This is a genomic window from Pseudomonas kilonensis (assembly GCF_001269885.1).
GTDB lineage: Bacteria > Pseudomonadota > Gammaproteobacteria > Pseudomonadales > Pseudomonadaceae > Aquipseudomonas > Aquipseudomonas kilonensis.
Genome location: NZ_LHVH01000013.1, coordinates 1 through 55,969 on the forward strand (window position 1 = coordinate 1; position 55,969 = coordinate 55,969).

Below are 55,969 nucleotides of genomic sequence, written 5' to 3' on the forward strand. Positions count from 1 at the left end.
TTGCTCGCGAAGGCGGTGTGTCAGTTGACATTGACGTATCTGACACGCCGCCTTCGCGAGCAAGCCCGCTCCCACAAGGGTTTGTGGTGAGCCGGATGTTTATGTCTACAACCGATTCGATGTGGGAGCGAGCCTGCTCGCGATGAACGCGACTCGGTGTCAGCACCCGACTCGCCACTGCTCCCACGGTGATCGTACAACCACGTTGCGCTATGATGTTGCCATTCAGCCGTTTACCGAGACACAGCCCCATGGAAAACCCGATCGACGTACCACGCTTTCCCCGCAAGCGCCGCAGCCTGGCGCAGGAGCTGGTGACGGTGTTGACCGAGCAGATTCGCGACGGCCTGCTCAAGCGTGGCGATAAATTGCCCACCGAGTCGGCGATCATGGAAGCCCATGGCGTCAGCCGTACGGTGGTGCGCGAGGCGATTTCCCGCTTGCAGGCGGCCGGCCAGGTGGAAACCCGCCATGGCATCGGCACCTTCGTGCTGGACACGCCGAGCCCGAGTGGTTTTCGCATCGACCCGGCCACCGTGGTCACCTTGCGTGACGTGCTGGCGATCCTGGAATTGCGCATCAGCCTGGAAGTGGAGTCCGCCGGGCTGGCGGCGCAGCGCCGCAGCGACGAGCAACTGGCCGCGATGCGCGCCGCCCTCGACGCCTTGAACGAAAGCGCCGCCCACGCCAGCGATGCGGTGGCCTCGGACTTCGCCTTCCACCTGGAAATCGCCCTGTCCACCGGCAACCGCTACTTCACCGACATCATGACCCACCTGGGCACCAGCATCATTCCGCGTACCCGGGTGAACTCGGCGCGCCTGGCCCACGATGACCAGCAGCGCTACATGAACCGCCTGAGCCGCGAGCACGAGGAGATCTACGACGCCATCGCCCGCCAGGACTCCGAGGCGGCTCGTGCGGCCATGCGCTTGCACCTGACCAACAGCCGCGAAAGGCTGCGCCAGGCCCATGAAGAGGCGCAGGCGCAGGGCTAGCTGCTGTCAGTTGAGATGAGGTGAGTCGCTGTTTCTGTGGCGAGGGGATTTATCCCCGCTGGGGTGCGAAGCAGCCCCACACTGACGCCTCTGTGTGTCAGATCGGATTGAGTCACCGCCTCTGGGGTTGCTGTGCAACCCAGCGGGGATAAATCCCCTCGCCACAGGGGAGCGGTGTCCGGCTTTGTATCTGTGTGCCCGTCTGACGAGTCGTAGGCGCGCAGCCCTACGCGTTGACCCGCAACATTTGCGGCTCGGATGTATCGGGATCCCAGCTCTCGTAGCTAACCTCGTAACGAAGCTCAACCAATTTGCCGAGGTAAGCGGTCAACTCGGCGTTGGTTACAGTCACTGTCACATCCTTGCGCGGCGTACCTTCTTCGCCCTCGGTCAGAGGTGTAAACGCGCCTGCCGGAGTTGGAGGCGTCGAGCCGACGCCCAAAGTCAGTTGGGCGTTCGAGTACGGTGCGAAAGGTGTATCCGGAATCTTCACGATTAACGCCGTTGTCTTTGACAGGCTGATTGTGATTTCCCCTGCGGTTGGAAAATCCTTGAGCGTGGGTTTCGCATACGTCGTCATGATGTCACTCCCTGTGAGGCCGCCCTGATCGTCGCGTACGGGCGGCTCACTTAAAAGATTGTGAAAGGGACTACGGCCGTGCCCAGCACAGCCATGCCTGGGTTATGCCCCCTTGCCCTGACGACGCCTACTGGCAAAGTTGACAGTGACGACGAGCGGTCCTGATGCTCGGGCGGCAAGTTTCATCCGTCTTCCAATCCCGCTCAAACCCCCGATTTACAAGGCTTCACGACAAACGCCCCGGTCCTGCCCCCCGACAAAAGACGAAATGCAGTTGACGTTCATATTTTAAGTTGTACGATGACCTACAACTTCACGTGAAGCTGAACCGTTTCCTACAACACATCATTTGCGTCCAGGGTGTTCGAATAATGAATCCACAAGAACTGAAGTCCATCCTCTCGTCTGGCCTGCTGTCGTTCCCGGTCACCGACTTTACTGCCCAAGGCGATTTCAATCGCGACAGCTACATCAAGCGCCTCGAGTGGCTGGCCCCGTATGGCGCCTCTGCTTTGTTCGCGGCGGGCGGCACCGGTGAATTCTTCTCCCTGGCCGCCAGCGAGTATTCCCAAGTCATCAAGACCGCCGTCGATACCTGCGCCACCAGCGTGCCAATCCTTGCCGGTGTTGGCGGTGCCACTCGCCAGGCCATCGAATACGCTCAAGAAGCCGAGCGCCTGGGTGCCAAGGGCCTGTTGCTGCTGCCGCACTACCTGACCGAAGCCAGCCAGGACGGCGTTGCCGCCCACGTTGAAGCCGTGTGCAAATCGGTGAAGATCGGCGTGGTGGTGTACAACCGCAACGTCTGCCGCCTGAACGCCACTTTGCTGGAACAACTGGCCGAGCGCTGCCCGAACCTGATCGGCTACAAGGATGGCCTGGGCGATATCGAACTGATGGTGTCGATCCGTCGCCGCCTCGGCGACCGCTTCAGCTACCTGGGCGGCCTGCCGACCGCTGAAGTCTATGCCGCGGCCTACAAGGCCCTGGGCGTGCCGGTCTACTCCTCGGCGGTGTTCAACTTCATCCCGAAAACCGCGATGGATTTCTACCACGCCATTGCCCGCGACGATCACGAGACCGTCGGCAAGATCATCGACGACTTCTTCCTGCCTTACCTGGACATCCGCAACCGCAAGGCCGGTTACGCGGTGAGCATCGTCAAGGCCGGCGCGAAGATCGTTGGTTATGACGCCGGCCCTGTGCGCACCCCGCTGACCGACCTGCTGCCAGAAGAATACGAAGCCCTGGCCGCGCTGATCGACAAGCAAGGCAAGCAGTAACAGACCCGATGAGGCCGCTGAGTAATCAGCGGCTTTTTGCGTAAGGCTTGTCGTTCCCACGCTCTGCGTGGGAATGCCGCCAGGGACGCTCTGCGTCCCCAGATCGCTTTTGTAGAAGGAGTAGCTCCGTGGCAGATTCAAAGCGTTTCGATAACTACATCAACGGTCAGTGGGTGGCCGGTGCCGACTATTGCACCAACATCAACCCGTCTGACTTGTCCGATGTCATCGGTGAATACGCCAAGGCTGACGCAGCGCAAGTCAATGCCGCCATTGAAGCCGCCCGCGCCGCCTTCCCGGCCTGGTCGACCTCGGGCATCCAGGCCCGTCATGATGCGCTGGACAAAGTCGGCAGCGAGATCCTCGCCCGCCGCGAAGAACTCGGCCAATTGCTGGCCCGGGAAGAGGGCAAGACCCTGCCCGAAGCCATCGGCGAAGTGACCCGCGCTGGTAACATTTTCAAATTCTTCGCCGGTGAATGCCTGCGCCTGTCGGGCGATTACGTGCCGTCGGTGCGCCCGGGCGTCAACGTCGAAGTCACCCGCGAAGCCCTCGGTGTGGTCGGCCTGATCACCCCGTGGAACTTCCCGATCGCCATTCCCGCGTGGAAAATCGCCCCGGCCCTGGCCTACGGCAACTGCGTGGTGATCAAACCTGCCGAGTTGGTGCCGGGCTGCGCCTGGGCCCTGGCCGAGATCATCTCCCGCGCCGGTTTCCCGGCCGGTGCGTTCAACCTGGTGATGGGCAGCGGCCGTGTGGTCGGCGAAGTCCTGGTCAACAGCCCGAAAGTCGACGGCATCAGCTTTACCGGTTCGGTGGGCGTGGGGCGGCAGATCGCCGTCAACTGCGTGTCGCGCCAGGCCAAGGTGCAGTTGGAGATGGGCGGCAAGAACCCGCAGATCATCCTCGACGACGCCGACCTCAAGCAGGCCGTCGAGCTGGCGGTACAGAGCGCGTTCTACTCCACCGGCCAGCGTTGCACGGCCTCGAGTCGCCTGATCGTCACCGCCGGCATCCACGACAAGTTCGTCGACGCCATGGCCGAGCGCATGCAGTCGATCAAGGTCGGCCATGCATTGAAGGCCGGCACCGACATCGGCCCGGTGGTTTCCGAAGCCCAGCTCAGCCAGGACTTGAAGTACATCGACATCGGCCAGAGCGAAGGTGCGCGGCTGGTCAGCGGTGGTGGCCTGGTGACGTGCGACACCGAAGGTTACTTCCTGGCACCGACCCTGTTCGCCGACAGCGAAGCCTCGATGCGCATCAGCCGCGAAGAGATCTTCGGCCCGGTGGCCAACGTCGTGCGCGTGGCTGACTACGAGGCGGCGCTGGCGATGGCCAACGACACCGAGTTCGGTCTGTCGGCCGGTATCGCCACCACCTCGTTGAAGTATGCCAACCACTTCAAGCGTCATTCCCAGGCGGGCATGGTGATGGTCAACCTGCCGACCGCCGGCGTGGATTACCACGTGCCGTTCGGCGGGCGCAAAGGTTCGTCCTATGGTTCGCGTGAGCAAGGTCGCTACGCGCAAGAGTTCTACACCGTGGTGAAGACCGCTTACATCGGCTCGTAAACGCAACACCGGCCGGGTTGGATTTCCAGCCCGGCCGTACAATCTGCTGACCCGCATAAAAATAAATAGTGGGAGTACTGTTACATGCAAGCGACCAAGCCGACTCACGTCCGCTATTTGATCCTGCTCATGCTGTTTTTGGTGACAACGATCAACTACGCCGACCGTGCCACCATCGCCATCGCAGGCTCCAGCCTGCAAAAAGACCTCGGCATCGATGCCGTCACCCTCGGTTATATCTTCTCCGCTTTCGGCTGGGCCTACGTGGCCGGGCAGATTCCCGGCGGCTGGCTGCTCGACCGTTTCGGGTCGAAAAAAATCTATGCCTTGAGCATTTTCACCTGGTCGCTGTTCACCGTGCTGCAGGGCTATGTCGGTGAGTTCGGCATGTCCACGGCCGTGGTTGCACTGTTCATGCTGCGCTTTCTGGTGGGGTTGGCCGAAGCGCCGTCCTTCCCGGGCAATGCACGGATCGTCGCCGCCTGGTTCCCGACCGCAGAACGCGGCACCGCCTCGGCGATCTTCAACTCGGCGCAGTATTTTGCCACCGTGTTGTTCGCACCGCTGATGGGCTGGATCGTCTACCGTTTCGGCTGGCAGCACGTGTTCATCGTGATGGGCGTGATCGGCATCGTGTTCTCGTTGATCTGGCTGAAAGTGATCTACAGCCCGCGTCAGCACCCGATGATCAACGAGGCCGAGTTCAATCACATCGCCGCCAACGGCGCGATGGTCGACATGGACCAGGACAAGGGCAAGGAAAAGGAAAAGAAAGCCGACGGTCCGAAGTGGGACTACATCCGCCAACTGCTGACCAACCGCATGATGCTCGGCGTGTACCTGGGCCAGTACTGCATCAACGGCATCACCTACTTCTTCCTGACCTGGTTCCCGGTGTACCTGGTGCAGGAACGCGGCATGACCATCCTCAAGGCCGGTTTCATCGCGTCCTTGCCGGCGATCTGCGGTTTTATCGGCGGCGTGCTGGGCGGGGTGATTTCCGATTACCTGCTGCGCAAGGGCCACTCCCTGACCTTCGCCCGCAAGACGCCGATCATCGCCGGCCTGCTGGTGTCCAGCAGTATCGTCGCGTGCAACTACGTCGACATCGAATGGATGGTGGTGGGCTTCATGGCCCTGGCCTTCTTCGGTAAAGGCGTCGGCGCACTGGGCTGGGCCGTGGTCTCCGACACGTCGCCAAAACAGATCGCCGGTTTGAGCGGTGGCCTGTTCAACACCTTTGGCAACCTGGCATCGATCACCACGCCAATCGTCATTGGCTACATCATTAGCTCCACAGGCTCGTTCAAATGGGCACTGGTGTTCGTCGGTTGCAACGCGCTGATGGCGGTGTTCAGCTACCTTGTCATCGTCGGGCCGATCAAGCGTGTGGTGCTCAAGGAACCAACGGCCAAGGATGCCGACATCGCCAGCCTGTCTGAAGCCAAGTCCTGAGGAGCGGCATCAATGCAACTGATTGAACATGCCGATTCGCCCCGTTACATCCGCCTGCATGAGCGGGACAACGTGGTGATCGTCGTCAATGACCAGGGCGTACCGGCCGGGACCGAGTTCCCGGACGGCCTGGTCACCGTCGACTTCGTACCGCAGAGTCACAAGGTCACCCTGGTGGACATTCCCGAGGGAGGCGAGGTGATTCGCTACGGCCAGGTCATTGGCTACGCGCTGCAACCGATCCCCCGTGGCAGCTGGGTCAAGGAAGACCAGTTGCGCATGCCCACCGCGCCGCCGCTGGACAGCTTGCCGCTGTCCACTGATGTGCCGGTGGCCGATGCGCCGCTGGAGGGCTACACCTTCGAGGGTTATCGCAACGCCGACGGTACCGTCGGCACGCGCAACATCCTGGGCATCACCACCACGGTGCAGTGCGTGACCGGGGTGCTGGACCATGCGGTCAAGCGCATCAAGGATGAGCTGCTGCCCAAGTACCCGAACGTCGATGACGTGGTGGCGCTGACCCACAGCTATGGCTGTGGCGTGGCGATCACTGCCACCGACGCCTACATCCCGATCCGCACCGTGCGCAACCTGGCGCGCAACCCGAACCTGGGGGGCGAGGCACTGGTGATCAGCCTGGGCTGCGAGAAATTGCAGGCCGGGCAGGTGATGCATGAAGGCGACAGTTCGGTGGACCTCAGCGAGCCGTGGTTGTATCGCTTGCAGGATTCCAGTCACGGTTTCACCGAAATGATCGAACAGATCATGGAACTGGCCGAGACCCGCCTGAAGAAACTCGACCAGCGCCGTCGCGAAACCGTGCCCGCCTCGGAGCTGATCCTGGGCATGCAGTGCGGCGGCAGCGATGCGTTTTCCGGTATCACCGCCAACCCGGCCCTGGGCTACGCCTCGGATCTGCTGCTGCGTGCCGGGGCGACGGTGATGTTCTCCGAAGTCACCGAAGTGCGCGATGCGATCTACCTGCTGACCTCTCGGGCGCAAACCCAGGAAGTCGCCCAGGAACTGGTGCGGGAAATGGACTGGTATGACCGTTACCTGGCCAAGGGCGAGGCTGATCGCAGTGCCAACACCACGCCGGGGAACAAGAAGGGTGGGTTGTCGAACATCGTCGAGAAGTCCCTGGGCTCGATCGTCAAGTCCGGCAGCAGCGCGATCAACGGCGTGCTCGGCCCGGGCGAGCGCTTCAAGCAAAAGGGCCTGATCTTCTGCGCCACACCGGCCAGTGATTTTGTCTGCGGCACGCTGCAACTGGCGGCGGGGATGAACCTGCATGTGTTCACCACCGGCCGAGGCACGCCGTACGGCTTGGCCATGGCTCCGGTGGTGAAGGTCTCGACCCGCACCGAACTGGCCCAACGCTGGCCGGACCTGATCGACATCGACGCCGGCCGGATCGCCACTGGACGGGCGACCATCGAGGAACTGGGCTGGGAGCTGTTCCACTACTACCTGGACGTGGCCAGCGGCAAGAAACAGACCTGGGCCGAGCGGCACAAGCTGTACAACGACATCACCTTGTTCAACCCGGCGCCGATTACCTGATGACTTCGTGATCGCTGGAGATCCAGTGTGGGAGCGGGCTTGCTCGCGATAGCGGTGGTTCAGTTTGCATTGATGTTGGATGTGCTGCCGTCTTCGCGAGCAAGCCCGCTCCCACAGGGGGGAATGCGGATTCTGTGACCGCCACAGATCCAGTGTGGGAGCGGGCTTGCCCGCGAATGCGGCAGTTCAGCTTGCATTAATGTTGGATGAGCCGACGTCTTCGCGAGCAAGCCCGCTCCCACAGGGGATGTGGGGCTGAATGTGGATTTTGTGTTCATCAAAGAACAAATGTGGGAGCGAGCCTGCTCGCGAAGACGCTTCACCAGACGCCAATGCCGTGAGTGGCTTATCATTAGCCACCTAACGACACTGCTCTCAAGGTCCCCGGCATGCTGGCAATTTTCTTCGAAACCCTGAACATCACCGCACCGGTGTTTGCCATGCTGTTTCTGGGGGCGTTGCTCAAGCGCATCAACTGGATCAACGACAACTTCATCCACATCGCCTCGTCCCTGGTGTTCAACGTCACCATGCCGGCGCTGTTGTTCCTCGGCATCCTCCATGCCGACCTGCATGCGGCGTTGCAGCCCGACCTGCTGATCTATTTTTCCATCGCTACCCTGGTGAGCTTTGCGATGGCCTGGGGCTGGGCGATCTGGCGTTGCCCGCGCGAAGATCGCGGCATCTATACCCAAGGTGCGTTTCGCGGCAACAACGGAGTCATCGGCCTGGCGCTGGCGGCGAGCATGTATGGCGACTACGGAATTTCCCTGGGGGCGATTCTCGCGGCGCTGGTGATCCTGTTCTACAACACCTTGTCGACCATCGTGCTGGCGGTCTACAGCCCGGTGATCAAGTCTGACCCATGGAGCATCTGCAAGAGTGTGATCAGCAACCCGCTGATCATCAGCGTGATCAGCGCCGCGCCGTTCGCCTATTGGCAGATCGGCCTGCCGAACTGGTTCGAGACCTCGGCCAAGTACCTGTCGCAAATGACCTTGCCCCTGGCATTGATCTGCATCGGCGGCACGCTGTCGCTGGCGGCCCTGCGCAAGAGCGGCAAGATGGCCCTGAGTTCGAGCCTGGTGAAAATGGTCGGCCTGCCGCTGCTGGCTACTTTGGGTGCCTGGCTCTGGGGCTTTCGCGGGGCGGAGCTGGGGATCCTGTTCCTGTACTTCGGCAGCCCCACCGCCGCCGCCAGTTACGTCATGGCCCGAGCGGCCGACGGCAACCATGAACTGGCGGCGGCGATCATCGTCATCACCACGCTGATGGCGGCGATTACCACCAACCTGGGGATCTTTGTGTTGCAGTGGGGTGGGTGGATCTAGCCTGCGACCTTCTGGATGGTTAAGGGTGGTGGCTCATTGGTATCATTGTGTCGGGACTTCATCAGACCAACACAAGGAAGACTATATGATCACTTTCGAAGAGGCTTTTTCCTTCGTCGATTACAGCGGCAAGCGTTCCATTTTGTTGGCAAATGGGTTTTCTCAAGCCTGGAACAAAGATGTTTTCAGTTACAAGAGTCTGTTTTCCAGCGCGCACTTCGGCGAAAGGCATCGGGTGATCCGACGTATCTTCGATACGTTCAACACATATGATTTTGAGAAAGTCATGAAACGGCTGATCGCCGCGGAAGATATCCTCAGGATCTACAATGCCGACCCGGATCTGATCAACGCGATCAAGGCTGATCAGGAAGCCATCAAAAACGCTCTGATAGAGGTGATATCGGCCACCCACCCGGCATTGCCTCGAGACGTGACGGATGAGCAATATGTTTCGGTGAGGAAATTTCTCAAGCCCTTCAGCAATGTGTTCACGCTTAATTATGACTTGTTGTTTTATTGGGCGAGAAACCAGTTTGGTCTCGAGCCGGAATACAACACCGACGACGGGTTTCGAGGCGGGCCATGGGAGGGGCCTGAAAGCCAGAATGTTCATTTCCTCCATGGCGGGCTACACATTTACGACACCCTGGGCGGTATTCGAAAACACGCGTGTTCAGATCAGGGCGAGTCGATCATTGAGCAAGTGAAATGGAACATGGAAAACAGGAAGTTCCCCACCTTTGTCTCAGAACCTACACATGAGCGAAAGAAGGTCAGAATCCAACACAACCCCTATCTCAGTTATTGTTTTGAGCGATTGGGCCGGTTGCAAGGGGTGTTGTTTATCTATGGGCATTCGTTCGATGACAATGACCGGCACATCTTCGATCAGATAAAACAGAGCTCGGTAAGCAAGGTTTTCGTGAGTGTTTACGGCGATAAGGACAGTGAAGACAATGTCTTGCTGAGGGGGCGCGCTCAAGCTTACCTGGGAGCGCACAGGGTGGAATTCTTCCAGGCTGAGAGCGCTCGAGTCTGGGGTTAGCGGTCGGGCCTCAAGAGCCATTCGCGAACAGGTCCATCTCCACATTATCATTGGGTGTGCGCGTTTAATGTGGGAGCGGGCTTGCTCGCGAAGAGGCCTGACCTGCCACTGCAAGGCTCAGGCTTTTATTCAGGCTTCTGATAGCTATCGATCACTTCCTGCGCCGCCCGAAACGCATCGATTGCCGCCGGCACGCCCGCGTACACCGCGCAATGCAGCAATGCCTCGCGAATCTCTTCCACCGTGCAGCCATTGTTCAGTGCACCGCGCACATGACCCTTGAGTTCCTGCGGGCACTTGAGGGCGGTGAGGGCGGCCAGGGTGATCAGGCTGCGGGTCTTGAGCGGCAAGCCGTCGCGGCTCCAGACGCTGCCCCAGGCATGTTCGTTGACGAAGTCCTGCAAGGGTTGGGTGAATTCGGTGGCGTTGCCCAGCGCGCGGTCGACGAACGCGTCGCCCATGACCTGGCGACGCATGTCCAGGCCGGTCTTTGGGGTGTCGGTCATGGCAAATCCCTCTTGTGGTGTTGGCGGCGCCAGGCGCGCAGGGAGGTGAACAGCAAAAACGCGAGCAGGGCCGGCAACACATAGAACAGCATGAGCCGTTCCAGTTGGCCGGCCAGGGGCATGCCGGTGGTGAACGACACCACGTGCAGCCCATAGGCCAGGTACAAGCCCAGCAACAGCAGGCCTTCGGCGCGGGTGACACGATAACCGGAATAGAACACCGGCAGGCACAGCACCGCCACGCCGAGCATCACCGGCAGGTCGAAATCCAGGGCGTTTGGCGAGACCGACAGTGGCGTGGGCGCGGCGAGGGCGGTGACTCCCAGCACGCCCAGCAGGTTGAACAGGTTGCTGCCGATCACGTTGCCTACCGCAATGTCCCGCTGGCCGCGCAGGGCGGCGATCAACGAGGTGGCGAGCTCCGGCAGCGAGGTGCTGACGGCGACGATGGTCAGGCCGATGATGCGCTCCGAGAGCCCCAGGTCCGTCGCCACTTCCACCGCTGCACCCAGCAGCAGGTGGCCGGCGAAAACCAGCATGGCCAGGCCCAGCACGATCATCGATAGGCTCTTGGGCCAGGACCCCTGGGTCACGGTGATACCCACGGTGTGCGGTCGCCCCGAGTGTCGCGATTGGCGCAGCAACAGGCCCAGGTACACCGCCAGGGCCACCAGCAGCCATACGCCGTCCAACCGGGTCAGTTCTTCATTCCAGGCCAGCACGAACACCAGCAGGCTGGCACCGATCATCAGTGGGATGTCCAGGCGCACCAGTTGGCGCGAGACGCGCAGCGGAATGATCAGCGCCGACAGCCCGAGGGTGACGAGGATGTTGAAAATGCTGCTGCCGATCACGCTGCCTACGGCGATGTCGGCGTTTTGCGCCAGGGTTGCCTGCAGGCTGACGGCCATTTGTGGCGCACTGCTGCCGAACGCGACGACGCTCAGACCGATGATCAGTGGCCGTACTTGCAAGCGTGCCGCCAGGCCCACGGCGGCTCGCACCAGCAGTTCGGCACCGCCGATGAGCAACAGCAGGGCGCCGAACAATTCGATCAGGCTGAGCAGCGGTAGGGCGGTGAGTAGGGAAATGGCCGGGCTCCGTCTATCAGTCGTCGAGGGCTTGCACGCGCACCCGTGCGGTGCCGCTGCGCAACATGCCCAGTTGTTCGGCGGCTGCGCGGGATACGTCGATCAAACGACCACGAGTATACGGGCCGCGGTCGTTGATGCGGACCACGACGCTGTCGTTGTTTTTCAGGTTGGTGACTTTCACCCGAGTGCCGAACGGTAACTGGCGATGGGCGGCGGTCAGGCCATTCTGGTTGAAACGCTCGCCGCTGGCGGTGCGCTTGCCATGGTGCCGGGCACCGTAATAAGAGGCGACGCCGGTCTGGTCGTAGCCGTGTGGATCGACCGTCCCACTCTGGCTGGCGCAACCGGCCAGCAGGGACAGCAGGGCGCAGGCGCCGAGGAGACGCTTCATGTAGGGTTTTCCAACGACAGATAGGGGAGCTGGCCAGTGGGAGCAAAGCCAGTGGAAACAAAGCCAGTGAGAGCAAAGCCTGTGGGAGCAAAGCTTGCTCGCGATGAACGATAACGCGGTCCACTGATGGATCGAGGTGTCTTCATCGCGAGCAAGCTTTGCTCCCACAGGCTCGCTCCCACAAGGGCGAAGGGAGCCAGGCTTGATATCTGGCTCCATGGCAATCAGCCCTCGAGCTTGCTTTTGAGCAGTTCGTTGACCTGTTGCGGGTTGGCCTTGCCCTTGGAGGCTTTCATGGCCTGGCCGACGAAGAAGCCGAACATCTTGCCGCGCTTGGCTTCGTCTGCCGCACGGTACTGTTCGACTTGCTCGGCGTTGGCCGCGAGCATTTCATCGAGCACGGCGGAAATCGCGCCGGTGTCGGTGACCTGCTTCAAGCCGCGCTTCTCGATGATCTCGTCGGCGCTGCCTTCACCAGTGGCCATGGCTTCGAACACCATCTTGGCGATCTTGCCGGAAATGGTGTTGTCCTTGATCCGCACCAGCATGCCGCCCAGTTGTTCGGCCGAGACCGGCGACTCATCGATTTCCAGGCCCTGTTTGTTCAACAGGCTGCCCAGCTCGACCATCACCCAGTTGGCCGCCAGCTTGGCGTCGCCGCCGATGCTCACGACTTTCTCGAAGTAATCGGCCTGTTCGCGGCTGGTGGCCAGGACGTTGGCGTCATAGCTCGACAACCCGAATTGCGCCTGGAAGCGCTCGCGTTTCTGTGGTGGCAGTTCCGGCAGGGTGGTGCGTACCTCGTCGAGGAACGAGTTCTCGATGACCACTGGCAGCAGGTCCGGGTCGGGGAAGTAACGGTAGTCGTTGGCTTCCTCTTTGCTGCGCATTGGACGGGTCTCGTCCTTGTTCGGGTCGTACAGGCGGGTCTGCTGGATGACCTTGCCACCGTCCTCGATGAGTTCGATCTGGCGCTGGATCTCGCTGTTGATCGCCTTCTCGATGAAGCGGAACGAGTTGACGTTCTTGATCTCGCAGCGGGTGCCGAATTCGACCTGGCCCTTGGGCCGGATCGACACGTTGCAGTCGCAGCGCAGCGAGCCTTCGGCCATGTTGCCGTCGCAGATGCCCAGGTAGCGCACCAGCGCATGGATCGCCTTGACGTAGGCCACGGCTTCCTTGGCGCTGCGCATGTCCGGCTCGGAGACGATTTCCAGCAGCGGCGTGCCGGCACGGTTCAGGTCGATGCCGGTGGCGCCGTTGAATTCTTCGTGCAGGCTCTTGCCGGCGTCTTCTTCCAGGTGCGCACGGGTGATGCCGACGCGCTTGACCGTGCCGTCTTCCAAGGCGATGTCCAGGTGGCCCTTGCCGACGATCGGCAGTTCCATCTGGCTGATCTGGTAGCCCTTGGGCAGGTCCGGGTAGAAGTAGTTCTTGCGGGCGAACACGTTGTGCTGGCCGATCTCGGCGTCAATCGCCAGGCCGAACATCACCGCCATGCGCACCGCTTCGGCGTTGAGCACCGGCAGTACACCGGGCATGCCCAGGTCCACCAGGCTGGCCTGGGTGTTGGGCTCGGAACCGAATGTGGTGGAGCTACCGGAAAAGATTTTCGACCGGGTGGTGAGCTGGGTATGAATCTCCAGCCCGATCACGACTTCCCATTGCATGTGTTTCTCCTCAGAAGCCGGTTGGGGTGCGGGTGTGCCAGTCAGTGTTCAACTGATACTGGTGGGCAACGTTCAACAGGCGGCCTTCCTGGAAATACGGCGCGAGCAACTGCACGCCCACCGGCAGGCCATCGACGAAACCGGCCGGCATGGACAGGCCCGGCAAGCCGGCGAGGTTGGCGGTGATGGTGTAGACGTCTTCCAGGTACTCGGCGACCGGGTCACTGTTCTTGGCACCGAGTTTCCAGGCCGGGTTTGGCGTGGTTGGGCCGAGGATGATGTCGACCTCATTGAAGGCGGCCATGAAGTCGTTCTTCACCAGGCGACGGATTTTCTGCGCCTTGAGGTAGTAGGCATCGTAGTAGCCGGCGGACAACGCGTAGGCGCCGACCATGATCCGGCGCTGCACTTCGGCACCGAAGCCTTCGCCACGGGAGCGCTTGTACAGGTCGATCAGGTTTTCCGGGTTCTCGCAGCGATAGCCGAAGCGCACGCCGTCGAAACGCGACAGGTTCGAGGAGGCTTCTGCCGGGGCGATCACGTAGTACGCGGGAATCGCGTGCTGCATGTTCGGCAGGCTGATTTCCTTGATGACCGCGCCGAGCTTCTCCAGCGCCTTGACGCTGTTGTGGACCAGTTCGGCGATGCGTGGGTCGAGGCCGGCGCTGAAGTATTCCTTCGGCACGCCGATGCGCAGGCCCTGCAGCGAGCCGTTGAGGCTGGCGCTGTAGTCCGGCACTGGTTCGTCGATGCTGGTGGAGTCGTTCGGGTCGAAGCCGGCCATGCCTTGCAGCAGGATCGCGCAGTCTTCGGCGGTGCGGGCCAGCGGGCCACCCTGGTCGAGGCTGGAGGCGTAGGCGATCATGCCCCAGCGCGAGACGCGACCGTAGGTCGGCTTCAGGCCAGTGAGGTTGGTGAACGCAGCCGGTTGGCGAATCGAACCGCCGGTGTCGGTGGCGGTGGCGGCCGGCAACAGGCGTGCGGCCACGGCGGCGGCGGAACCGCCGGACGAGCCGCCCGGTACGTGCTCCAGGTTCCACGGGTTTTTCACCGCGCCGTAGTAGCTCGACTCGTTGGCCGAGCCCATGGCGAACTCGTCCATGTTGGTCTTGCCCAGGGTCACGGTGCCGGCGGCGGCCAGCTTGGCGACCACGGTGGCATCGTACGGAGCCTTGAAGTTGTCGAGCATCTTCGAGCCGCAGCTGGTGCGGATGCCCTGGGTGCAGAACAAGTCCTTGTGGGCAATCGGCGCACCGAGCAGGGCGCCGGTTTCACCATTGGCGCGCCGGGCGTCGGCGGCCTTGGCCTGGCTCAGGGCCAGCTCCTGGGTGAGGCTGATGAAGCTGTTGAGCTGCGGATCGAGCTGGGCGATGCGCGCCAGCAGGACCTGGGTCAGCTCTTCGGAAGAAAACTTTTTATCGGCGAGTCCGCGGGCGATCTCGGCCAGGGTCATGTGATGCATGAGAGGCTCTTTCCCTTTAGTCGATGACTTTCGGAACCAGGTACAGGCCGTTTTCGACCGCTGGTGCGATGGACTGGTAGGCCTCGCGGTGATTGGACTCGGTCACGACGTCGGCGCGCAGGCGCTGGCTGGCTTCCAGCGGGTGTGCCAGTGGTTCGATACCGTCGGTATTGACCGCCTGCATCTCGTCGACCAGCCCCAGAATGCTGTTCAGGGCAGAAGTGATGTGTGGAAGATCGGCTTCATTGAGGCCCAGACAGGCCAGATGAGCGATTTTTTCCACGTCGGAGCGTTCAAGCGCCATGGGATTCTCCAGTGGAAAACAAAACGGACGTAATCTGTCCGTGTGTTAGATTGTCGGAACACTACCGCATTTCTACGGGTCTATACCCGCGATTGTGGGGTTTGGTGCACAGAAAAGCGGCCAATTTAACATATTGGCGCCTTGCCCAAAATCCCTGTCGTTGTTAGAGTTTGCCGCACTTTTTTACCCACGCGTTGCCTAGGGTCCCTTTCCCATGTTCAAGAAACTGCGTGGCATGTTTTCCAGCGATCTTTCCATTGACCTGGGCACTGCCAACACCCTTATTTACGTGCGCGAGCGCGGTATCGTCCTGAATGAGCCCTCGGTCGTGGCCATCCGCACCCACGGTAACCAGAAAAGTGTCGTGGCTGTCGGTACGGAAGCCAAGCGCATGCTGGGCCGTACACCGGGCAACATCGCAGCCATTCGCCCTATGAAGGACGGCGTGATCGCCGATTTCAGCGTCTGCGAAAAGATGCTGCAGTACTTCATCAACAAGGTTCACGAAAACAGCTTCCTGCAGCCCAGCCCTCGTGTGCTGATCTGCGTTCCATGCAAGTCCACCCAGGTAGAGCGTCGCGCTATCCGTGAATCGGCCCTCGGCGCCGGTGCCCGTGAAGTGTTCCTGATCGAAGAGCCAATGGCTGCTGCCATCGGTGCCGGCCTGCCGGTGGAAGAAGCCCGCGGCTCGATGGTCGTCGACATCGGTGGCGGTACCACTGAAATCGCGCTGATCTCCCTCAACGGTGTGGTCTACGCCGAATCCGTACGTGTGGGCGGCGACCGTTTCGACGAAGCGATCATCACTTATGTGCGTCGCAACTACGGCAGCCTGATCGGCGAATCCACCGCCGAGCGCATCAAGCAGGAAATCGGCACGGCCTACCCGGGCGGTGAAGTGCGCGAAGTCGACGTACGCGGTCGCAACCTGGCCGAAGGCGTTCCACGGGCCTTTACCCTCAACTCCAACGAAGTGCTCGAAGCGCTGCAAGAATCGTTGGCGACCATCGTCCAGGCCGTCAAGAGCGCCTTGGAGCAGTCGCCGCCGGAGCTGGCGTCGGACATCGCCGAGCGCGGCCTGGTGCTGACCGGTGGTGGCGCGCTGCTGCGTGACCTCGACAAGCTGCTGGCCCAGGAAACCGGGCTGCCGGTGATCGTTGCCGAAGACCCGTTGACCTGCGTTGCCCGCGGCGGTGGCCGTGCATTGGAAATGATGGACAAGCACACCATGGACCTGCTCTCCAGCGAATAAGTTGGCTGGATCGTCTATGTTGTTCGCTCCCGGGCAGCACTTTGCAGTGCTGCCCGTTGGCGTTTATCTTCTGTCATTCGTATCCAGGCCGGTTTGATGCCGTATGAATAAAGAAAACATTTGCCTGGGAGGAGCGGCCTATTAAACCGCTTTTCGCCAAAGGCCCCTCATTGGGTGTGCGCCTGCTGGTGCTGACCGTGCTCTCGGTCGCGCTGATGGTGGTCGATGCCCGCTTCACGCTGCTCAAGCCTGTGCGCAGCCAGATGTCGCTGGTGTTGATGGAGTCCTACTGGATCACCGACCTGCCGCAGCGCTTGTGGCAAGGTGTGGCCAGCCAGTTTGGCAGCCGGACCGAACTGGTCGCCGAAAACGAAAAACTCAAGACCGAAAACCTGCTGTTGCAGGGGCGCATGCAGAAGCTGGCGGCCCTCACCGAGCAGAATGTGCGGCTGCGCGAGTTGCTCAATTCTTCGGCGCTGGTCAACGAGAAGGTCGAAGTGGCCGAGTTGATCGGCATGGACCCCAACCCCTTCACCCATCGCATCCTCATCAACAAGGGCGAGCGCGACGGCGTTGTCCTCGGCCAGCCGGTGCTCGACGCCCGGGGCCTGATGGGCCAGGTGGTGGAGTTGATGCCCTACACCTCCCGGGTGCTGCTGCTGACCGATACTACCCACAGCATTCCCGTGCAGGTCAATCGTAACGGCTTGCGCGCGATTGCCAGCGGCACCGGCAACCCGGAACGCCTGGAACTGCGGCACGTGGCCGATACCGCGGACATCAAGGAAGGCGACCTGCTGGTCAGTTCCGGCCTCGGCCAGCGCTTCCCGGCCGGGTACCCGGTGGCGACGGTCAAGGAAGTCATCCATGACTCCGGCCAGCCGTTCGCCATTGTCCGCGCGGTGCCGACGGCTGCATTGAATCGCAGCCGCTACCTGCTGCTGGTCTTCAGCGACAACCGTACGCCCGAAGAGCGTGCCAACGATGCTGCCGTGGCCCAGGAAGCCCAGGACCGCCAGGGCGGCGAGTCGGCTGCCCCAGCGACAGCAACGCCTGCGCCTGTCCCGGTCGCGGTGCCAAAACCACCAGTGCCTGCACCGGCGACGGCGGCTCCGGCCACCACGCCAGCGGCAACCCCGGCCACCGCACCCGCCGCGCCTGCTGTGAGGCCGACCCGCTCGGCTACCCACGCGCCCGCCGCGCAGCCTGCTCAGCCAGCCCGGCCCGCCGCCCAACCGCCAGCCTCCACGCCGGCCACCGCGCCAGCCCCCAGGGGAGCACGAGAAGAATGAGCAGTACCCAATCCGGTAACGGCTGGATGGTCTGGCTGACCTTCGCCATCGGCCTGTTGCTCAGCGTTTCGCCGCTGCCGCAGTTCATGGAAATCCTGCGCCCACTGTGGCTGGCCCTGTTGCTGGCCTTCTGGGCGCTGGCCTTGCCGCACAAGGTCGGCATGGTCACCGCCTGGTGCCTGGGCCTGGCCGAGGACGTGCTTTATGGCACGTTGCTGGGGCAGAACGCGCTGATCCTGACGCTGATCACCTTCCTGGTGCTGTCGCTGCAACAACGCCTGCGGATGTTCCCCATGTGGCAGCAGTGCCTGGTGATCCTGGTGATCTTCGGCCTGGCGCAACTGGTGCAATTGTGGCTCAGCGCGCTGACCGGCAATCGCCAGCCGACCCTGGCGCTGGTCTTGCCAGCCCTGGTCAGCGCCTTGCTCTGGCCCTGGGTCAGCTTCGGTTTGCGTGGCCTGCGCCTGCGTTTCAAAATCAACTGATTCGGTCAGGCATTGGCCTTGATAGGGAGATGTCTTGATGAAACCGCTCTACCTCGCCTCAGGCTCGCCGCGTCGGCGTGAACTGCTCACGCAGATCGGCGTGTCCTTTACCGCCATCGGCGCGGACATCGACGAAACGCCCCTGGACCACGAAACCCCTTCGGCCTATGTCGAGCGCCTGGCGCGCGGCAAGGCCGAGGCGGGTCGGCGAGCCCTGGACGCCGGCATGGATGGCTGCGTGCTGGGCGCCGATACGGCTGTGGTACTGGACGGGCGAATTCTCGGAAAACCCGTGGACCAGGCCGATTCCATGACGATGCTCTTGAGCCTGTCCGGTCGCGAACATGACGTATTGACCGCCATTGCCATACTGGATGGGCAGCGTTGCGAATCCCGTGTTGTGCGCAGCCGGGTGCGCTTTCGGTCGATCACGGAACAGGAAGCGGCGGCCTACTGGGCCAGCGGTGAACCCCGGGACAAGGCCGGCGGCTATGGTATTCAAGGGCTGGGCGCGGTGTTCGTCGCCGGGCTTGAAGGCAGTTATTCAGCCGTGGTCGGCCTGCCGCTGTGCGAAACCGCAGAACTACTGGGCCATTTCGGCATACCCTGTTGGCAAACCTTGAGCGCGCGCTGAGCGCCGTCTGACTTGATGCGGCCATAATCGTGAACATGCCTGAACGAGACCCTGCCATGAGTGAAGAGATCCTGATCAACATCACGCCGATGGAATCGCGCGTGGCGGTGGTTGAAAACGGTGTGCTGCAAGAGGTCCACGTCGAGCGCACGCAAAAGCGTGGCATCGTCGGCAATATCTATAAAGGCAAGGTGGTGCGGGTGCTGCCGGGCATGCAGGCGGCCTTCGTCGACATCGGCCTGGACCGCGCGGCATTCATCCACGCGTCGGAAATTTCCATGCGCGAAGGGCCGGCCGTGGAGAGCATCAGCGCCCTGGTGCACGAAGGCCAGAGCCTGGTGGTGCAGGTCACCAAGGACCCCATTGGCTCCAAGGGCGCGCGCCTGACCACGCAACTGTCGATTCCGTCGCGCTACCTGGTGTACATGCCGCGTACCGCTCACGTTGGCATTTCCCTGAAGATCGAAGACGAAGCCGAGCGCGAGCGCCTCAAGCAGGTGGTCAGCGACTGCGTGGAAAAAGAAGGCATCAAGGAAGCCGGTGGGTTCATCTTGCGCACGGCCGCCGAGGGGGCCGGGGCCGATGAGATCCTCATGGACATCCGCTACCTGCGCAGGCTTTGGGACCAGATCGCCGCGCAGATCAAGACCATCGCCACCCCCAGCGTGATCTACGAGGACCTGGGCCTGGCGCTGCGGACCTTGCGGGATCTGGTCAGCCCCAAGATCGAGAAAATCCGCATCGACTCCCGGGAAACCTTCCAGAAGACCACCCAGTTTGTCGCCGAACTGATGCCGGAAATCGCCGACCGCCTCGAGCATTACCCTGGCGAACGGCCGATTTTCGACCTGTACGGCGTCGAAGACGAAATCCAGAAAGCCCTTGAACGCAAGGTACCGCTCAAGTCCGGCGGCTACCTGGTGGTCGATCCGGCCGAGGCCATGAGCACCATCGACGTCAACACCGGGGCGTTCGTCGGCCATCGCAACCTGGAAGAGACCATCTTCAAGACCAACCTGGAAGCCGCCACGGCCATCGCCCGGCAACTGCGGCTGCGCAACCTGGGTGGGATCATCATCATCGACTTCATCGACATGGAAGATGAAGAGCACCAGCGCCAAGTGCTGCGGACCCTGGAAAAACAACTCGAACGCGACCACGCCAAGACCAACATCATCGGTATCACCGAGCTGGGCCTGGTGCAGATGACCCGCAAGCGCACCCGCGAAAGCCTTGAGCAGGTGCTGTGCGAGCCGTGCAGCAGTTGCCAGGGTCGGGGCAAGCTCAAGACCCCGGAAACCGTGTGTTACGAAATCTTCCGGGAAATTCTCCGGGAGGCGCGCGCCTACCAGGCGACTGGCTATAGAGTGTTGGCGAACCAGAAAGTGGTGGATCGCCTGCTCGACGAGGAGTCAGGCAATGTCGCGGAGCTGGAAGCGTTCATCGGACGCACGATTCGCTTCCAGGTGGAAACCATGTATTCCCAGGAACAATACGACGTGGTGTTGCTCTGAAGAGCTTGGGAAGCGGCGGGCCCGCGGATTTGATTGTCTTTGCCAGGGGAGCCCACTGACATGGAGCGTCTGACACGCATTTTGGCGGCGCTGACTCGCTGGGGGCTGGGGCTGTGTGCGCTGCTGCTGGTGCTGCTGGCGTTGTACGTCAGCCTCGGTCGCGAGCTGGTCCCGTTGGTGGCTGAATACCGCGCCGAGGTCGAGACCCAGGCCAGCGTCGCCTTGGGCATGCCTGTGCACATCGGAAGCCTCGACGGTAGCTGGAGCGCCCTGGCGCCGATCCTGGCGGCGCGCGACGTGGTGGTCGGCGAAGGCCCCAATGCGTTGCACCTGGATCAGGTGCGAGCCGTGCCTGATCTATGGGACAGCCTGCTGGCACGCCAGGTGCGCATTGCCCACCTGGAAGTCAGCGGCCTGAAGATCAGCCTCAAGGAGGGCGCCGACGGCAAGTGGGCCCTGGAAGGCCTGCCGGTGAAGGACGACCAGCCCCTCGATCCGCAGCAATTGCTCGAACGCATGCAGGTGGTTTCCAAGTTCTCGCTGCTCGATAGCCAGGTGACCTTGCAACCCGTCGAGCAACCACCGCTGACCCTCACCTACGTCGGCTTGAGCCTGCGCACCGGCGTCACCCGCCAGCGCCTGGACGCACGCCTGACCCTGCCGGACGGCCAGCCGGTGGCGATCAACCTGCGTACCCGCCTGCGCGCCAGCGACTGGAAGAATGGCCAGGCCGATGCGTACCTGAGCCTGCCGCAAAGCGACTGGTCCAAATGGCTGCCGAAACGCCTGACCCAGCAATGGAATTTTTCCCGGATCAAGGCCGGTGGCGAATTCTGGCTGAGTTGGGGGGGCGGTACGGTGCAAAGCGCGGTCATGCGCTTGAATGCGCCTGACATCCAGGGTGCCTACGCCGAGCGCAAGCCGGTGCAAATCCATAACCTGGCGCTCAATGGATATTTCCAGCGTGGCGACCAGGGATTTACTGCGACCTTCGATTCCCTGGCGATGAACCTGGGCGAAACCCGCTGGGAATCGCGCCTGCAACTGCAGCAGAGTGCCGCCACCGAAAAGGCCGAGGAGCGCTGGCACCTGCAGGCCGACCGCCTCGACCTGACTCCGCTCACGCCGTTGCTCAATGCCCTGGCGCCGTTGCCCGAAGGCCTGGCGACGACCATCGACCATCTCAAGGTGACCGGTGCCCTGCGCAACGTGCTGTTGGACTACCGGCCGCAAAACACCGGTGACCAGAAAGTCAGCTTCGCCACCAACCTGGAGACCGTGGGCTTTGATGCCTATCGCGGCGCCCCGGCTGCGCGCAACGTATCCGGGAGCCTGAGCGGTGACCTCGGTGGCGGCGAGTTGCGCATGGACAGCAAGGATTTTTCCCTGCACCTGGACCCGATTTTCGCCAAGCCCTGGCAATACCTGCAGGCCAACGCCCGGTTGACCTGGAAGCTCGACAAGCAAGGCTTCACCTTGATCGCGCCGTACTTGAAGGTGCTGGGCGAGGAGGGCCGGATTGCCGGCGACTTCCTGATCCGCCTGCATTTCGACCACAGCCAGGAAGACTACATGGACCTGCGGGTCGGCCTGGTGGACGGTGACGGACGCTACACCGCCAAGTACCTGCCGGCGGTCCTCAGCCCGGCGCTGGATGAGTGGCTGCGCACGGCCATCGTCAAGGGCGCGGTGGATGAGGGCTTTTTCCAGTACCAAGGCTCGCTCAATCACGGTGCCGGGGACGCGGCGCGCAGCATCAGCCTGTTTTTCAAGGTGCATGACGCCGAACTGGCGTTCCAGCCGGGCTGGCCTTCGGTCAGCAAGGTCAGCGGCGATGTCTTCGTCGAAGACAGCGGCGTGCGCATCTTCGCCAGCCAAGGACAATTGCTCGATACCCAGATCAAGGATGTTTCGGTGAACATTCCCCATGTACCCAGCGGGCAGAGTGTTCATCTGTTTCTGGACGGCGGGTTCGCTGGCGGACTGGGTGACGGTCTGAAAATCCTCCAGACCGCGCCGATCGGGACCGCCGAGACATTCGCCGGCTGGGAAGGCGAGGGCGACCTGCAAGGCAGCGTCAAGCTCGATATCCCCCTGGTCAAAGGCGAGCAACCGAAGATCCTGGTGGACTTCGTCACCGACAAGGCCCGTCTCAAGCTCAGCGAGCCGGTACTGGAACTGACTCAGCTCAAGGGCGATTTCCGCTTCGACAGCAACAAGGGCTTGAGCGGCAAGGGCATCAGTGCCCGGGCATTCGACCGGCCCGTGACCGCACAGATTTTTGCCGAGGGCCGCGCCGGAGCGCTCAACACACGGGTCGCTGCGTCCGGGCAGGTGGAGATCAAGAAACTCACCAGTTGGCTGAGTGTCACCCAGCCGTTGCCGGTATCGGGTGTCGTGCCCTACCAGTTGCAAGTGATCCTTGATGGCGCCGATAGCCAGTTGTCGGTCAGTTCCAACCTCAAGGGCGTGGCCATCGACCTGCCGGCGCCTTTCGGCATGGCCGCCAATGCCGGGCGCGACACGATGTTTCGCATGACCCTGCAAGGGCCGGAGCGGCGTTACTGGGTCGATTATGGCGACTTGGCCAGTTTCACTTACGCCGCGCCGAGCGGCAAAGTCGCCGACGGTCGTGGCGAATTGTTGCTGGGTGCCGGCGATGCGGTGCTGCCCGGGGCCAAGGGGCTGCGACTGCGCGGCAAACTGTCGGAGCTGGACGTGAGTCCCTGGCAGGACCTGGTGAACAAGTACGCCGGCCAGGATCCAGGCGGCAGCGCCAAGCAACTGCTCAGCAGCGTCGACCTGAGCGTCGGCAAGCTCACGGCCATGGGCACCACCCTGGACCAGGTATCGGTGCAACTGGACCGCAAGCCGGACGCCTGGGCCATGCGGCTCGACAGCCAGCAGGCCAAGGGCAATGTCAGCCTGCCAGATGCAAAGGCCGCACCGATTGGTATCACGCTTGATTATGTTCGCCTGCCGGCCACAGACCCGACGGTCCAGGCGGATGAAAACGCTCCGGACCCGTTGGCCTCGGTCGATCCCGGCAAAATCCCGGCCATGGATATTGCCATCGACCAATTGTTCCAGGGCCCCGATCTCATCGGTGCGTGGTCGTTGAAAGTGCGCCCTACCGCCAAGGGTATCGCGCTGAACAATCTGGACATGGGCCTCAAGGGCATGGTGTTGAACGGCAGTGGCGGCTGGGAAGGCGCGCCCGGTTCCACCAGCAGTTGGTACAAGGGCCGTATCAGCGGCAAGAACCTGGTCGACATACTCAAGAACTGGGGTTATGCCCCGAGTGTGACCAGCCAGACCTTCCGCCTGGATGTCGATGGTCGCTGGCCCGGCTCGCCGGCGTGGGCTGCCACCAAGCGTTTTTCCGGCAGCCTCGACGCTTCGCTGAGCAAAGGCCAGTTTGTTGAAATTGAAGGCAGCGCCCAGGCGTTGCGGGTATTTGGCCTGCTCAACTTCAACTCCATCGGCCGACGCCTGCGCCTGGACTTCTCCGACCTGTTCAGCAAAGGCTTGAGCTACGACCGGGTCAAAGGGCTGCTGGTGGCGAGCGACGGTGTGTACGTGACCCGCGAACCCATTACCCTGACCGGGCCGTCGAGCAATCTGGAACTCAACGGCACGCTGGACATGGTGGCCGACCGGGTCGACGCCAAGCTGCTGGTGACGCTGCCGGTGACCAACAACCTGCCGATCGCCGCGCTGATCGTTGGCGCACCGGCGGTGGGTGGGGCGCTGTTTCTGATCGACAAACTGATCGGTGACCGCGTAGCGCGCTTTGCCAGCGTAAGATACGACGTCAAGGGGCCGTGGAAAGAACCGAAGATCACCTTCGACAAGCCGTTCTGACAGGTGATGCGATAACCCCTGTGGGAGCGAGCCTGTGGGAGCAAAGCTTGCTCGCGATTGCGGTGTATCAGTCAGCCTGTATGTTGAATGTACCTGCCTCATCGCGAGCAAGCTTTGCTCCCACAGCCGCCTTGGACGAGGATAAAAAAGAGGGAAGCTCCATGCCAGTCGCAGTGATTCAAATGGTCAGCCAAAGCGATGTGCTCGCCAACCTGGCCCGTGCCCGTGTGCTGCTGGAGCAGGCTGCCGCGGGCGGTGCAAGGCTGGCGGTGCTGCCGGAGAATTTCGCGGCGATGGGCCGGCGGGACATTGCCGATATCGGTCGTGCCGAAGCCTTTGGTCAGGGACCGATCCTGCCCTGGTTGAAACAGACCGCCCGAGACCTCAAGTTATGGATTGTGGCCGGCACGTTGCCGTTGCCGCCAGTGGACCAGCCCGAGGCCAGGTCCCATGCCTGTTCGTTGCTGGTCGACGATCAGGGCCAGATCGTCGCGCGCTACGACAAGTTGCACCTGTTCGATGTGGATGTGGCGGACAATCGCGGGCGCTATCGCGAGTCGGATGACTATGCTTATGGCGCTAACGTGGTGGTTGCCGATACCCCCGTGGGCCGGGTGGGCCTGACGGTCTGTTATGACTTGCGGTTTCCGGAGCTCTTCAGCGAGCTGCGGGCTGCCGGGGCCGAACTGATCACGGCGCCGTCGGCGTTTACCGCGGTGACCGGCGCGGCTCATTGGGAGGTGCTGATCCGTGCCCGGGCCATCGAGACCCAGTGCTATGTGCTGGCGGCCGCCCAGGGCGGCGTGCATCCGGGGCCGCGGGAAACCTTTGGCCATGCCGCGATTGTCGACCCCTGGGGCCGTGTGCTGGCACAACAGGATCAAGGCGAGGCCGTGCTGCTGGCCGAGCGCGACAGCAGTGAACAAGCGTCCATCCGGGCGCGCATGCCGGTGGTCAGCCATCGGCGCTTTTTCTCGCAGGGCGCTCGACAGCGGCCTGTCCAAGACGACGAATTCAAGGCGTAAATCATATGAGCGGGTTGTTGTCCTCAGTCAGTGAACACCTTCTAGCCCCCGGCGGCGTGACCCTCGAAAGCCTGCAAGGCGTGCTGGGCGACCTGGCCGGCCCGGGCATCGATGCGGCCGACCTGTATTTCCAGGGGCAGATCTCCGAGTCCTGGTCGCTGGAAGACGGCATCGTCAAGGAAGGCAGTTTCAACCTTGACCAGGGCGTAGGCGTGCGCGCCCAGTCCGGGGAAAAGACCGGTTTTGCCTACAGCAACGCCATCACCCTCGAAGCCCTCGGCGCTGCTGCCCGTGCGGCCCGCTCGATCTCCCGCGCCGGGCAGAACGGCACGGTCCAGGCGTTCAGCAGCCAGGACGTGGCGCAGTTGTATGCGCCGGATAACCCCCTTGAAGTCATGAGCCGCGCCGAAAAAGTCGAGCTGCTCAAGCGCATCGACGTCGCCACCCGTGCCCTCGACCCGCGCATCCAGCAAGTGTCGGTCAGCATGGCTGGGGTCTGGGAACGGATCCTGGTGGCTTCCACCGACGGCGGCCTGGCGGCGGACGTGCGGCCGCTGGTGCGGTTCAACGTCAGTGTGATCGTCGAGCAGAACGGTCGCCGTGAGCGCGGCGGCCATGGCGGCGGCGGGCGCACCGACTACCGTTATTTCCTCAGCGAAGACCGTGCCATGGGCTACGCCCGCGAAGCGCTGCGTCAGGCGCTGGTCAACTTGGAGGCCATTCCGGCCCCGGCAGGTACATTGCCGGTGGTGCTGGGGTCCGGTTGGTCCGGCGTGCTGTTGCACGAAGCGGTGGGACACGGCCTGGAAGGCGATTTCAACCGCAAGGGCAGTTCGGCCTACAGCGGGCGCATGGGGGAAATGGTCGCCTCGAAACTCTGCACCATTGTCGATGACGGCACCCTGGCCGGGCGTCGTGGCTCCCTGAGCGTCGACGATGAAGGCACCCCGACCGAATGCACCACGCTGATCGAGAACGGCGTGCTCAAGGGCTACATGCAGGACAAGCTCAACGCCCGGTTGATGGGCGTGGCCCGCACGGGCAACGGTCGCCGTGAATCCTACGCGCACCTGCCGATGCCGCGCATGACCAACACCTACATGCTCGGTGGTCAAAGCGATCCGGCGGAAATCATCGCCTCGGTGAAAAAAGGCATCTATTGCGCCAACCTCGGCGGTGGCCAGGTGGACATCACCAGCGGCAAGTTCGTGTTCTCCACCAGCGAGGCCTACCTGATCGAAGACGGCAAGATCACCGCACCGGTCAAGGGTGCGACCCTGATCGGCAACGGGCCGGAGGCGATGAGCAAGGTGTCGATGGTCGGTAACGACCTGGCGCTGGACAGCGGTGTGGGCACGTGCGGCAAGGACGGGCAATCGGTGCCGGTGGGCGTCGGCCAGCCGACCCTGAAGATCGATGCGATTACCGTGGGTGGCACGGGCGCATGAGGATCTACACAATCCTTATAGAAGCTGTGTAGAAACTATGTGTGTAGGAGCTGTGTAGGAGCTGTCGAGTGCAACGAGGCTGCGATCTTTCCCCAAACACTTGAGTCTAAAGCGAAAGATCAAAAGACCGCAGCCTGCGGCAGCTCCTACAGGGCCGGGTGAAACTCAGCGCAGGCCGCGTTGGGTTTCGTCCAGCTCACGGATGTACTTGAAGATTTTACGGCTCGAGGCCGGTGGCTTGTTCTGCGCCAGTTCGTGCTGGGCCTGACGGATCAGGGAGCGCAATTGCTGACGGTCAGCCTCCGGGTAGTCGATGACGAATTTTTCCAGGGTGCCGTCATCGCCTGCGATCAAGCGATCGCGCCAGCGCTCCAGGTTGTGGAAACGTTCGTTGTACTGCCGGGTGGAGGCATCGAGTTGATCGAGCAGGACCAGGATGGCGTCAGTGTCCTGATCGCGCATCAGTTTGCCGATGAATTGCAGGTGCCGTTTACGCGCGATATTCGCGGTGTGCTTGGGCGCATCGGCCAGGGCCCGGCGCAAGGCGTCGGTCAAAGGCAGTTTGGCCAGCAAGTCAGGCTTGAGTGTTGTCAGGCGCTCGCCGAGGTCAACCAGAGCATGCAGCTCGCGTTTGACCTGGGATTTGCTTTTTTCACCCTCGTAGAGGGAGTCGTCGTAAGAATCAACCATGGTGGCAGTCCGCAAAGAAACGCCGCCATGATAACCAGTCGGGGGCCGCTTGTCCGGCCCGGTCGCTCGAAGGCCATCACCGAAAGAAGAATTTGAGTGGAGAACACCATGAGTGCAGTTCAAAGCGTCGGCCCGCAAGCATTGCCGGCACTGCAGGAACAAGTCGAGCAGATCCTCGCCGAAGCCAAGCGCCAGGGCGCCACTGCCTGTGAAGTGGCGGTATCGCTGGAGCAGGGTCTGTCGACGTCGGTGCGCCAGCGCGAGGTGGAAACCGTCGAATTCAATCGCGACCAGGGCTTTGGAATCACCTTGTACGTGGGCCAGCGCAAGGGCTCGGCCAGCACTTCGGCCAGCGGCCCGGAGGCCATTCGCGAAACCGTCGCCGCGGCCCTGGCGATTGCCAAGCACACCTCCGAAGACGAAGCCTCGGGCCTGGCCGATGCTGCGCTGATGTGCAAGGAGCTGCGCGACTTCGACCTCTTCCACGCCTGGGACATCACCCCCGAGCAGGCCATCGAACAGGCACTGCGTTGCGAAGCGGCGGCATTCGAGGCCGACAGCCGGATCAAGAACGCCGACGGCACGACGCTCAATACCCACCAGGGCTGCCGGGTCTACGGCAACAGCCACGGTTTCATCGGTGGTTATGCATCGACCCGCCACAGCCTCAGTTGCGTGATGATCGCCGAGGCCAACGGCCAGATGCAGCGTGATTACTGGTACGACGTGAGCCGCCAGGGCAGCTTGCTGGCAGATCCGGTGAGCATCGGCCAGAAAGCCGCGCAACGGGCGGCCAGCCGCCTGGGCGCGCGACCGGTGCCGACCTGCGAAGTGCCGGTGCTGTTTTCGGCCGAGCTGGCCGGCGGCCTGTTCGGCAGCTTCCTGTCGGCGGTGTCCGGCGGCAACCTGTACCGCAAGTCGTCGTTCCTCGAGGGCGCGCTGGGCCAGAAACTGTTCCCGCAATGGATGACCATCGACGAGCGTCCGCACCTGATGCAGGCCATGGGCAGCTCGGCGTTCGACGGCGACGGCCTGGCCACCTACGCCAAGCCGTTCGTGGAAAATGGCGAGTTGGTGTCCTACATCCTCGGCACCTATTCGGGCCGCAAGCTCGGCATGCCGAGCACCGCCAATGCCGGTGGCGTGCATAACCTGTTCGTGACCCATGGCGAAGAAGACCAGGCCGCATTGCTGCGGCGCATGGGCCGGGGCCTGCTGGTGACCGAACTGATGGGCCACGGCCTGAACATGGTCACCGGTGACTATTCCCGGGGCGCAGCGGGTTTCTGGGTCGAGAACGGCGAGATCCAGTTCCCGGTCCAGGAGGTCACCATCGCTGGAAACATGCGCGACATGTTCAAGCAGATCGTGGCCGTGGGCAACGACCTGGAACTGCGCAGCAACATCCGCACCGGCTCGGTGTTGATCGAGCGGATGACGGTGGCGGGTAGCTAACGCTCACTGCTTGAAAAAAAGGCGCGTCATCCACTGGGGTGACGCGCCTTTTTTGTACCGACAGAATCTTTGTGGCGAGGGGATTTATCCCCGCTGGGGTGCGAAGCGCCCCCAAAAACCTGACCCCGCGTTGTGTCTTGTTGATTGTCGAGGGCTGCTTCGCACCCCAGCGGGGCGGTGCGACGTTTCGCTAAATCCCCTCGCCACCATGTGATCTTCATTAGGCTTGTGTTGCTTCTTATTATCATCTAATAATGAATCTCATTAGCCGAGTGAGCCCCGGTCATGAGTTCTGCCCTGCACGAACAACCCTACCTTGAAAGCTGGCGCTGGATGAGCCGCCAGATCCGTTGCGCGATGAACCCGGACGAGCCGCGGCTGATCGAGCACTACCTGGCCGAGGGCCGCTATCTGGCCGGCTGCACCGCCACTTCGCCCTGGATGATCGCCGAGACCGCGTTCCGGCTGCTGCTCGACACCGCCTCGGATGTCGCGCTGCCCTGGCACTGGCGCAATCTCTGCCTCGACCAGGCCTGGCGCCCACTGCGCGACCTCGAACAACAGTCACTGTGCCGCTGCCGCCTCAAGCGCTGGCAGAGCCATGCCTGGGCGCTGGCGACCTGCGCCCTGGAGCCGTCGATTTCTCTTATTGAACTGGTGCAAGGATCTCCCGATGAGTAATACCCGTATCGAACGCGACAGCATGGGCGAGCTGCAAGTCCCGGTGGATGCCCTCTATGGCGCCCAGACCCAGCGTGCCGTGGATAACTTCCCGGTCAGCGGCCAGCGTATGCCGGCGCAGTTCATTCGCGCCCTGATCCTGGCCAAGGCCGCCGCTGCCCGGGCCAACGTAGAACTGGAACAAATCAGCGCGGCCCAAGGCAAGGCCATCGTCGATGCGTCACTGGGGCTGCTCGAAGGCCGTTTCATGGACCATTTTCCGGTGGATATCTTCCAGACCGGCTCCGGCACCAGTTCCAACATGAACGCCAACGAAGTGATCGCCACCCTCGCCAGCCGCCTGCTGGGAGAGACGGTCAACCCGAACGACCACGTCAATTGCGGCCAGAGCAGCAACGACATCATCCCCACCAGTATTCATGTCAGCGCTGCCTTGGCCTTGCATGAGCAACTGCTGCCGGCGCTGTTGCACCTGGTGCAGGTGATCGAGCGCAAGGCCGAAGAGGTCCACCCATTCATCAAAACGGGTCGCACCCATCTGATGGATGCCATGCCGGTGCGCCTGAGCCAGGTGCTCGACGGTTGGGCGCAGCAGCTCAAGGCCAATATCGGCCACTTGCAGGATGTGCTGCCGAGCCTGCAATCCCTGGCCCAGGGCGGTACGGCGGTCGGCACCGGGGTCAATGCCCATCCGCGTTTCGCCGAGTTGTTCAGCCAGCAACTGACGCAATTGACCCAGGTGCAATTCACCCCGGGCAAGAATCTGTTCGCGCTGATCGGCTCCCAGGACACCGCCGTAGCGGTTTCCGGGCAGCTCAAGACCACCGCCGTGTCGCTGATGAAAATCGCCAACGACCTGCGCTGGATGAATTCCGGGCCGCTGGCAGGCCTGGGCGAGATCGAGCTCGAAGGCTTGCAGCCGGGCTCCTCAATCATGCCCGGCAAGGTCAACCCGGTCATTCCTGAAGCCACCGCGATGGTGGCGGCCCAGGTGATCGGCAACGACACGGTGATCACTGTCGCCGGTCAATCGGGCAACTTCGAGTTGAACGTGATGCTGCCGATCATCGCCCAGAACCTGCTGAGCAGCATCACCCTGATTTCCACCGCCAGCCGCTTGCTGGCGGACAAGGCCATTGCCACGTTCAAGGTCAACGAAGCCCGGCTCAAGGAAGCGTTGTCGCGCAACCCGATCCTGGTGACCGCGCTCAATCCCATCATCGGTTACCAGAAGGCCGCTGAAATCGCCAAGAAGGCTTACCAGCAAGGTCGGCCGGTCATCGATGTCGCTCTGGAGCACACCGACCTGACACGCAGCGAACTCGAAGTCCTGCTGGACCCGGAGAAGCTCACCGCCGGCGGCGTGTAACCCCGACACCTGTGTGGAGGACTCATCATGGAACACTGGAAGCGTACGATCGAACGGGCCAATCGTTGTTTCATGCTGGGCGAGTTGGTGGACGCCCGCGAAGCTTACCTACAGGCCCTGGCGCTGGCCCAGGTGCTGTTCGAGCGTTGGGCGGATGCCGACGAAGCCGTGGCCGCGTGCGTCGTCTCCCATCACAACCTGGCGGACCTGCACTTGCGCCTGAACCAGCCGGAGGAGAGCGCCGAGTATTTGTGTGCGATCCACCAACGGTTGTTGCAGACCATGCAGGACGAACGTCTGGCGCCGGCCCTGCGCGCCGCCGCGCTGCGCCAGAGCCACAAGACCTATGTCGAACTGCTGAATTTCATCAGCGAGCACGGTGAATACCCACGCACCCAGCGCCTGCTGCACTGCAACGCTGCTGCGCCCCGGCAGCGCAATGCCCCTCTTCATCATGGAGTCCATTGAACATGGCTTTTACCTTGCCTGCATTGCCCTACGCCTACGACGCCCTGGAACCGCACATCGATGCGCAAACCATGGAGATCCACTACACCAAGCATCACCAGACCTACATCAATAACCTCAACGCAGCGGTGGACGGCACCGAATACGCCGGGTGGCCTGTCGAAAAACTGGTGTCCAGCGTGGAGCAGTTGCCACCAAGCCTGCAGGCCGCAGTGATCAACCAGGGCGGCGGCCATGCCAACCATTCGTTGTTCTGGGAAGTGATGACGCCCCGGGGCGGCGGCCTGCCTGATGGTGGTCTGGCGGCGGCGATCGAAGCACAACTGGGCGGTATCGAGCGTTTCAAGGAAGCTTTCACCAAAGCAGCGCTGACCCGTTTCGGCAGCGGCTGGGCCTGGTTGAGCGTCACCCCGCAAAAGACCCTGGTGGTGGAAAGCAGCGGCAACCAGGACAGCCCGCTGATGAAGGGCAACACGCCGATTCTTGGCCTGGACGTCTGGGAGCACGCCTATTACCTGCGCTACCAGAACCGTCGTCCGGAATACATCAGCGCCTTCTACAATGTGATCAACTGGCCTGAGGTCGCCCGGCGCTACCAGGCTGCGCTGGCTTCGAGTCCTTCATGAAAACAACTCAAGGCTGACTATGGATACTCAAACACTGGCGATTGGAAGCGGACGGATGTTTCGCTACGCCTTGGGATCGTTGTTGCTGTTGGCCGGGATGACGTTGTTGGCGGCCCAGGGCCTGGTATGGCTGGACCTGGAGCCCAGGCTGCTGCGTGCGCTTGAGGGTGGCGGGCTCTGCGCCTTGGGCACCGCGCTGGGGGCCGTGCCGGTGTTGGTCATCCGGCGCATGCCCCAGGCCGTCAGCGATTCGCTGCTGGGTTTTGGTGCCGGGGTGATGCTTGCGGCCACGGCGTTCTCGCTGATCGTGCCGGGCATTGCTGCGGCCGAGCAGTTGGGATTGACGCCTTGGGCGGCCAGCGGCCTCATCAGTTTTGGCATTCTATTGGGCGCGTTCGGGCTGTACCTGGTGGACCGCAAGGTCTCGGCCAGCCCCGAAAGGCTGGTCGCGGCGCCAGGACGTCCGATCATTGCGCCGCGGATCTGGCTGTTCGTGTTTGCCATCATCGCCCACAACATTCCCGAAGGCATGGCGGTGGGCGTGTCGGCGGGTGGTGGCATGCCGGATGCCGACAGCCTGGCGATGGGCATCGCCTTGCAGGATGTGCCCGAAGGGCTGGTGATCGCGTTGGTGCTGGCTACGGCGGGGATGTCGCGGGCCAAGGCGTTCCTGATTGGCGCGGCGTCAGGGCTGGTCGAACCCGTGTTCGCGCTGCTGTGCGCCTGGTTGGTGAGCCTGGCCGAGATGCTCTTGCCTTTGGGTCTGGCGTTGGCGGCCGGCGCGATGCTGCTGGTGGTGACTCACGAGGTCATTCCCGAATCCCGCCGCAATGGTCACGAGAAACTGGCGAGCCTGGGGCTGTTGCTGGGGTTTTGTTTGATGATGGTGCTGGATACGGCGTTGGCGTGACAAACGGCAGGCATCTAGGGTGATGTGATTTATCTGTGGCGAGGGAATCTGTGGGAGCAAAGCTTGCTCGCGATCCAGGCACCTCGGTTTTCTGAGTTACCGAGTCGCCTTCATCGCGAGCAAGCTTTGCTCCCACAAATGAATTCCCTTGCCACAATAAATCCGCCTTGGGATTTGGTCAGTTACTCGCCTTCGTCGAAATATCGGTTGATCAGGTCAACCAAGGCATCCATCGCTTCCTGCGCCTGATCACCTTCGGTGTGCAGGTGGATCTTGGTGCCCTTGCCGGCGGCGAGCATCATCATCGCCATGATGCTTTTACCGTCGACCGTAGACTCTGGCGTGCGACCGACCCTGATGGTGGTGTCCTTGAACTGGCCCGCGACGCCGACGAACTTGGCCGATGCTCGGGCATGCAAGCCCAGCTTGTTGATGATTTCAATTTCCTGAGCAGGCATCGCGATGTGAATCCTTTAGCTGAGGTCGCGGTGGCGAACCTGGACGTTCTTCAGGGACTGTTGCAGGAGCTGACCCAGGCGTTCGGTCAGGTAGACGGAGCGGTGATGGCCACCAGTACAACCAATGGCGATCGTGACATAGGCGCGGTTGCTCGCGGCAAAGCGGGGCAGCCATTTGAGCAGGTAGCTGGAGATGTCCTGGTACATTTCCTCGACATCCGGTTGTGCGGCCAGGTAGTCGATCACCGGTTGGTCGAGCCCGGACTGCTCGCGCAATTCCGGTTTCCAATAAGGATTGGGCAGGCAGCGCACATCGAACACCAGGTCGGCGTCTACTGGCATGCCACGTTTGAAACCGAACGACTCCACCAGGAACGCCGTGCCCGGCTCGGGTTGGTTGAGCAGGCGCAGCTTGATCGTGTCGCGCAACTGATACAGGTTCAGGTGCGTGGTGTTGACCTTCAGGTCCGCCAGGTCGGCGATCGGCCCCAGTAGCTGGCTTTCGTCCTCGATGGCTTCGGCCAGGGAACGGTTGGCATTGCTCAGCGGGTGGCGCCGGCGGGTTTCGGAAAAACGCTTGAGCAGTGTTTCTTCATCGGCATCCAGGTACAGCACATCGCACTGGATATGCCGGTTGCGCACTTCCTCGAGCAGTTCAGGAAAACGCGACAGGTGGCTTGGCAGGTTGCGTGCGTCGATGGACACCGCTACCAGCGGTTGCGCCAGCTCGGTGTGGATCAGGGCGCGTTCGGCCAGTTCCGGCAGCAGGCCGGCGGGCAGGTTGTCGATGCAATAGTAGCCGCTGTCCTCAAGCACGTTGAGGGCTGTGCTTTTACCGGAGCCGGAGCGGCCACTGACAATGATCATGCGCATTTTTAATGACCGTTCTGCTCGTCCAGGACAACCTGGTACAACGCTTCGTTGCTCGGTGCGCTGCGCAGTTTTTCGCGCACTTCCTTGCGGTCCAGCATGCTGGCAATCTGGCGCAGCAGCTCGAGGTGCGCATCGGTCGCCGCTTCCGGTACCAGCAATACAAACAGCAGGTCGACCGGGGCGCCGTCGATGGCGTCGAAATCTATGGCGGTTTCAAGGTGCAACAGCGCGCTGATCGGCGCGGCACAACCCTTGAGACGGCAGTGAGGAATGGCGATGCCGTTGCCAAAACCGGTGGAACCGAGTTTTTCACGGGCAACCAGGGCCTCGAAGACGTCCTGCATTTCCAGATCCGGCACTTCGCGGTGGATCAGGTTGGCAATTTGCTCGAGGGCTTTCTTTTTACTGCCGCCCGGCGCGTTCACTTGGGAACGGCCGGGGGTCAGGATGGTTTCTAGTCGGATCATGGATTGGGGGGGTTAACGACCGGTTGCGCCCTGGAGGAGGCTCTGGGTCTTTTCCTTATGCTTTTTGAGTTGGCGATCCAGCTTGTCGGTCAGCAGGTCAATCGCGGCATACATGTCTGTGTGCTCTGCGTTGGCAACCACTTCTCCGCCGGGGATATGCAGCGTGGCTTCGATTTTCTGCAGCAGTTTCTCGACGTTCATCGTGACTTGCACGTTGGTGATCTTGTCGAAATGCCTCTCCAATCGGTCGAGTTTTTCGCCGATGTAGGTGCGCAGGGGTTCGGTCACTTCCAGTTGGTGTCCACTGATGTTGACTTGCATACAGCTTCTCCTTCGTTGCCAGTGCATAAAGCGGCAGGCAGAAATGCCTGCCACTGGAACGCTGTGGCGTGGCCTTGTTACATCAACCGCTTGCGTTCGCTCGAAGGCGCGATCCCGAGGGATTCGCGGTACTTGGCGACGGTACGGCGGGCCACCTGAATGCCTTGTGCCTCCAGTAAACCAGCGATCTTGCTGTCACTCAACGGCTTTTTCTGATTTTCCGCGGCCACCAGTTTTTTGATGATCGCGCGGATGGCCGTGGACGAGCATTCGCCGCCTTCGGAGGTGCTGACATGGCTGGAGAAAAAGTATTTCAATTCATAGATGCCCCGGGGGGTATGCATGAATTTCTGGGTGGTTACCCGGGAAATCGTCGACTCGTGCATGCCCACTGCCTCGGCAATGTCATGCAGGACCAACGGTTTCATCGCCTCATCGCCGTACTCCAGGAAGCCGCGCTGATGCTCGACGATCTGGGTGGCCACTTTCATCAGGGTTTCGTTGCGGCTTTGCAGGCTCTTGATGAACCAGCGCGCTTCCTGCAACTGGTTGCGCATGAAGGTGTTGTCGGCGCTGGTGTCGGCGCGCTTGACGAAGCCGGCGTACTGGGCGTTGACGCGCAGCTTGGGCACCGACTCCTGGTTGAGCTCCACCAGCCAGCGATCATTGTGCTTGCGCACGATCACGTCGGGGACCACGTATTCAGGTTCAGTGGATTCGATCTGCGAGCCGGGGCGCGGGTTGAGGCTCTGCACCAGTTCGATGACCTGGCGCAGCTCATCTTCCTTGAGCTTCATGCGACGCATCAGTTGACTGTAGTCGCGGCCGCCCAGCAGGTCGATGTAATCGGTGACCAGCCGCTTGGCTTCGGCCAGCCACGGTGTCTTGGCGGACAACTGGCGCAGTTGCAGCAACAGGCACTCACCCAGGTTGCGGGCGCCGATGCCGGCCGGCTCGAACTGCTGGATGCGATGGAGGACGGCTTCGATCTCGTCCAGCTCGATGTCGAGCTCGGGGTCGAACGCTTCGAGGATTTCGTCGAGGGTCTCGTCCAGGTAGCCCTGGTTGTTGATGCAATCGATCAGGGTTACGGCGATCAGGCGATCGGTGTCGGACATCGGCGCCAGGTTCAGCTGCCACAGCAGGTGGCTTTGCAGGCTTTCGCCGGCAGAGGTGCGGGTGGTGAAGTCCCACTCGTCGTCATCGCTGCTCGGCAGGTTGCTGGCGCTGGTCTGGTAGACGTCTTCCCAGGCCGTGTCCACGGGCAACTCGTTGGGGATGCGTTCGTTCCATTCGCCATCCTCGAGGTTATCCACCGTCGGGGCGGCTTCCTGGTAGGACGGTTCCGGGATTTCGGTGTTGGTCTTCTGCTCGACGTTGTCGGCCAGCGGATCGGTGTTATCGAAGTCGTCGCCTTCTTCCTGGCGTTCGAGCATCGGATTGGACTCCAGGGCCTCCTGGATTTCCTGTTGCAGGTCCAGGGTCGACAATTGGAGCAGGCGGATGGCCTGTTGCAGCTGCGGTGTCATCGTCAGCTGCTGGCCCATTCTCAAGACTAGCGATGGTTTCATGGCAGGGGCTTAACACCTTATTCGCCGGCGCACATGCGCCATCCACTACAGGGCGCCGAAGCGCCAAACTTAAGCAAATTATATGCCTGAAACTGAAGTGTTTGCCTAGAGCGTCGCCATAATAAAATTAAACGACGCTCGGGCAAGTCGCCAGACACTTGTCCTTACAGGCGGAACTCATGGCCCAGATACACTTCCTTGACCAGGTCATTGGCCAGGATCGCTGCGGAGTCGCCTTCGGCGATCAGCTGGCCGTCATTGACAATGTAGGCGGTTTCGCAGATGTCCAGCGTCTCGCGCACGTTGTGGTCGGTGATCAGCACGCCGATCCCCTTGGCCTTGAGGTGATGAATGATCTGCTTGATGTCGCCCACCGAGATGGGGTCCACGCCAGCGAACGGTTCGTCGAGCAGGATGAACTTCGGTGCGGTGGCCAGGGCGCGGGCGATTTCCACGCGGCGCCGTTCGCCACCGGACAGGCTCATGCCCAGGTTGTCGCGAATGTGGCTGATGTGGAATTCCTGCAACAGGCTTTCCAGCTCCTGGCGACGACCGGCCTTGTCGAGTTCCTTGCGGGTCTCGAGAATGGCCATGATGTTGTCGGCAACCGACAGTTTGCGGAAGATCGACGCTTCTTGCGGCAAATAGCCGATACCGGCCTTCGCCCGGCCGTGCATCGGCTGGTGGCTGACATCCAGGTCGTCGATCAGCACGCGACCCTGATCGGCCTGGACCAGGCCGACGATCATGTAGAAGCAAGTGGTCTTGCCCGCGCCGTTGGGGCCGAGCAGGCCGACGATCTGGCCGCTGTCGATGGACAGGCTGACATCACGCACGACTTGACGGCTCTTGTAGCTCTTGGCCAGGTGCTGAGCTTTCAGAGTTGCCATTACTGGGCCTTCTGCTCGTCGGTTTTCTTTTTCGGTTGGATCACCATGTCGATCCGCGGACGCGACTCGGTCACCTTGCTACCGGTGGCGCGACCGGCGCTGGCGAGCTTCTTGTTGGTGTCGTAGACGATTTTCTCGCCTTGGGTCACGTTGTTGTCCTTGTCGACGACCTTGGCGCGGTCGATCAGGACGACACGATCCTGTGAGGCGTGATACTGGATGGTGACCCCGTAGCCCTGCACAGGCTTGGTATCGCCTGCGGTTTGCATCTGCTCGAAATAGGCCAGGTTGCCCACGGAGGTCACTACGTCGATGTCGCCGGACGGGGTGCGGGTGATGGTCACGGTATTGCCGGTGACCTTCATCGAGCCCTGGGTGATGATCACGTCACCTTTATAGGTGGCAACGCCATTCTTGTCATCGAGCTGGGCATCGTCGGCCTGGATGCGGATAGGCTGGTTGCGGTCGTCGGGAAGAGCCCAGGCGCTCGCGCTTCCCAGTGCTGCGCCCAGACTGAGCAAAATAGGGAGGGTTTTAGCGAGCTTCATACTGTCCTCTTACGTTCGATAGCAGGTGTATCCTGCTTTCCTTCAAATACGCTTTCATTCCCGTGCCGGTCGATACACCCCCGGCGCCGTCGATTCTAACGGGTTGCTCGGTCTGCGCATATTCTTGCTGTGGGAACACGGTCATGCGCGTGCTGGTGATGATGGTCGTGCGGTTTTTCTCGTCGGTTCGGGCGATGCGTACCGAGTCGATCAGTTCCACTTCGGTGCCGCCGGAATTGACTTCGGCGTGCTCACTCTGTACGTGCCACGGAAAATCGGTACCGCGGAACATGTTCAGGTCGGGCTTGGTGACCAGCGTAATGTCAGTGGCCTTTACGTGGTCGACCTTGTCGGACGTCATCTCGTATTGCACTTTGCCGTCGGGCAGGTACTGTAGGGTATGCGTGTTGGTCGCGTACCAGTCGATCTTTTCCTCGATCTGGGTCGCAGGCCGGTCGAGAAACCGTTCGGGGCTGATGTTCCAGTAGCCCACCGCAGCAAAGATCGCCGCGATACAGCCAAACACCACGAGGGTGCGAATCTTCTTGCTCAGCATAAATGGCTCACAGGTACGCGGCGTTGGCCGCTTCGAGGCGGCCCTGGGCGCGCAGGATCAGTTCACAGAATTCGCGGGCCGCACCTTCGCCGCCTCGCGCCGTGGTGACGCCGTGGGCGTGCTCGCGGACGAAGCTGGCCGCGTTGGCGACCGCCATGCCCAGGCCGACCCGGCGAATCACCGGCAGGTCTGGCAGGTCGTCACCGAGGTAGGCCACCTGTTCATAGCTTAGGTTGAGTTGACCCAGAAGCTCGTCCAGCACCACCAGTTTGTCTTCGCGCCCCTGGTAAAGGTGCGGGATGCCGAGGTTCTTCGCGCGCCGCTCGACCACCGGGGTCTTGCGGCCGCTGATGATAGCGGTCTGCACGCCGGCGGCCATCAACATCTTGATGCCTTGGCCGTCGAGGGTGTTGAACGTCTTGAACTCGCTGCCGTCTTCAAGGAAGTACAGGCGACCGTCGGTCAGCACACCGTCCACATCGAAAACCGCCAGCTTGATGGCTTGGCCGCGTTGCAACAGGTCTGTGTTCATTTACATGACTCCCGCACGCAGCAAATCGTGCATGTTCAGGGCGCCCACCGGGCGGTCTTCGTCGTCGACGACCACCAGGGCGCTGATCTTGTGGTCTTCCATGATCTTCAGGGCCTCGGCGGCGAGCATCTCGGCGCGGGCGGTCTTGCCGTGGGGCGTCATGACTTGCTCGATGGTCGCACTGTGGATGTCGATGGTGCGGTCCAGGGTGCGGCGCAGGTCGCCGTCGGTGAAGATCCCGGCGAGCTTGCCGTCGGTCTCCAGGACCACCGTCATGCCCAGCCCTTTGCGGGTCATTTCCATGAGCGCGTCCTTGAGCAGCGTGCCGCGCAGCACTTGTGGCAGCTCCTGGCCAGCGTGCATCACGTTTTCGACTTTCAGCAGCAGGCGACGGCCGAGGGCGCCACCGGGATGGGAAAAGGCGAAATCTTCCGCGGTGAAGCCCCGGGCTTCCAGCAGCGCCACGGCCAGGGCGTCGCCCATGACCAGGGCGGCGGTGGTGGAGGAGGTCGGTGCCAGGTTCAGCGGGCAGGCTTCGTGTTCGACATGGACATTGAGGTTTACTTCGGCGGCCTTGGCCAGCGGCGAGTCCGGGTTGCCGGTCATGCTGATCAACTGGATGCCCAGGCGCTTGATCAGCGGCAGCAGCGTGATGATCTCATTGGTGGAGCCGGAGTTGGACAGGGCCAGGATGACGTCGTCCCGGGTGATCATGCCCATGTCCCCGTGGCTGGCTTCGGCCGGATGGACAAAAAAGGCCGTGGTGCCGGTGCTGGCGAGGGTGGCGGCGATCTTGTTGCCGATGTGCCCGGACTTGCCCATGCCGACCACGACCACGCGGCCTTTGCTGGCCAGAATCATCTCGCAGGCGCGTACGAAATCAGCGTCGATATGGGGCAGCAAGCCTTGCACGGCTTCGAGCTCGAGGCGGATGGTACGTTGTGCCGATTGAATCAGGTCGCTGGATTGGCTCATGTCAGAAATCGTATAGCCCGATGAAAAGGCGGCGATTATAGCGGCAATGAACAATTCCCTCACGTAAGTTCGTCATGCTTTGTTCGAGGGGGCGCAAGGTTCGACATAAAATGTGGCTTTTTACCTTAAACCAGGCTTAACGGGCGGGGCGTTGGCCTTGGGAGCTTGGCTGTTGCAGTGATATAGTTCGCCGCCGGTTCGCGTGCCCGGCGGTACCGGCGCTTGTCGGCTGCCCAGGGCATTCGAATGTGAGGCTGCATCGCAAGGAGTTTAGATGAGTGCCGACAACGCCTACGCGGTCGAGCTGAAGGGACTGTCCTTCAAGCGAGGGACGCGCAGCATTTTCAATGACATCGATATTCGCATTCCACGCGGCAAGGTCACCGGTATCATGGGGCCTTCCGGGTGCGGCAAGACCACGCTGCTACGGCTGATGGGGGCACAACTGCGCCCCAGCGCCGGCGAAGTCTGGGTCAATGGTCAGAATCTTCCCGAGTTGTCTCGCAGCGACCTGTTCGATGCGCGCAAGCACATGGGCGTGCTCTTCCAGAGTGGCGCGCTGTTTACCGATCTCGATGTGTTCGAGAACGTGGCGTTCCCGCTGCGGGTCCATACCGACCTGCCGGAAGAGATGATCCGTGACATCGTCCTGCTCAAATTGCAGGCCGTCGGGCTACGTGGCGCCCTTGACCTGATGCCCGACGAGCTGTCCGGCGGCATGAAGCGTCGGGTTGCGCTGGCGCGGGCGATTGCCCTCGATCCGAAGATCCTCATGTACGACGAACCCTTCGTCGGGCAGGACCCGATCGCCATGGGCGTGCTCGTACGCCTGATCCGCCTGCTTAACGATGCGCTGGGCATCACCAGTATCGTGGTCTCCCACGACCTGGCCGAAACCGCGAGCATTGCCGACTACATCTATGTGGTCGGCGATGGTCAGGTGCTGGGGCAGGGGACACCGCAGGAACTGGCAGACTCGGACAACCCGCGCATTCGCCAATTCATGAAGGGTGATCCGGACGGGCCGGTGGCGTTCCATTTTCCGGCCACGGATTACCGTACCGATCTGCTGGGGAAGCGCTGATGCGCAAGAAATCACTGTTGGAAAGAATTCGCCTGTTTGGCCGCTCCGGCATCGACGTGTTGGCGGTACTGGGCCGTTCCTCGTTGTTCCTGATGCACGCCTTGCTCGGTCGCAACTCGACGGGCGGCGGCTTTGGCCTGCTGGTCAAGCAGTTGCACTCGGTGGGCGTGATGTCCCTGGTGATCATCGTGGTCTCCGGGATCTTCATTGGCATGGTGCTGGCGCTGCAAGGCTTCAGCATTTTGTCCAGCTACGGTTCGGAGCAGGCGGTCGGGCAGATGGTTGCGCTGACGCTGCTGCGTGAGCTCGGCCCCGTGGTCACGGCGCTGCTGTTTGCCGGGCGTGCCGGTTCGGCGCTGACGGCCGAAATCGGTAACATGAAGTCCACCGAGCAGTTGTCCAGCCTGGAAATGATCGGCGTCGACCCGCTCAAGTACATCATTGCCCCGCGCCTGTGGGCCGGTTTCATTTCCCTGCCGGTGCTGGCAATGATTTTCAGCGTCGTGGGGATTTGGGGCGGCTCGTGGGTGGCCGTTGACTGGCTGGGGGTCTATGAGGGTTCCTACTGGTCGAACATGCAAAACAGCGTCGATTTCCTCGACGATGTCCTCAATGGCGTGATCAAAAGTGCCGTATTCGCTTTCGTCGTGACCTGGATCGCCGTGTTCCAAGGCTATGACTGTGAGCCCACGTCAGAGGGGATCAGCCGTGCCACAACCAAGACCGTGGTGTACGCCTCACTGGCGGTCCTGGGCCTTGACTTTATTCTGACCGCCTTGATGTTTGGAGATTTCTGATGCAAAACCGCACCCTGGAAATCGGTGTCGGCCTTTTCTTGCTGGCTGGCATCCTGGCTTTGCTGCTGCTGGCCCTGCGGGTCAGTGGACTGGCGCCGACGGCAAGCACCGATACTTATAAACTTTATGCCAACTTTGACAATATCGCCGGTTTGACGGTCAGAGCAAAGGTGACCATGGCCGGTGTCACGATCGGCAAGGTCACGGCAATCGATCTGAATCGCGAGGATTTCACCGGTCGGGTGACGCTGGAGTTGGAAAAACGCGTGGATAACCTGCCGACTGATTCCACTGCATCTATCCTCACGGCTGGGCTGCTGGGCGAGAAGTACATTGGCATCAGCGTGGGTGGGGAAGATGCCGTGCTCAAGGACGGTGGCGTCATCCACGACACGCAGTCGTCCCTGGTGCTCGAGGACCTGATCGGTAAATTCCTGCTCAATACCGTTAGCAAAGACGCCAAATGAGGAGCTTTTGAATGATCTCTATCTTGCGACGTGGCCTGTTGGTGTTGCTCGCGGCGCTGCCGTTGATGGCTAACGCCGTGGCCGCGCCTTCGGCCCATGACATCATCCAGGACACGACAACCCGGCTGTTGGCGGACCTTGCCGCCAACAAAGAGCAATACAAGCAGGACCCCAGCGCGTTCTATGACGCACTGAACGGCATCGTCGGCCCCGTGGTCGACGCCGACGGCATCTCCAAGAGCATCATGACCGTCAAGTACTCGCGCAAGGCAACCCCGGCGCAGATGACCCGCTTCCAGGAGAACTTCAAGCGCAGCCTGATGCAGTTCTATGGCAATGCCTTGCTGGAGTACAACAACCAGGGCATCACCGTTTCTCCGGCCAAGGACGAAAGTGGCACCCGCACCAGCGTCGACATGCAGGTCAAGGGCAACAACGGCGCGATCTATCCTGTGTCCTACACACTCGAGAAAATCAACGACGAGTGGAAGGTGCGCAACGTGATCATCAATGGCATCAACATCGGCAAGCTGTTCCGCGATCAGTTCGCCGATGCCATGCAGCGCAATGGCAACGACCTGGACAAGACCATCAACGGTTGGGCCGGTGAAGTCGCCAAGGCCAAGGAAGTGACCGAAGAAGCCAAAGAGAAGCAGGCACAATGATCGAATCGGTGAGTGAGTCGGCCGTTCGTCTGGGTGAGGCTGGCGTGCTGATGCTCAGTGGCGTGCTGGATTACCGCACCGGTCCGGCCCTGCGCAAGCAGGGCCAGGCGCTGATCAAGTCCGTCAGTGCCGCCGAGGTGGTCATTGATTGCTCGGCGGTGCAGAAGTCCAGCAGCGTCGGGCTGTCGCTGCTGCTGTGCTTCATGCGGGACGCCAAGGCGGCCGGCAAAACGTGGAGCATCCGTGGGATGCCCGAAGACATGCGCGAAATAGCCCAGGTCAGCGAGCTGACCGAGCTGTTGGCGCACACCTGACCCACATCCTTGGAAAAGTCCCCCCGTCAGAGTCCTGCTTCGCGGGGTTCGCAGGCGCGGGGCTTTTTTGTATGATGTGCGACCCGCGCGCACAGGGCGCCGATTGAGGTTGAGCATGCAGGCTGTAGAAGTGAAGAGCTTCCTTGAAGGAAAGCTGCCTGGTACGAAGGTGGAAGTTGAAGGCGAAGGCTGCAACTTCCAGCTGAACGTGATCAGCGACGAACTGGCGACGTTGAGCCCAGTGAAGCGTCAGCAGAGCATCTATGCCCATTTGAACCCATGGATCGCCGATGGCAGCATCCACGCGGTCACGATGAAATTTTTCAGCAGCGCGGCCTGGGCCGAGCGCACCTGAGCCCAAGGGCCTCGAGATTCTTATGGATAAACTGATTATTACCGGCGGCGTTCGTCTTGATGGCGAAATCCGTATTTCCGGGGCAAAGAACTCCGCCCTGCCGATCCTGGCCGCGACCCTGCTGTGCGATGGTCCTGTGACCGTGGCCAACCTGCCGCACCTGCACGACATCACCACGATGATCGAGCTGTTCGGCCGCATGGGCATTGAGCCGGTGATCGACGAGAAGCTCAGCGTCGAGATCGACCCGCGCACCATCAAGACCCTGATCGCCCCGTACGAGCTGGTGAAGACCATGCGTGCGTCGATCCTGGTATTGGGCCCGATGGTTGCCCGTTTCGGTGAAGCCGAAGTCGCCTTGCCTGGCGGTTGCGCCATTGGCTCGCGTCCGGTGGACCTGCACATTCGCGGCCTGGAAGCCATGGGTGCGGTGATCGACGTCGAAGGCGGCTACATCAAGGCCAAGGCGCCGGAAGGCGGCTTGCGCGGCGCGCACTTCTTCTTCGATACCGTCAGCGTGACCGGGACCGAGAACATCATGATGGCCGCCGCACTGGCCAAGGGCCGCAGCGTGCTGCAAAACGCTGCGCGCGAGCCTGAAGTGGTCGACCTGGCGAACTTCCTGATCGCCATGGGCGCCAAGATCAGCGGCGCTGGCACCGACACCATCACCATCGACGGTGTTGAACGCCTGCATTCGGCCACCTACAAAGTGATGCCGGACCGGATCGAAACCGGCACCTATCTGGTCGCCGCTGCCGTCACCGGTGGTCGCGTCAAGGTCAAGGACACCGATCCGACCATCCTTGAAGCCGTCCTGGAAAAACTCAAGGAAGCCGGTGCCGAAGTCACCTGCGGCGAAGACTGGATCGAAGTGAACATGCACGGCAAGCGGCCAAAAGCCGTCAACGTGCGGACCGCTCCGTACCCGGCGTTCCCGACCGACATGCAGGCGCAGTTCATCTCCCTCAACGCCATTGCCGAAGGCACCGGTGCTGTGATCGAGACGATCTTCGAAAACCGCTTCATGCACGTCTACGAGCTGCACCGCATGGGCGCCAAGATCCAGGTCGAAGGCAACACGGCCATCGTCACGGGTACCGAGAAGCTCAAGGGCGCGCCAGTGATGGCCACCGACCTGCGGGCCTCGGCCAGCCTGGTCATCTCGGCCCTGGTTGCCGAAGGCGATACCCTGATCGACCGCATCTACCACATCGACCGTGGCTACGAGTGCATCGAAGAAAAACTGCAGATGCTCGGCGCCAAGATCCGCCGCGTACCGGGCTAGTTCCGGCTGCATGGGCACAAGGATGTGCCCGTTGATTTCGTTTCAGGTCGAGGGTGTTTGCACCCTCGATGTGTGTCCGGCGCCGCTTGCGACCGGGCATGAGTACCTTGATAAGGACTGACGTTTCCCATGTTGACCATCGCACTGTCCAAGGGCCGCATCCTTGACGACACCTTGCCGCTTCTGGCTGAAGCGGGCATCGTGCCGACCGAGAATCCGGACAAGAGCCGCAAGCTGATCATCCCCACGACCCAGGCCGACGTGCGCTTGCTGATCGTGCGTGCCACCGATGTGCCGACCTACGTGGAACATGGCGCCGCCGACCTGGGCGTTGCCGGCAAGGACGTGCTGATGGAATACGGCGGCCAGGGCCTGTACGAGCCCCTGGACCTGCAGATCGCCCGCTGCAAGCTGATGACCGCCGGTAAAGTCGGCGCGCCGGAGCCCAAGGGGCGTTTGCGCGTGGCGACCAAGTTCGTCAACATTGCCAAGCGTTACTACGCCGAGCAGGGTCGTCAGGTCGACATCATCAAGTTGTACGGTTCGATGGAGCTGGCGCCGCTGATCGGCCTGGCGGACAAGATCATCGACGTGGTCGACACCGGCAACACCCTGCGGGCCAATGGCCTGGAACCCCAGGACTTCATCGCTGACATCACCTCCCGGCTGATCGTCAACAAGGCTTCGATGAAAATGCAGCACGCCCGTATCCAGGCTCTGATCGATACCCTGCGCAAGGCAGTGGAATCGCGACACCGCGGCTGATTCACCTGCGCGACCTTGAGTCGCGCCCGTCTATCCGTGTCATAGCCAATTTTCTCAGGTGCCCACGCGAATGGACTGGTAGCTTAGGGCGCCTGAGCATTTGCCATTAATGAGGCCCTCGCTATGACCGCTCCCACTTCGATTCGCCGACTCAACGCTGCCGATCCGGATTTCGCACATCATCTGGATCATCTGCTGAGCTGGGAAAGTGTGTCTGACGACTCGGTCAATCAGCGGGTGCTGGACATCATCAAGGCCGTGCGCGAGCGTGGCGATGCCGCCCTGGTGGAATTCACCCAGAAATTCGACGGCCTGCAAGTGGCGTCCATGGCCGACCTGATCCTGCCGCGCGAGCGCCTGGAACTGGCCCTGACCCGGATCACCGTGCCCCAGCGCGAAGCCCTGGAAAAGGCCGCCTCTCGGGTGCGTGATTATCACGAACGGCAGAAACAGGACTCCTGGAGCTATACCGAAGCCGACGGCACGGTGCTGGGCCAGAAAGTCACGCCGCTGGACCGCGCCGGCCTGTACGTGCCGGGCGGCAAGGCGTCCTATCCGTCCTCGGTGCTGATGAACGCCATCCCGGCCAAGGTCGCCGGCGTGACCGAAGTGGTCATGGTTGTCCCGACCCCGCGCGGTGAAATCAACGAACTGGTGCTGGCCGCCGCCTGCATCGCTGGTGTGGACCGGGTGTTCACCATCGGCGGTGCCCAGGCCGTGGCTGCGCTGGCTTATGGCACCGAAAGCGTGCCACGGGTCGACAAGGTGGTCGGGCCGGGCAACATCTATGTCGCCACCGCCAAGCGCCATGTGTTTGGCCAGGTCGGCATCGACATGATCGCCGGCCCTTCGGAGATCCTCGTGGTGTGCGACGGCCAGACCGACCCGGACTGGATCGCCATGGACCTGTTTTCCCAGGCCGAGCACGACGAAGACGCCCAGGCGATCCTGGTCAGTCCGGACGCCGAGTTCCTCGACAAGGTCGCCGCCAGCATCGACAAGCTGCTGCCGACCATGGACCGCGCCGAGATCATCAACACCTCGATCAACGGTCGTGGCGCGCTGATCAAGGTCCGCGACATGGAGCAGGCCATCGAAGTCGCCAACCGCATCGCGCCGGAACACCTGGAGTTGTCGGTCGCCGACCCGCAGGCCTGGTTGCCGCAGATCCGTCACGCCGGTGCGATCTTCATGGGGCGCCACACCAGTGAGGCCCTGGGCGATTACTGCGCAGGCCCCAACCACGTGTTGCCGACCTCCGGCACCGCGCGCTTCTCGTCGCCGCTGGGGGTGTATGACTTCCAGAAACGCTCGTCGATCATCTTCTGCTCCGAGCAGGGCGCATCCGAACTGGGCAAGACCGCTTCGGTGCTGGCCCGTGGCGAATCGCTGAGCGCCCACGCGCGCAGTGCCGAGTACCGCATTCTTGACGAGTCATCCATCGAAGGGCAGGGGAACTGAAATGAGTAAATTCTGGAGCCCGTTCGTCAAGAACCTGGTGCCCTACGTGCCGGGTGAACAGCCGAAGCTGACCCGGTTGGTCAAGCTCAACACCAACGAGAACCCCTACGGCCCATCGCCCAAGGCCCTGGCGGCGATGCAGACCGAGCTGAACGACAACCTGCGCCTGTATCCGGATCCCAACAGCGACCTGCTGAAAGGCGCCGTGGCCCGCTATTACGGCGTGCAGAGCAACCAGGTGTTCCTGGGTAACGGCTCGGATGAAGTGCTGGCGCACATTTTTCACGGCCTGTTGCAACACGACCAGCCGCTGTTGTTCCCGGACATCAGCTACAGCTTCTATCCGGTGTATTGCGGGTTGTACGGCATCCAGTTCGATGCGGTGCCGCTGGATGCGCAATTCCAGATCGACCCGGCGGACTACGCCAAACCCAATGGCGGGATCATTTTCCCCAACCCGAACGCGCCGACCGGCTGCCTGCTGGCGCTGGAAGCGGTCGAGCAGATCCTCAAGGCCAGCCCGGATTCGGTGGTGGTGGTCGACGAGGCCTATATCGACTTCGGCGGCGAGACGGCCATCAGCCTGGTGGATCGCTATCCGAACCTGCTGGTGACCCAGACCCTGTCCAAGTCCCGCTCCCTGGCGGGACTGCGCGTGGGCCTGGCGGTGGGCCATCCGGACCTGATCGAAGCGCTGGAGCGGATCAAGAACAGCTTCAACTCCTACCCGCTGGATCGCCTGGCGAATGTCGGCGGCGCGGCGGCGTTCGATGATCGCGAGCATTTCGACCGGACCTGCCAGTTGGTCATCGAGCACCGTGAATGGGTCGTGGCCCAACTGCAAGCCAAGGGCTTCGACGTGCTGCCCTCGGCGGCCAACTTCATCTTCGCCCGCCACCCCCGGCACGATGCGGCAGGGTTGGCGGCGAAACTGCGGGAGCAGGGTGTGATCGTGCGGCACTTCAAGCAGGAGCGGATTGCCCAGTTCCTGCGGATCAGCATCGGTACACCGGAGCAGAACCAGGCCCTGATCGAAGCCCTCGGCGAACTCTAACCCCCTGCATTGAGCCTGTGGGGAGTCTGTGGGAGCAAAGCTTGCTCGCGATGGCGTAGTGTCAGTCACCTCAATGTTGGCTGGACTGACGCCATCGCGAGCAAGCTTTGCTCCCACAGTTGTTCTGCTGCATTCACAAATCGGCATCCTGCCGCCAATCCCCCCTGTGGGAGCGAGCTTGCTCGCGAAGGCGTGATGTCAGTCACTTCAGTGTTGGCTGGCGCTATCGCGAGCAATGCGAAAAAACTGTAATCCTTCGTTATGTATCTGGCGCCGATACAAATCAAGGCCTAGGATACGCCCACGTTTCCAGGGAGCTTTTTTTACATGAACAAGACATTGATGGTGAGTGCTCTGAGCGCGGCTCTGCTGCTCACCGGTTGCCAGTCGGTCAATACCACCAGCGGCGGAGCCGTGGGCGTGGAGCGCAAGCAGTACATGTTCAGCATGCTGTCGACCGCTGAGGTCAACCAGATGTACGCCCAGTCCTATCAAAAGACGATGGGTGAGGCGAGCGCCCAGGGCGCGCTGGACAAGACCAGCACCGATGCCAAGCGCATCCAGGTCATTGCCGACCGCTTGATCGCCAAGGCGCCGGTGTTCCGCCCGGATTCGGCGCAGTGGAAATGGGAAGTGAACCTGATCAAGAGCGATGAGCTCAACGCCAATTGCGGTCCTGGCGGCAAGATCATGTTCTACACCGGCCTGATCGACCAGTTGAAGCTGACCGACGCTGAAATCGCCGCGATCATGGGTCACGAAATCGCCCACGCCCTGCGTGAGCACGGGCGCGAAGCGATGTCCAAGGCCTATGGCATCGAGATGGCGAAGCAGGGCGCTGGCGCCTTGTTCGGCCTGGGCCAGGACAGCCTGGCATTGGCCGACACCGTCGCCAACTACGGCATGACCTTGCCCAACAGCCGCGGCAACGAGAACGAAGCCGACCTGATCGGCCTCGAACTGGCCGCCCGCGCTGGCTACGACCCGAACGCGGCGATCACCTTGTGGAACAAGATGGCCAAGGCCTCGGAAGGCGCGCCACCGGAATTCATGAGCACCCACCCGTCGTCGAGCAGCCGTATCGCTTCGTTGCAGGCGGCGATTCCGAAGGTGATGCCGCTTTATCAGCAGGCCAAGAAGTAAGCATCGCTGTGGGAGCAAAGCTTGCTCGCGACAGGGGCGACGCAGACGTTAATCAGACCGCGTCATCGTTTATCGCGAGCAAGCTATGCTCCCACAGTTATCCTATGCCCAAGGTGTGACGCAGCCTCAAACCCACCCACTACTCTGCATCGCCTTGTACACCGCCACGATCGCCAGGACGAAGAATGCCGAGGCGGCCAGGCGGCGGATCAGGGTCAGGGGCAGCTTCTCGGCGGCGAAATTGCCCGCCAGGACCACCGGCACGTTGGCAATCAACATGCCCACGGTGGTGCCGATGATCACCAACCACAACTCAGGGTATTGCGCGGCGAGCATCACCGTGGCGATCTGCGTCTTGTCGCCGATTTCCGCCAGGAAGAACGCAATCAACGTGGTCAGGAACGGGCCGAACTTGCGGGCCGTGTTCGCTTCCTCATCGTCCAGTTTGTCCGGGACCAGGGTCCACAGCGCCGTGGCCGTGAAGCTTGCCGCCAGTATCCAGTGCAAGACCGCGTTGGAGAAAAAGCCGCTGACCCAGGCCCCCACTGCCCCGGCAGCGGCATGGTTGGCGAGCGTCGCAGCAACGATGCCGGCGATGATCGGCCAGGGTTTGCGAAAGCGAGCGGCCAGGATAAGCGCGAGCAATTGCGTCTTGTCGCCGATTTCGGCCAGCGCAACGATAGCGGTAGGTACCAGGAGTGAGTCCAGCATCAGGAATTCCTAAGGGGCGGGTCGACACGGCTATGACACGTACAGCCTTCCCGCCCCGGGTAAGGTGTGCGTGTCATAGGTCTTGTCAAACCCAGCGACCATCTGTGTGGACGCTTGGGCCGCATACGCCATGGTCTGCTGACCAAGTATGTTGACGTATGCCGGGCGAGCATGGCGCTCGCGGGAGACTACTCCCCTAGGACGGAGCGGATTCTGCCTAGGCAAATCCGATTGAGCAAGTGCTGTTACCTAAAAGATTTCAACCGCGCTTGGCCCGGTAGATGCGAAAGCCCTGGCCTTCGGCCTTGATGGCGCAGACGCCCAAATGCTCCTCGATCAGTGGCTGGTACTTGAGGAAGCTATTGGCAACCAGCCGCAGTTCGCCGCCGTTTTTCAGATGTTTGGCTGCTTTTCGCAACAGGTTTTCCGTGGCGTGGTAATCGGTGTGCACGCCGACATGGAACGGTGGGTTGCTCAGGATCGCGCTCAAGCCCATCGGCGCGGCGTCAATGCCGTCACCGGTCAGCACCTCGGCCTCCAGGCCGTTGGCGGCCAGGGTCAGGCGACTGCTGGCGGCGGCGAATGCGTCCACGTCCAACAGGGTGACGGTGTTGTGCGGATAACGCCGCTTGACCACCGCCCCCAGCACCCCGGCACCGCAGCCGAAGTCCAGCAAATGCCCGCTGGGCAGTTTATCCAGGTGTTCCAACAGCAGCGCACTGCCGCGGTCCAGGCGACCATGGCTGAACACCCCTGGCAGGCTGATGACCTTCAACGGGCCTTCGGCCAGGGGCAATTCGTAGGTCTGGGCCAGGCTTTCCAGGGGCTTGGCCTCGGGCGCGTTGGCGACGGTGACCTGCCACAGTTGGCAATGCCGCGCACTGTCGAGCTTACGTGGCTTGCCGAACGGGTTGAGCTGCTTGGACGCCCCTTCGATGCCGCTGCGTTTTTCCCCCACCAGGTACACCTCGCGCCCGGCCAGGCGCGCCGCCACGGCATTGAGGATGTAGTCGGTCAGGTCCTTGGCCTTGGGCAGGAACACCACGGCCGTGTCGAACCCACGCTCGGGTATGTTCACGCCAAAGTGGCTGCGCTCAGGGAAGCGAGCGTCCAGCGCGGCCTGATCCCCAGCGTGCCAGCACCAGCCATGGGCCTCTGGCAAACGGCCGAGCAGGTCATCGGCGGGCAGGCCGGCCAGCAAGACCGAACCCTGGAATAACTCGGCCTGACGAAGCAGTACTTCACTGCGCGGATCCATGGTCTGCTCCTTGAAAAAAAGTGCGGCAGTTTATCAACTGACGACACGCCGCGCTGTACCGCTGAAAAAGCCCTGGGCGTTTTCGCTCATTTGCCCGACGATCCGTTGCCGCGCCTCGCGGCTGCCCCAGGCGTTGTGCGGTGTGACGATCAAGCGTGGAATATCGCCGGCCAGCAGCGGGTTGCCTTGGGCCGGCGGCTCCACGCTGAGCACGTCGGTGGCGGCGCCACCCAAATGACCGCTGCGCAGGGCTTCGGCCAAGGCCTGTTCGTCGATCAGGCCACCACGGGCGGTGTTGACCACGAACGCGCCGGGTTTGAGCTGCGCGAGTTCGCGGGCGCCGATGAAGTTCCGAGTGTGCTCGTTAAGCGGGCAGTGCAGGGTCAGGGCATCGACTTGCGGCAACAATTGCTCCAGTGGCAAGCGGTCGGGGCGGGCTGGGCGCCCGGGGAGCTGCCCCAGCAGCACGCGCATGCCAAAGGCTTCGGCCAGCCGCCCGACGGCGCTGCCCAGTTCGCCATGGCCGAGCAAGCCGAGGGTCTTGCCTTCCAGTTCGACAATCGGATAGTCCAGCAGGCAAAACTGCGAAGCCTGCTGCCAGCGACCTTCACCTACTGCTTTTTGGTAATCGGCCAGGCGCGTCGCCAGGTTCAGCAACAGCATGATCGTGTGCTGGGCCACCGACGGTGTGCCGTAGCCCTGGCAATTGCACACCGTGATGCCGTGGCTGCGGGCGGCGGCCAAGTCGACATTGTTGGTGCCGGTGGCGCTGATCAGGATCAGCTTCAGGTCGGGGCTGGCCGCCATGGCCTGCGCATCGATCACGGCCTTGTTGGTGATCGCCACGGTGGCGCCCTCGAGCCGCTCGGCCACCTGGTCCGGCGTGGTCCGGGCGAACAGTTGCAGGTCGCTGAAGCAGTTGCGCAGCGGGCTCAGGTCCAGGTCGCCGAGGTCCAGGGAAGGGTGGTCGAGGAAGACTGCGCGGACGATGTTCGTCATCAGCTGTACCTTTTATGTCAAGAACCGAAGGCGTAATGTGGCGAGCCTATCAGATGTCTGTGGGAGCAAAGCTTGCTCGCGACATCGGCGATGCGGTTTGCCAGGAATCGAGTCGCCTGTATCGCGAGCAAGCTTTGCTCCCACACAGTTTCACTCGCCGCACAGTTGATGTTTGTTTTGAGATTGAGCTAGCCAAGGAGCCACCATGTACCTCACCGAATTCCTCACCGTCGCCCTGATCCACTTGTTGGCCGTTGCCAGCCCCGGGCCGGATTTTGCCGTGGTGGTGCGTGAAAGCGTGACCCATGGCCGGCGCGCCGGGACCTGGACGGCGCTGGGCGTCGGCACGGCGATTTTCCTGCACGTGGGGTATTCGCTGTTGGGTATCGGCCTGATCGTGTCGCAATCGATCGTGCTGTTCAACGCGCTGAAATGGGCCGCCGCCGCGTACCTGCTGTACATCGGCTTCAAGGCACTGCGGGCGCAACCGGCCAAGCCCAGCGAGGACAACCTGCACAAGGAGGCCGGTGAGCGTACCCCTCGCGGCGCGTTCACCTCGGGCTTCGTCACCAATGGCCTGAACCCCAAGGCGACGCTGTTTTTCCTGTCGCTGTTCACCGTGGTGATCAACCCGCACACACCGTTGGCCGTCCAGGCCGGTTACGGCGTGTACCTGGCGGTTGCGACGGCCGCCTGGTTCTGCCTGGTGGCGCTGCTGTTCAGCCAGCAGCGGGTGCGCGCCGGTTTTGCGCGCATGGGCCACTGGTTCGACCGGACCATGGGCGCGGTGCTCGTCGCCATTGGGGTGAAGCTGGCGTTTACCGAGGCGCACTGATCCACCCTAAGCTCGCTTTGTGTAGGAGCTGCCGAAGGCTGCGATCTTTTGATCTTTTGTTTTTTCGCTCTGGATTCAATTGGCAGGGGAAAGATCGCAGCCTCGTTGCACTCGGCAGCTCCTACAGTCCTGGGCATGGCTCAAGGCTAGTATTGGCGCGCCGATCAAATCATTCCTTTGGCTGATTTGATCGGTGTATAAGCGCTCTAGAGTGCTAACTTCCAGCCAAGACCGTGCAGTCAGAAAAGGGACTCTTATGTTGCAGACTCGCGTTATTCCTCCAGCCGAAGGCGCTTATCAATACCCGCTGCTGATCAAGCGGCTGCTGATGTCCGGCACGCGTTACGAGAAAACCCGCGAGATCATCTACCGTGACCAGTTGCGCTACAGCTATCCGACGCTGATAGAGCGGGTCGCGCGCCTGGCCAATGTGTTGACCGAGGCGGGGGTCAAGGCCGGTGATACCGTGGCGGTGATGGACTGGGACAGCCATCGCTACCTGGAATGCATGTTCGCGATCCCGATGATCGGTGCGGTGATCCACACCATCAATGTGCGCCTGTCACCGGAACAGATCCTCTACACCATGAACCACGCCGAGGACCGCTTCGTGCTGGTCAACAGTGAGTTCGTCGGCTTGTACCAGGCGATTGCCGGGCACCTGACCACGGTGGACAAGACCCTGCTGCTGACCGACCTGCCGGAAAAAACCGCCGACCTGCCGAACCTGGTGGGTGAATACGAGCAACTGCTGGCCGCCGCCGCCCCCACCTACGACTTCCAGGATTTCGACGAAAACTCCGTCGCCACCACGTTCTATACCACTGGCACCACGGGCAACCCCAAGGGCGTGTACTTCACCCATCGGCAACTGGTGCTGCACACCATGGGCGTGGCGACCATCATGGGGTCCATCGACAGCGTGCGGCTGCTGGGCACCAACGACGTGTACATGCCCATCACGCCGATGTTCCATGTCCACGCCTGGGGCCTGCCCTATGTCGCGACCATGCTCGGGCTCAAGCAGGTTTACCCGGGTCGCTACGATCCCGAATTCCTGGTCCAGCTGTGGCGCAAGGAAAAGGTCACCTTTTCCCATTGTGTGCCAACCATCCTGCAAATGGTCCTCAACGCCAAGGGCGCCCAGGGCACCGATTTCGGCGGCTGGAAAATCGTCATCGGCGGCAGCGCCCTGAACCGCAGCCTGTACGAAGCGGCCAAGGCCCGGGGCATCCAGCTCACTGCCGCCTATGGCATGTCGGAAACCGGCCCGCTGGTGTCCTGCGCCCACCTCAACGATGAACTGATGGCCGGTAGCGAAGACGAACGCACCACATACCGGATCAAGGCCGGCGTGCCGGGCCCACTGGTGGAGGCGGCAATCGTTGACACCGAGGGACGTTTCCTGCCGGCCGACGGCGAGACCCAGGGCGAACTGGTACTGCGCGCGCCGTGGCTCACCGAGGGCTATTTCAACGAGCCGCAGAAGGGCGCCGAGCTCTGGGCTGGCGGCTGGCTGCACACCGGTGACGTCGCCACGCTCGATAACATGGGCTTCATCGACATCCGTGACCGCATCAAGGATGTGATCAAGACCGGTGGCGAATGGATCTCTTCCCTGGACCTGGAAGACCTCATCAGCCGTCACGTGGCGGTACGCGAAGTAGCAGTGGTCGGCATTCCCGATCCGCAGTGGGGCGAGCGGCCGTTTGCCTTGCTGGTGATTCGCGAAGGGCATCAGCTCGGGGCTCGCGAACTCAAGGAACACCTCAAGCCGTTCGTCGAGCTGGGGCACTTGAGCAAGTGGGCGATCCCGAGCCAGATCGCCCTTGTTACGGAAATTCCCAAGACCAGCGTCGGCAAGCTCGACAAGAAGCGCATCCGCGTCGACATCACCGAATGGCAGAGCAACAACAGCACCTTCCTGTCCACGCTTTAGGCCTTTTTGCCGTGCCCGAAAGGGCACGGCAGCCCCACCAAGCAAGCGCTTGCCTTGTCAAACCGAAAATTTCAGCCATCCTTGCCGTGCCGGCATCTGTCGGTCTGGCGAAAGGACTGTTCCAGAGTGGTTGAGGGCTGCAAATCACACTTTAGAGGGATCAAGCCGTACTACCTGCTGGCTATAGTCCGCTCATGGGATTTTCGGAATGGGACGTACGTGCCAGCACGGCGAAGAGTTTCTGGAAATGTCCACTGCCATAACAATAAAACACATGGAGTTGCGTCGATGACCTCAGCAAACACTTTCTGGCGCCGGGCAAAACTGCCTCTGGCCGTCAGTCTTGCCTCCTCGCTCGCCGGCCCGGCATTCGGCGTCAGCTTCAACATCGGTGAAATCGAAGGCCAGTTCGACTCGTCCCTGTCGGTGGGGGCGAGCTGGTCCACGGCCAAGGCCAACAAGGACCTGATCGGTGTCAACAATGGCGGCAAGGGCTTGTCGCAGACCTCCGATGACGGGCACTTGAACTTCAAGCGAGGGGAAACCTTCTCGAAGATCTTCAAGGGCATCCACGACCTGGAACTGAAGTACGGCGATACCGGCGTGTTTGTGCGCGGCAAGTACTGGTACGACTTTGAACTCAAGGACGAAAGCCGTCCGTTCAAGGA

Annotated in this window: 56 protein-coding genes and 1 riboswitch (1 of these 57 cut by a window edge); of the genes, 35 read left to right on the top strand and 21 right to left on the bottom strand. The window is 61.8% G+C overall.

The annotated features are described in order from the left end of the window. Positions 1-251: 251 nt before the first annotated feature. The gene (locus tag AD662_RS04290; RefSeq protein WP_018601868.1) at positions 252-998 is read left to right on the top strand and encodes a FadR/GntR family transcriptional regulator; all 747 of its coding nucleotides are present in this window, start codon (positions 252-254) and stop codon (positions 996-998) included. 226 nt (positions 999-1,224) lie between these two features. Here AD662_RS04290 and AD662_RS04295 read toward each other — a convergent pair whose 3' ends face one another. Further along, on the bottom strand, positions 1,225-1,578 hold the full coding sequence (locus AD662_RS04295) for a hypothetical protein (RefSeq protein ID WP_053185697.1): 354 nt from the start codon (positions 1,576-1,578) through the stop codon (positions 1,225-1,227). Positions 1,579-1,949: 371 nt separating this feature from the next. Between AD662_RS04295 and kdgD the strand changes: the two genes are divergently transcribed. The 6 genes from kdgD to AD662_RS04325 all read left to right on the top strand — a co-directional run bounded on the left by kdgD (position 1,950) and on the right by AD662_RS04325 (position 9,835). Continuing rightward, positions 1,950-2,861 (top strand): 5-dehydro-4-deoxyglucarate dehydratase, encoded by a 912-nt coding sequence (gene kdgD, locus AD662_RS04300; protein WP_003177964.1) that lies wholly within the window; start codon positions 1,950-1,952, stop codon positions 2,859-2,861. Between the two features lie 128 nt (positions 2,862-2,989). Next, positions 2,990-4,435, top strand: a complete 1,446-nt coding sequence (locus AD662_RS04305) for an aldehyde dehydrogenase family protein (RefSeq protein WP_053185700.1) — start codon at positions 2,990-2,992, stop codon at positions 4,433-4,435. A gap of 84 nt (positions 4,436-4,519) precedes the next feature. After that, positions 4,520-5,890, top strand: a complete 1,371-nt coding sequence (locus tag AD662_RS04310; protein WP_053185703.1) for an MFS transporter — start codon at positions 4,520-4,522, stop codon at positions 5,888-5,890. 12 nt (positions 5,891-5,902) lie between these two features. After that, a complete protein-coding gene (garD, locus tag AD662_RS04315) occupies positions 5,903-7,456 on the top strand; it encodes a galactarate dehydratase (RefSeq protein WP_003197806.1) in 1,554 nt (517 codons plus the stop codon). A gap of 389 nt (positions 7,457-7,845) precedes the next feature. Then, positions 7,846-8,787 (top strand): AEC family transporter, encoded by a 942-nt coding sequence (locus AD662_RS04320; RefSeq protein ID WP_018601852.1) that lies wholly within the window; start codon positions 7,846-7,848, stop codon positions 8,785-8,787. An 85-nt stretch (positions 8,788-8,872) separates the two neighbouring features. Beyond that, positions 8,873-9,835, top strand: a complete 963-nt coding sequence (locus tag AD662_RS04325) for a DUF4917 family protein (RefSeq protein WP_053178201.1) — start codon at positions 8,873-8,875, stop codon at positions 9,833-9,835. 125 nt (positions 9,836-9,960) lie between these two features. On the opposite strand, the gene AD662_RS04330 is transcribed toward AD662_RS04325, so the two are convergent. The 6 genes from AD662_RS04330 to gatC all read right to left on the bottom strand — a co-directional run bounded on the left by AD662_RS04330 (position 9,961) and on the right by gatC (position 15,262). Then, positions 9,961-10,341: a carboxymuconolactone decarboxylase family protein gene (locus tag AD662_RS04330; RefSeq protein WP_053178202.1), complete on the bottom strand. Its 381-nt coding sequence runs from the start codon at positions 10,339-10,341 to the stop codon at positions 9,961-9,963. Further along, a complete protein-coding gene (locus tag AD662_RS04335; protein WP_024616068.1) occupies positions 10,338-11,399 on the bottom strand; it encodes a calcium/sodium antiporter in 1,062 nt (353 codons plus the stop codon). Before AD662_RS04335 ends, AD662_RS04330 begins: the two co-directional genes overlap by 4 nt. Positions 11,400-11,448: 49 nt before the next feature. After that, positions 11,449-11,826: a septal ring lytic transglycosylase RlpA family protein gene (locus AD662_RS04340; protein ID WP_014336618.1), complete on the bottom strand. Its 378-nt coding sequence runs from the start codon at positions 11,824-11,826 to the stop codon at positions 11,449-11,451. Positions 11,827-12,050: 224 nt separating this feature from the next. Beyond that, the gene (gatB, locus tag AD662_RS04345; protein WP_018601845.1) at positions 12,051-13,496 is read right to left on the bottom strand and encodes an Asp-tRNA(Asn)/Glu-tRNA(Gln) amidotransferase subunit GatB; all 1,446 of its coding nucleotides are present in this window, start codon (positions 13,494-13,496) and stop codon (positions 12,051-12,053) included. 10 nt (positions 13,497-13,506) lie between these two features. Then, the gene (gene gatA / locus AD662_RS04350; protein ID WP_018601844.1) at positions 13,507-14,958 is read right to left on the bottom strand and encodes an Asp-tRNA(Asn)/Glu-tRNA(Gln) amidotransferase subunit GatA; all 1,452 of its coding nucleotides are present in this window, start codon (positions 14,956-14,958) and stop codon (positions 13,507-13,509) included. 16 nt (positions 14,959-14,974) lie between these two features. Next, positions 14,975-15,262, bottom strand: a complete 288-nt coding sequence (gatC, locus tag AD662_RS04355) for an Asp-tRNA(Asn)/Glu-tRNA(Gln) amidotransferase subunit GatC (RefSeq protein WP_003197816.1) — start codon at positions 15,260-15,262, stop codon at positions 14,975-14,977. 214 nt (positions 15,263-15,476) lie between these two features. Here gatC and mreB point away from each other — a divergent pair, with 214 nt between their 5' ends. From mreB to tldD, 8 genes are all read left to right on the top strand, one after another. Then, entirely contained in the window at positions 15,477-16,514 is a 1,038-nt protein-coding gene (gene mreB / locus AD662_RS04360; protein WP_002555108.1) for a rod shape-determining protein MreB, read from the top strand. Positions 16,515-16,654: 140 nt separating this feature from the next. Continuing rightward, positions 16,655-17,806: a rod shape-determining protein MreC gene (gene mreC / locus AD662_RS04365; RefSeq protein WP_074849552.1), complete on the top strand. Its 1,152-nt coding sequence runs from the start codon at positions 16,655-16,657 to the stop codon at positions 17,804-17,806. Next, positions 17,803-18,291 (top strand): rod shape-determining protein MreD, encoded by a 489-nt coding sequence (mreD, locus tag AD662_RS04370; RefSeq protein WP_003197820.1) that lies wholly within the window; start codon positions 17,803-17,805, stop codon positions 18,289-18,291. Before mreC ends, mreD begins: the two co-directional genes overlap by 4 nt. A 37-nt stretch (positions 18,292-18,328) precedes the next feature. Further along, on the top strand, positions 18,329-18,925 hold the full coding sequence (locus AD662_RS04375; protein ID WP_053185706.1) for a Maf family protein: 597 nt from the start codon (positions 18,329-18,331) through the stop codon (positions 18,923-18,925). A gap of 56 nt (positions 18,926-18,981) precedes the next feature. Then, entirely contained in the window at positions 18,982-20,439 is a 1,458-nt protein-coding gene (gene rng / locus AD662_RS04380) for a ribonuclease G (RefSeq protein ID WP_018613976.1), read from the top strand. Positions 20,440-20,499: 60 nt separating this feature from the next. After that, positions 20,500-24,303, top strand: a complete 3,804-nt coding sequence (locus AD662_RS04385) for a YhdP family protein (RefSeq protein WP_053185709.1) — start codon at positions 20,500-20,502, stop codon at positions 24,301-24,303. A gap of 161 nt (positions 24,304-24,464) precedes the next feature. Further along, a complete protein-coding gene (locus AD662_RS04390; protein ID WP_018613980.1) occupies positions 24,465-25,328 on the top strand; it encodes a carbon-nitrogen hydrolase family protein in 864 nt (287 codons plus the stop codon). A 5-nt stretch (positions 25,329-25,333) separates the two neighbouring features. After that, a complete protein-coding gene (gene tldD / locus AD662_RS04395; protein ID WP_003197828.1) occupies positions 25,334-26,776 on the top strand; it encodes a metalloprotease TldD in 1,443 nt (480 codons plus the stop codon). Positions 26,777-26,941: 165 nt separating this feature from the next. Here the strand turns inward: tldD and yjgA are convergent, their stop codons facing one another. Then, positions 26,942-27,466, bottom strand: coding sequence for a ribosome biogenesis factor YjgA (gene yjgA / locus AD662_RS04400; protein ID WP_014336624.1), 525 nt, complete (start codon positions 27,464-27,466; stop codon positions 26,942-26,944). Positions 27,467-27,574: 108 nt separating this feature from the next. On the opposite strand from yjgA, the gene pmbA reads away from it, so the two are divergent. The 6 genes from pmbA (at position 27,575) to AD662_RS04430 (ending at position 32,975) form a co-directional block, all read left to right on the top strand. Beyond that, a complete protein-coding gene (gene pmbA, locus AD662_RS04405) occupies positions 27,575-28,921 on the top strand; it encodes a metalloprotease PmbA (RefSeq protein WP_053185712.1) in 1,347 nt (448 codons plus the stop codon). Positions 28,922-29,206: 285 nt separating this feature from the next. Continuing rightward, on the top strand, positions 29,207-29,602 hold the full coding sequence (locus tag AD662_RS04410) for a hypothetical protein (RefSeq protein WP_018613986.1): 396 nt from the start codon (positions 29,207-29,209) through the stop codon (positions 29,600-29,602). Beyond that, positions 29,595-30,971: a class II fumarate hydratase gene (locus AD662_RS04415; RefSeq protein ID WP_053185715.1), complete on the top strand. Its 1,377-nt coding sequence runs from the start codon at positions 29,595-29,597 to the stop codon at positions 30,969-30,971. Before AD662_RS04410 ends, AD662_RS04415 begins: the two co-directional genes overlap by 8 nt. A gap of 27 nt (positions 30,972-30,998) precedes the next feature. Then, the gene (locus tag AD662_RS04420) at positions 30,999-31,439 is read left to right on the top strand and encodes a DUF2753 family protein (protein ID WP_053178215.1); all 441 of its coding nucleotides are present in this window, start codon (positions 30,999-31,001) and stop codon (positions 31,437-31,439) included. A 2-nt stretch (positions 31,440-31,441) separates the two neighbouring features. Further along, positions 31,442-32,065: a superoxide dismutase gene (locus tag AD662_RS04425; protein ID WP_018613993.1), complete on the top strand. Its 624-nt coding sequence runs from the start codon at positions 31,442-31,444 to the stop codon at positions 32,063-32,065. 19 nt (positions 32,066-32,084) lie between these two features. Then, positions 32,085-32,975 (top strand): ZIP family metal transporter, encoded by an 891-nt coding sequence (locus AD662_RS04430; protein ID WP_024618946.1) that lies wholly within the window; start codon positions 32,085-32,087, stop codon positions 32,973-32,975. Positions 32,976-33,157: 182 nt separating this feature from the next. Here the strand turns inward: AD662_RS04430 and AD662_RS04435 are convergent, their stop codons facing one another. From AD662_RS04435 to AD662_RS04480, 10 genes are all read right to left on the bottom strand, one after another. Continuing rightward, a complete protein-coding gene (locus AD662_RS04435; RefSeq protein ID WP_018613996.1) occupies positions 33,158-33,433 on the bottom strand; it encodes an HPr family phosphocarrier protein in 276 nt (91 codons plus the stop codon). Positions 33,434-33,448: 15 nt separating this feature from the next. Next, complete coding sequence (gene rapZ, locus AD662_RS04440) at positions 33,449-34,306, bottom strand: RNase adapter RapZ (RefSeq protein WP_024618945.1); 858 nt, start codon at positions 34,304-34,306, stop codon at positions 33,449-33,451. A 2-nt stretch (positions 34,307-34,308) separates the two neighbouring features. Continuing rightward, positions 34,309-34,773, bottom strand: coding sequence for a PTS IIA-like nitrogen regulatory protein PtsN (gene ptsN, locus AD662_RS04445; protein ID WP_018613999.1), 465 nt, complete (start codon positions 34,771-34,773; stop codon positions 34,309-34,311). A 12-nt stretch (positions 34,774-34,785) separates the two neighbouring features. Next, complete coding sequence (gene hpf, locus AD662_RS04450) at positions 34,786-35,094, bottom strand: ribosome hibernation-promoting factor, HPF/YfiA family (protein WP_003178005.1); 309 nt, start codon at positions 35,092-35,094, stop codon at positions 34,786-34,788. A gap of 77 nt (positions 35,095-35,171) precedes the next feature. After that, on the bottom strand, positions 35,172-36,665 hold the full coding sequence (locus AD662_RS04455; RefSeq protein WP_018614003.1) for an RNA polymerase factor sigma-54: 1,494 nt from the start codon (positions 36,663-36,665) through the stop codon (positions 35,172-35,174). Positions 36,666-36,829: 164 nt separating this feature from the next. Then, entirely contained in the window at positions 36,830-37,555 is a 726-nt protein-coding gene (gene lptB, locus AD662_RS04460; RefSeq protein WP_018614004.1) for an LPS export ABC transporter ATP-binding protein, read from the bottom strand. Beyond that, positions 37,555-38,103, bottom strand: a complete 549-nt coding sequence (gene lptA, locus AD662_RS04465) for a lipopolysaccharide transport periplasmic protein LptA (RefSeq protein ID WP_018614006.1) — start codon at positions 38,101-38,103, stop codon at positions 37,555-37,557. The genes lptB and lptA overlap by 1 nt, the downstream gene beginning before the upstream one ends. Then, the gene (gene lptC / locus AD662_RS04470; protein ID WP_018614008.1) at positions 38,090-38,659 is read right to left on the bottom strand and encodes an LPS export ABC transporter periplasmic protein LptC; all 570 of its coding nucleotides are present in this window, start codon (positions 38,657-38,659) and stop codon (positions 38,090-38,092) included. The genes lptA and lptC overlap by 14 nt, the downstream gene beginning before the upstream one ends. Positions 38,660-38,666: 7 nt before the next feature. Then, positions 38,667-39,191 (bottom strand): KdsC family phosphatase, encoded by a 525-nt coding sequence (locus tag AD662_RS04475; RefSeq protein WP_014336638.1) that lies wholly within the window; start codon positions 39,189-39,191, stop codon positions 38,667-38,669. Then, a complete protein-coding gene (locus AD662_RS04480) occupies positions 39,192-40,166 on the bottom strand; it encodes a KpsF/GutQ family sugar-phosphate isomerase (RefSeq protein ID WP_018614011.1) in 975 nt (324 codons plus the stop codon). 274 nt (positions 40,167-40,440) lie between these two features. Here AD662_RS04480 and AD662_RS04485 point away from each other — a divergent pair, with 274 nt between their 5' ends. The 11 genes from AD662_RS04485 (at position 40,441) to AD662_RS04535 (ending at position 49,559) form a co-directional block, all read left to right on the top strand. After that, positions 40,441-41,250 carry an ATP-binding cassette domain-containing protein gene (locus AD662_RS04485; protein WP_024618943.1) on the top strand — a complete coding sequence of 270 codons (810 nt, stop codon included), beginning with the start codon at positions 40,441-40,443 and terminating at the stop codon, positions 41,248-41,250. Further along, positions 41,250-42,047 carry a lipid asymmetry maintenance ABC transporter permease subunit MlaE gene (gene mlaE, locus AD662_RS04490; protein ID WP_018614015.1) on the top strand — a complete coding sequence of 266 codons (798 nt, stop codon included), beginning with the start codon at positions 41,250-41,252 and terminating at the stop codon, positions 42,045-42,047. Before AD662_RS04485 ends, mlaE begins: the two co-directional genes overlap by 1 nt. Beyond that, positions 42,047-42,514, top strand: coding sequence for an outer membrane lipid asymmetry maintenance protein MlaD (gene mlaD / locus AD662_RS04495; protein ID WP_018614017.1), 468 nt, complete (start codon positions 42,047-42,049; stop codon positions 42,512-42,514). The genes mlaE and mlaD overlap by 1 nt, the downstream gene beginning before the upstream one ends. An 11-nt stretch (positions 42,515-42,525) precedes the next feature. Next, positions 42,526-43,179: an MlaC/ttg2D family ABC transporter substrate-binding protein gene (locus AD662_RS04500; protein ID WP_018614019.1), complete on the top strand. Its 654-nt coding sequence runs from the start codon at positions 42,526-42,528 to the stop codon at positions 43,177-43,179. An 8-nt stretch (positions 43,180-43,187) separates the two neighbouring features. Then, positions 43,188-43,493 carry an STAS domain-containing protein gene (locus AD662_RS04505; RefSeq protein ID WP_018614021.1) on the top strand — a complete coding sequence of 102 codons (306 nt, stop codon included), beginning with the start codon at positions 43,188-43,190 and terminating at the stop codon, positions 43,491-43,493. A gap of 115 nt (positions 43,494-43,608) precedes the next feature. Beyond that, on the top strand, positions 43,609-43,848 hold the full coding sequence (locus AD662_RS04510; protein ID WP_018614022.1) for a BolA family protein: 240 nt from the start codon (positions 43,609-43,611) through the stop codon (positions 43,846-43,848). A gap of 22 nt (positions 43,849-43,870) precedes the next feature. Continuing rightward, entirely contained in the window at positions 43,871-45,136 is a 1,266-nt protein-coding gene (murA, locus tag AD662_RS04515) for a UDP-N-acetylglucosamine 1-carboxyvinyltransferase (RefSeq protein WP_018614024.1), read from the top strand. Positions 45,137-45,265: 129 nt separating this feature from the next. Further along, positions 45,266-45,901 (top strand): ATP phosphoribosyltransferase, encoded by a 636-nt coding sequence (gene hisG / locus AD662_RS04520; protein WP_003197870.1) that lies wholly within the window; start codon positions 45,266-45,268, stop codon positions 45,899-45,901. Positions 45,902-46,024: 123 nt separating this feature from the next. Then, the gene (hisD, locus tag AD662_RS04525) at positions 46,025-47,362 is read left to right on the top strand and encodes a histidinol dehydrogenase (protein WP_018614029.1); all 1,338 of its coding nucleotides are present in this window, start codon (positions 46,025-46,027) and stop codon (positions 47,360-47,362) included. A gap of 1 nt (position 47,363) precedes the next feature. After that, positions 47,364-48,416, top strand: a complete 1,053-nt coding sequence (gene hisC / locus AD662_RS04530) for a histidinol-phosphate transaminase (RefSeq protein ID WP_053185718.1) — start codon at positions 47,364-47,366, stop codon at positions 48,414-48,416. A gap of 327 nt (positions 48,417-48,743) precedes the next feature. Continuing rightward, on the top strand, positions 48,744-49,559 hold the full coding sequence (locus AD662_RS04535) for a M48 family metallopeptidase (protein ID WP_053178226.1): 816 nt from the start codon (positions 48,744-48,746) through the stop codon (positions 49,557-49,559). Positions 49,560-49,685: 126 nt separating this feature from the next. Here AD662_RS04535 and AD662_RS04540 read toward each other — a convergent pair whose 3' ends face one another. The 3 genes from AD662_RS04540 to AD662_RS04550 all read right to left on the bottom strand — a co-directional run bounded on the left by AD662_RS04540 (position 49,686) and on the right by AD662_RS04550 (position 52,527). Further along, entirely contained in the window at positions 49,686-50,270 is a 585-nt protein-coding gene (locus AD662_RS04540; protein WP_014336648.1) for a TMEM165/GDT1 family protein, read from the bottom strand. 87 nt (positions 50,271-50,357) lie between these two features. After that, a riboswitch (yybP-ykoY riboswitch) is annotated at positions 50,358-50,480 on the bottom strand. A gap of 49 nt (positions 50,481-50,529) precedes the next feature. Further along, the gene (locus AD662_RS04545; protein ID WP_018614037.1) at positions 50,530-51,528 is read right to left on the bottom strand and encodes a methyltransferase; all 999 of its coding nucleotides are present in this window, start codon (positions 51,526-51,528) and stop codon (positions 50,530-50,532) included. A 33-nt stretch (positions 51,529-51,561) separates the two neighbouring features. After that, positions 51,562-52,527, bottom strand: coding sequence for a 2-hydroxyacid dehydrogenase (locus AD662_RS04550; RefSeq protein WP_053185721.1), 966 nt, complete (start codon positions 52,525-52,527; stop codon positions 51,562-51,564). 205 nt (positions 52,528-52,732) lie between these two features. Here AD662_RS04550 and AD662_RS04555 point away from each other — a divergent pair, with 205 nt between their 5' ends. The 3 genes from AD662_RS04555 to AD662_RS04565 all read left to right on the top strand — a co-directional run. After that, the gene (locus tag AD662_RS04555; RefSeq protein ID WP_018614041.1) at positions 52,733-53,362 is read left to right on the top strand and encodes a LysE family translocator; all 630 of its coding nucleotides are present in this window, start codon (positions 52,733-52,735) and stop codon (positions 53,360-53,362) included. A 256-nt stretch (positions 53,363-53,618) separates the two neighbouring features. Continuing rightward, a complete protein-coding gene (locus AD662_RS04560; RefSeq protein ID WP_053178229.1) occupies positions 53,619-55,301 on the top strand; it encodes a fatty acid--CoA ligase in 1,683 nt (560 codons plus the stop codon). A 288-nt stretch (positions 55,302-55,589) separates the two neighbouring features. After that, on the top strand, positions 55,590-55,969 hold the 5' end (the start) of the coding sequence (locus AD662_RS04565; RefSeq protein WP_053185726.1) for a DUF1302 domain-containing protein. Its footprint extends 1,492 nt past the window's final position; 380 of the gene's 1,872 nt are visible here — the first part of the coding sequence; it begins with the start codon at positions 55,590-55,592; the stop codon falls past the right edge of the window.

Coding starts and splice junctions, on each gene's coding strand:
- AD662_RS04290 (WP_018601868.1), top strand. CDS start 252: ATGGAAAACCCGATCGACGTACCACGCTTTCCCCGCAAGCGCCGCAGC.
- AD662_RS04295 (WP_053185697.1), bottom strand. CDS start 1,578: ATGACGACGTATGCGAAACCCACGCTCAAGGATTTTCCAACCGCAGGG.
- kdgD (WP_003177964.1), top strand. CDS start 1,950: ATGAATCCACAAGAACTGAAGTCCATCCTCTCGTCTGGCCTGCTGTCG.
- AD662_RS04310 (WP_053185703.1), top strand. CDS start 4,520: ATGCAAGCGACCAAGCCGACTCACGTCCGCTATTTGATCCTGCTCATG.
- garD (WP_003197806.1), top strand. CDS start 5,903: ATGCAACTGATTGAACATGCCGATTCGCCCCGTTACATCCGCCTGCAT.
- AD662_RS04320 (WP_018601852.1), top strand. CDS start 7,846: ATGCTGGCAATTTTCTTCGAAACCCTGAACATCACCGCACCGGTGTTT.
- AD662_RS04325 (WP_053178201.1), top strand. CDS start 8,873: ATGATCACTTTCGAAGAGGCTTTTTCCTTCGTCGATTACAGCGGCAAG.
- AD662_RS04330 (WP_053178202.1), bottom strand. CDS start 10,341: ATGACCGACACCCCAAAGACCGGCCTGGACATGCGTCGCCAGGTCATG.
- AD662_RS04340 (WP_014336618.1), bottom strand. CDS start 11,826: ATGAAGCGTCTCCTCGGCGCCTGCGCCCTGCTGTCCCTGCTGGCCGGT.
- gatB (WP_018601845.1), bottom strand. CDS start 13,496: ATGCAATGGGAAGTCGTGATCGGGCTGGAGATTCATACCCAGCTCACC.
- gatA (WP_018601844.1), bottom strand. CDS start 14,958: ATGCATCACATGACCCTGGCCGAGATCGCCCGCGGACTCGCCGATAAA.
- gatC (WP_003197816.1), bottom strand. CDS start 15,262: ATGGCGCTTGAACGCTCCGACGTGGAAAAAATCGCTCATCTGGCCTGT.
- mreB (WP_002555108.1), top strand. CDS start 15,477: ATGTTCAAGAAACTGCGTGGCATGTTTTCCAGCGATCTTTCCATTGAC.
- mreD (WP_003197820.1), top strand. CDS start 17,803: ATGAGCAGTACCCAATCCGGTAACGGCTGGATGGTCTGGCTGACCTTC.
- AD662_RS04375 (WP_053185706.1), top strand. CDS start 18,329: ATGAAACCGCTCTACCTCGCCTCAGGCTCGCCGCGTCGGCGTGAACTG.
- rng (WP_018613976.1), top strand. CDS start 18,982: ATGAGTGAAGAGATCCTGATCAACATCACGCCGATGGAATCGCGCGTG.
- AD662_RS04385 (WP_053185709.1), top strand. CDS start 20,500: ATGGAGCGTCTGACACGCATTTTGGCGGCGCTGACTCGCTGGGGGCTG.
- AD662_RS04390 (WP_018613980.1), top strand. CDS start 24,465: ATGCCAGTCGCAGTGATTCAAATGGTCAGCCAAAGCGATGTGCTCGCC.
- tldD (WP_003197828.1), top strand. CDS start 25,334: ATGAGCGGGTTGTTGTCCTCAGTCAGTGAACACCTTCTAGCCCCCGGC.
- yjgA (WP_014336624.1), bottom strand. CDS start 27,466: ATGGTTGATTCTTACGACGACTCCCTCTACGAGGGTGAAAAAAGCAAA.
- pmbA (WP_053185712.1), top strand. CDS start 27,575: ATGAGTGCAGTTCAAAGCGTCGGCCCGCAAGCATTGCCGGCACTGCAG.
- AD662_RS04410 (WP_018613986.1), top strand. CDS start 29,207: ATGAGTTCTGCCCTGCACGAACAACCCTACCTTGAAAGCTGGCGCTGG.
- AD662_RS04415 (WP_053185715.1), top strand. CDS start 29,595: ATGAGTAATACCCGTATCGAACGCGACAGCATGGGCGAGCTGCAAGTC.
- AD662_RS04420 (WP_053178215.1), top strand. CDS start 30,999: ATGGAACACTGGAAGCGTACGATCGAACGGGCCAATCGTTGTTTCATG.
- AD662_RS04425 (WP_018613993.1), top strand. CDS start 31,442: ATGGCTTTTACCTTGCCTGCATTGCCCTACGCCTACGACGCCCTGGAA.
- AD662_RS04430 (WP_024618946.1), top strand. CDS start 32,085: ATGGATACTCAAACACTGGCGATTGGAAGCGGACGGATGTTTCGCTAC.
- AD662_RS04435 (WP_018613996.1), bottom strand. CDS start 33,433: ATGCCTGCTCAGGAAATTGAAATCATCAACAAGCTGGGCTTGCATGCC.
- rapZ (WP_024618945.1), bottom strand. CDS start 34,306: ATGCGCATGATCATTGTCAGTGGCCGCTCCGGCTCCGGTAAAAGCACA.
- ptsN (WP_018613999.1), bottom strand. CDS start 34,773: ATGATCCGACTAGAAACCATCCTGACCCCCGGCCGTTCCCAAGTGAAC.
- hpf (WP_003178005.1), bottom strand. CDS start 35,094: ATGCAAGTCAACATCAGTGGACACCAACTGGAAGTGACCGAACCCCTG.
- AD662_RS04455 (WP_018614003.1), bottom strand. CDS start 36,665: ATGAAACCATCGCTAGTCTTGAGAATGGGCCAGCAGCTGACGATGACA.
- lptB (WP_018614004.1), bottom strand. CDS start 37,555: ATGGCAACTCTGAAAGCTCAGCACCTGGCCAAGAGCTACAAGAGCCGT.
- lptA (WP_018614006.1), bottom strand. CDS start 38,103: ATGAAGCTCGCTAAAACCCTCCCTATTTTGCTCAGTCTGGGCGCAGCA.
- lptC (WP_018614008.1), bottom strand. CDS start 38,659: ATGCTGAGCAAGAAGATTCGCACCCTCGTGGTGTTTGGCTGTATCGCG.
- AD662_RS04475 (WP_014336638.1), bottom strand. CDS start 39,191: ATGAACACAGACCTGTTGCAACGCGGCCAAGCCATCAAGCTGGCGGTT.
- AD662_RS04480 (WP_018614011.1), bottom strand. CDS start 40,166: ATGAGCCAATCCAGCGACCTGATTCAATCGGCACAACGTACCATCCGC.
- AD662_RS04485 (WP_024618943.1), top strand. CDS start 40,441: ATGAGTGCCGACAACGCCTACGCGGTCGAGCTGAAGGGACTGTCCTTC.
- mlaE (WP_018614015.1), top strand. CDS start 41,250: ATGCGCAAGAAATCACTGTTGGAAAGAATTCGCCTGTTTGGCCGCTCC.
- mlaD (WP_018614017.1), top strand. CDS start 42,047: ATGCAAAACCGCACCCTGGAAATCGGTGTCGGCCTTTTCTTGCTGGCT.
- AD662_RS04500 (WP_018614019.1), top strand. CDS start 42,526: ATGATCTCTATCTTGCGACGTGGCCTGTTGGTGTTGCTCGCGGCGCTG.
- AD662_RS04510 (WP_018614022.1), top strand. CDS start 43,609: ATGCAGGCTGTAGAAGTGAAGAGCTTCCTTGAAGGAAAGCTGCCTGGT.
- murA (WP_018614024.1), top strand. CDS start 43,871: ATGGATAAACTGATTATTACCGGCGGCGTTCGTCTTGATGGCGAAATC.
- hisG (WP_003197870.1), top strand. CDS start 45,266: ATGTTGACCATCGCACTGTCCAAGGGCCGCATCCTTGACGACACCTTG.
- hisD (WP_018614029.1), top strand. CDS start 46,025: ATGACCGCTCCCACTTCGATTCGCCGACTCAACGCTGCCGATCCGGAT.
- hisC (WP_053185718.1), top strand. CDS start 47,364: ATGAGTAAATTCTGGAGCCCGTTCGTCAAGAACCTGGTGCCCTACGTG.
- AD662_RS04535 (WP_053178226.1), top strand. CDS start 48,744: ATGAACAAGACATTGATGGTGAGTGCTCTGAGCGCGGCTCTGCTGCTC.
- AD662_RS04540 (WP_014336648.1), bottom strand. CDS start 50,270: ATGCTGGACTCACTCCTGGTACCTACCGCTATCGTTGCGCTGGCCGAA.
- AD662_RS04545 (WP_018614037.1), bottom strand. CDS start 51,528: ATGGATCCGCGCAGTGAAGTACTGCTTCGTCAGGCCGAGTTATTCCAG.
- AD662_RS04550 (WP_053185721.1), bottom strand. CDS start 52,527: ATGACGAACATCGTCCGCGCAGTCTTCCTCGACCACCCTTCCCTGGAC.
- AD662_RS04555 (WP_018614041.1), top strand. CDS start 52,733: ATGTACCTCACCGAATTCCTCACCGTCGCCCTGATCCACTTGTTGGCC.
- AD662_RS04560 (WP_053178229.1), top strand. CDS start 53,619: ATGTTGCAGACTCGCGTTATTCCTCCAGCCGAAGGCGCTTATCAATAC.